Genomic DNA, 57,400 nt, shown 5'->3' with positions numbered 1-57,400 from the left:
GTCACTACAAACCGGACGACCTCTCGGCCGAGGCGCACGGCTTCGTCGAGAACTCCTACACGGCCGGACTCACGCCGCGGGAGTTCTTCTTCCACGCGATGGGTGGCCGCGAGGGCCTGGTCGACACGGCAGTCCGGACCTCCAAGTCCGGCTACCTCCAGCGTCGCCTCATCAACGCTCTCTCGGAACTCGAAGCGCAGTACGACGGCACGGTCCGGGACACTTCGGACACGATCGTCCAGTTCGAGTTCGGCGAGGACGGCACCTCGCCGGTGCAGGTCTCCTACGACGAGGACTTCGACATCGACGTCGAGGGAATTGCCGATCGCGTCATCGACTCGGAGTTCGAAGACGAGCGCGAACGCGCACAGTTCCTCGGCGACCGGGCCCGTCCGACCAACCTCTCCGAGCACGCGGACGATCGCCTCGGCGACGAGACGGGGGTGACCTCCGATGACTAATCCGAGCGCCCTCGGTCTCGACGCTGACGTCGAAGCCGTCGTCGAGGATACGGACCTTCCTCCGCGACTCAAAGACCGGGTCTACGAGACGCTCGCCGAGCGCGACGAGCTGACCATCGAGCAGGCCGATGACGTCGCGCAAGCGGTCGAGAGTCAGTACCGCGATACTCGCGTCGACCCGCTCGATCCGGTTGGGACGGTCTCGGCACAGTCGATCGGTGAGCCGGGGACCCAGCTGACGATGAACACGTTCCACTACGCCGGCGTCGCGGAGATCGACGTCACACAGGGGCTGCCACGGCTCATCGAGCTGGTCGACGCCCGGAAGACGCCCGACACGCCGACGATGACGGTCCACTTAGAAGAGGAGTACGCGACCGAGCGCGAGAAAGCCCACGAGGTCGTCTGGAAGATCGAGGCGACGAAGATTCTCGCGCTGGGGGACGTCTCGACGAACGTCGCCGACATGCGCGTCGTCATCTCGCTCAATGAAGACACGCTGGACGAACGGATGATCACGGCCGAGGAGGTCGCCGAGATCATCGAAGATCAACTCGGCGTGACAACCGTCCAGAACGGAACTACCGTCGAGTTCGGCCCGGAGGAACCGTCCTACCGTGATCTCCTCCAGCTCGTCGAGGAGTTGCGCGAGATCACGTTCAAGGGTATCGAGGACATCTCCCGGGTCGTCATCCGTCGCGAAGAGATGGATGATTCGCCGTTCGACGCCGACGAGGAGTTCGTCCTCTACACGGAAGGCTCGGCCTTCGGCGATGCACTCGCCATCGAGGGCGTCGACGCGTCGCGGACGACCTGTAACAACATCCACGAGATCTACCGCAACCTCGGCGTCGAGGCCGCCCGCGAGATCATCATCGAGGAGACGAAGAACACACTGGTCGAACAGGGCCTCGACAACATCAACGTCCGCCACCTGATGCTGGTCGCGGACATCATGACCAACGAGGGGACGATCGAGTCGATCGGTCGCCACGGTATCGCCGGCAACAAAGAGAGCGTGCTCGCTCGGGCGGCCTACGAGGTGACGGTCAATCACCTGCTGAACGCCTCGATCCACGGTGAGATCGACTCGATCGACGGCGTAATCGAGAACGTCATCGTCGGTCGGCCGGTGAAACTCGGCACCGGTGACGTCGACCTGCGGATGGGTTCGACGAGCGGCGACACCACGGCCGACTGATGGACCTCACCCTCGACGACGACGCACGCCGCTTTCTCGCCCTCTTCGAGGACGTCACTGGCGTGCCCGGCCGTGACTGTCTCCAGCTCGACGATCGGCTGGTGATCGTCGTCGCACGCGGTCACATCGCCGAGGCGATCGGCCGCGGCGGCGAGACGGTCGATCGGTTCGAAGACCGGGTCGATATGCCGGTCCGGCTCGTCGAGTACGCGGACGAGCCGGCCGACTTCGTGGCGAACGCGCTCGCGCCGGCGGCCGTGTACAACGTCACGATGAGCGAAAACGACGATACCGTAGCCTACGTCGAGGTCGCCGAGGAAGACCGCGGCGTCGCGATCGGCCGGGACGGGCGGACGATCGATGCCGCTCGCCGACTCGCGGCGCGCCACTTCGACGTGGACGACGTTCAACTGACCTGAGTGCGGTTTTTGGCCGTTCCTTCGGTCTTTTCGCCTGCCCGAGGGCCGTGACGGCTGTCGGTTTCGATCTCTCCGTGACCGCGATAGATGAGAATGCTTATGCCGTGAACACACCATTCGTATGATAGAAACGCGCCGGCGTCCGTGCGGGGCGCCCGCGCCACGCGAGGAATCTCAGAATCATGGCACTCAGCTCGATGCTCGTCGTCACCGTCATCGCGGTCGCGGTCGGATTCGTCGGCACCTGTACGCTGTGTCTGGATCGTAGGCGTGTCCGCCACACCGTGGCAGCTCGGCGTGAGCGGGTCCGCGAACTGGCTCCCTACGTCGGTGCCGCCGGCTTCTTCCTCCTGGCGAAGTTCCTCACGTCCGAGTACAGCGTCCGGCTCTCCCAACGGATCGGCTGGAACATCACTGACGAGATCTACGCCGTCGAGGGGGAGTTCGTCGCCGTTCTCCAGCGTGTCGTGCCGGACGTGACGGTCGAAGTCTTCTCGGCGCTCTACATGTTCGGCTTCCCGTACCTGCTGGCGACGGCACCGATCCTGTACGTCACGATGTCGTCGCTCCGCCGGTTCAAGGAGCTGCTGGTCGCGTACCTCCTCAACTACGTCGTCGGCGGCGTCGCTCTCTACACGCTCTTTATCGCGTACGGACCGCGGAACCACCTGGATTCGGTCGAGGGGTTGATGTACGACTTCTATCCGCAGACGCAGGACCTGACTGCAGCGATCGCGGACAACACGAACGTCTTCCCCTCGCTTCATACGTCCCTGTCGGTCGTGGTCTTGCTGTTCGCCTGGCGAACCCGCCGGGAGTTCCCGAAGTGGTTCGTCCTCGCCGCGATCGTGGCGTCCGGTGTCGTCTTCTCGACGATGTACCTGGGCATTCACTGGGCGATCGACGTCGGCGCTGGAATCGTCTTGGCGCTCTGGAGCGTCGCCGCGGCGGAGTACATCGTCGGTTCTATCGAAGGAGAGCGTGACCGTCGGTCCGTCGAGCGCGACGGTGAGCTCGCGACCGATCCGGAGACCGGTGATTGACCGACGCGTCCCGGCCGGTCCTCGTGGCCGACCGACCACGCATCGAGCAGACAGTATCGTCTCCGAAACGCCACGAGATCGCTTCATCGACCCCCGTCGACCGCTCTCGTCGCTTCGTTTCCGATCCAAAAGGGGATGCTTAAGTGTGTTCGTCGGATACCGACGGGTACTATGGCAAACGGCAAATACGCCGCGCGGAAGCTGAAGAAGGACCGCCAGTCACAGCGGTGGTCCGACTCGGACTACGCGCGACGCGCTCGTGGCCTTCGCGAGAAGTCGGACCCGCTCGAGGGTGCCCCGCAGGCCCGTGGCATTGTCCTGGAGAAGATCGGCATCGAGGCAAAGCAGCCCAACTCGGCTATCCGAAAGTGTGTCCGAGTCCAGCTCATCAAGAACGGGAAACAGGTCTCGGCGTTCTGTCCCGGCGACGGCGCGATCAGCTTTATCGACGAGCACGACGAGGTCACCATCGCCGGCATCGGTGGGGCGAAGGGTCGTGCGATGGGTGACATCTCCGGTGTCAACTACAAGGTCGAGAAGGTAAACGGTGTCTCGCTCATCGAACTGGTTCGCGGTAACGCAGAGAAACCGGTGCGATAACATGAGCGCAGAAGAGCAAACCGACGCAGACGCCGATACAGAGGCCGACGACTCCGTCGCGGCGAAGCTATTCGGCCGCTGGGAGATCTCCGGCATCGAGTACAACGACCCCTCGACCAAGCGCTACATCACAGTCACGCCCGTCGCGCACACCGCGGGTCGTCACGCCTCGAAGCAGTTCCAGAAGTCCGAAATCTCGATCGTCGAGCGGTTCATCAACCGCTTGATGCAGACCGAAGAGAACACGGGCAAGAAACAGCAGACCCTCTCGCTCGTCCGCGACGCCTTCGAACTCGTTCACGAGCGCACTGACGAGAACCCGATCCAGATCCTCGTCACTGCCGTCGAGAACGCTGCCCCGCGCGAGGAGACCGTCCGCCTGAAGTACGGCGGGATTTCGGTGCCGAAAGCCGTCGACGTCGCGCCACAGCGCCGTGTCGACCAGGCACTGAAGTTCCTCGCCGACGGTGCCCAGAGCGCCTCGTTCAAGTCGCCCACGCCCGCCGAGGAAGCGATTGCAACCCAGCTCGTCGGCGCCGCCGAGGGTGACGTCGGCACCTACGCCGTCGGACAGAAAGAAGAGAAAGAGCGCGTCGCCGCTGCCGCGAGATAATCGGTTCGCGTTTCGGTTTGCGTTTCTCCCGATGTAATCGGTCGCCGAGAGGCGTCTTCGTGAGGCGGCACCGTTCGTGCGTCGAGCGGTCTGCAATGGCGAATTCTGTCACGCAGCGTACGCAATACGCCCTCTCGAAGCCGCTGGTCACGCAGTACGTCAACGATCACGCGGAGACGGCCACCCGGGCGACGGTCCTGAGCGCGACGTCGATGGCGTTCGCAGTCGTCCGGGCGCCGCTGAAGCCGGTCGCAGGGATAGTCGCCGACGTGACGTCGCCGATAGCGACCGTGGCACTGCTCGGGGTCGGGTTGCTCGGTGCGGTCGGCGTGGTCGCCGTTCGAAGCGACTGGTTGCGCTCGTAGTGTTGCCAGCCTTGTGGCGGTTCTGAAGGGGGTTCGCCGCGTGTCGGTCCCCCAATTTATAGGTCGGACTCAGCTGAATGTGGTGCCATGCCCGACGATGGTCCGTCCTACGGCCGCGAGCGATTGATCGAAGTGTACACGCAGGGGATGCTGGCCGACGAACGGCCATCGGTCCCGCCGCGGTTCGAGGCCCTCGAGGCGGCCGCTCGCGAGGCGCTCGATGCGGAGGCGTACGCCTACGTCGCCGGGAGTGCGGGCGGAGAGCGGACCGCGGCCGAGAACCGGTCGGCCTTTTCGCAGTGGCGGCTCGTCCCTCGAATGCTCCGTGATGTGGCCGACCGAGACCTCTCCACGACGTTGTTCGGAACCGAGTATCCGGCGCCGGTCGGCCTTGCCCCCATCGGCGTCCAGTCCATTCTCCACGACGAGGGCGAACTCGCGTCGGCTAGGGCGGCTGCCGACCTCGGGCTCCCGTTCGTCTCGAGCTCGGCGGCATCGGAACCGATGGAGGATGTCGCCGACGCCGCTGGGGATGGGCCAACCTGGTTTCAGCTCTACTGGAGTTCGAATCGCGAGCTGACGGCGAGTTTCGTCGACCGCGCCGAGGCCGCAGGCTACGATGCGCTCGTCGTCACCGTCGACACGCCGGTCATCAGCTGGCGAGAGCGAGACGTCGAGCGCGGGTATCTTCCCTTCCTCGACGGCGAGGGGGTGGGAAACTACGTCTCCGATCCGGTGTTTCGCGACCTGCTGGGTCAAGACCCCGCGGAGAACGAGGGCGCGGCCGTGATGCAGTTCGTCGACGTCTTCGGTGACGCCTCGCTCACCTGGACGGATCTCGAGTGGCTCCGTGATCGAACCGAGCTTCCGATTATCGTGAAGGGGATCGTCCATCCCGAGGACGCCGAGCTGGCGCTCGAATCGGGCGCCGATAGCATCGTCGTCTCGAACCACGGCGGCCGACAGGTCGACACCGCGCTCCCGGCGATCGAGGCACTGCCCGCCGTGATCGATCACCTCGACGAAGCCGGGTACGACGAACCCGTCCTCTTCGACAGCGGCATCAGGCGCGGCGCCGACGCCGTGACTGCGCTGGCACTCGGCGCCGAGATGGTGTTCCTGGGCCGTCCGTACGTCTACGGGCTCGCGATCGACGGCGAGGACGGTGTTCGCCAGGTGTGCCGGAATTTTCTGGCGGATCTCGATCTGACGATGGGGCTTTCGGGGTGCTCGCGTGTCTCGGACCTCGACCGGTCGATGCTGGTCCGAGCGCACGAGTCGCCGTTTCGTGCACGTGAGTAGCCCTGATCGATCGGACGAAAGTCGCTTGGATGCCGGTGCAGGCAAGATCTCTGGTTTCTGCTATTGTTCGCTCGCGTTTGCCGAACCGGTGGTCGCTATTCACCGGCCTTCGAGAACGTCCGAGTGAGTCGCATTCGCCCATCCCTTTCGTCCAGCACGTGGCTCGGGGACGCCGCGCCCGGTTCGAATCGGTTGACCGACTGTCCCGACGGCAAGCATTCCGGAGTTCACCAGGAATCATCCCATGCTACTTTACCTATCTATATGGTTATTTTTTTAACCACGAAGTCTGCTATTGACGGCTCTCTGGGACCTCGACTGCCACCGTCGATAGCTCCGATGTGAGAATGTCAAACCCGAACGAATAAACGGACCCCATCGAAAGCAGTTTTCGTATGACGGCTCCGAGCACGGAAGCTTCCGACGGGATCGACGTAGACGGACTCGACATCGCACCGGAACACGGGTGGAACGGCCTGTACCTCGACGGCGAGTGGGTCGCCGCCGGCGACCGGGATCTGATCGACGTCGAAAACCCGGCGACGGGGGAGACACTGACGTCGGTCCCGTCGGGGACGGTGAGCGATGTCGACGAGGCGTACGCGAGCGCGGAGCGAGCGCAGACCGAGTGGGCAAGTCGACCGCCCCAGGAGCGCGCCGCGATCGTCTCCGAGGCCTGCGATCGACTTGGCGACTATGCCGACGATCTGGCGACGCTGTTCGCCGTCGAGTGCGGTGGCGTCCGGTTGAAAGCCGATTTCGAGACACAACTCGCGCAAGGGACGATGACCGTCGGGGCTGGGCTAGCGATGCGCGACGGTGGCCGCCGCAAGGATTCGGTCACGCCCGGCAAGGAGAATTTACTCGTTCGCGAACCGGCCGGCGTCGTCGGCGTCATCACGCCGTGGAACTTCCCGCTGTACCTCTCCAGCCGGGTCGTCGCACCCGCCATCGCGCTCGGCAACAGCGTCGTGCTGAAACCCGACGAGCATACCCCGCTGACTGGCGGACTCGTGCTCGCGAAAGTCTTCGAGGAGGCGGGGCTTCCTGACGGCGTCTTGAACGTCGTCCCCGGGTACGGCCACGAGATCGGCGACCACTTCTCGGGCCATTCGGTTCCATCGGTAATGTCGTTTACCGGCTCTTCGGAAGTCGGCCGCGGTGTCGGTCAGCGGGCCGTCGGCTCGTATACGGAGCCCGCACTCGAGCTCGGTGGGAACAACGCTCACATCGTGCTGCCCGACGCCGACCTCGAGCGAGCGGTCGACGCCGGCGCGTTCGGCTCGTTCACCCACCAGGGACAGGAGTGCATCTCGATCAACCGTCACCTCGTTCACGAATCACTGTACGACGACTACGTGGCGGGCCTCGCGGACCGCGCAGCGCAACTTCCTATCGGCGATCCGCTGGAGCCGGACGCGCTCGTCGGGCCGGTTATCAACGAAAGTCAGCGTGACAAGATCGTCGAATTCATCGAGGAGTCCGTAGCGCGGGGAGCGACCGTCGAAGCTGGCGGTAGCCACGATGCGCTGTTCGTCGAGCCGACGGTGCTTTCGGACGTTACCAACGACATGCCCCTGGCTTGCAACGAGCATTTCGGGCCGGTTGCCCCGGTTATCCCCTTCGACACGGACGAGGAGGCGATTCGAATCGCTAACGATACCGAGTACGGCCTCTCGGGGTCGGTTCACTCGACGGACGTTGCTAGAGCCCGGGACGTGGCCGACAAGATGGAGACCGGCATGGTCCATATCAACGATCAGCCGTTGAACGACGAGCCACACGTCGCATTCGGCGGCGTCGGTGCGTCCGGTATGGGTCGCTATAACGACGAGTGGATACTGGAAACCTTGACGACGGTGAAGTGGATCTCGATCCAGCGCGAACCCCGGGAGTACCCGTACTAATTCGGTCGCGCCCCCGCTTTGAGTTGTGGTCGCCTGTGTCGACGGGGATGGAAAATTTGGGTGCTGATCCGGTCAGATCCACTTAACGCGATACTCACAGCGAGCGTCGCCGTCCGCCCGACACTGGTCGCCGACCTCTTCGATCTTGACCGGGTTGCTGGCGAACTTTTTCGCGACGCCTTTGATGAGGCCCTTGTCGAACTCGCACGGATAGGGGTTCTCACAGACGATAGTCCCCTCGTTTTCCCCGTCTTCGTGGAACTCGTAGTAGCCGATTTCGCTGCCGCGGTGGCTCTGCTGATACGCCGTGTCGATCGACCGCAACGCCGTGTCTACCGCGGAAATGTCCGGCGGAAACTCGACGTGCTCCGGGACGTTTTGCCCCATATTTCGCATTCGAGTGTCGCCGTACTCGTCGCGCATATCGTACAGCATTGCGAGCGGAATTTTGAGCGAGTACCATCCGTCGGGATCGATGTCCTGGAGTCCGTGCTCGGAGAGTTTGTGCGTAACCTGTTTACCTACGAACGACGAGACCGATTCGCCCGCTTCGATGTACGACTGTGGACTCCGACCGACCACTTCCGCATCTTCGAGCGACCCGTCGAACCCGGTCCGGTCGGTCACCGTCGGCAATTCGGAACTGGACTCGGGCTCTTCATCTCCTCGGCCAATAACCTTTTTAATCCAAGAAAATGTGCTGAATACTGTATTAATTGGCGTCATACCAGATACGGATTGCGCCCCATCTAACTAATAAATACCAGTTCGACGACGAGAGTGGTATCGGGACGGGCCATCGTTCCTGGATGCCGTTCGATGGGCGACTGAGACCGTAAGACGCTCAGTCCGTGACGAACGTTCCCGCGTCCGTCGGTGTGGGCGCCCATGCCGAGACGACCGGCCTCGGACGACGGTCACGACCCGTTTCGTCTCCGATTTCTCGCCGAGAATTGCCCGTTTCACCTCGGCGTGGAACCGACCCCGTCGCGTTTGCGGGCGAACGTTCGTTGGATCAGTCTGCCGCCGGCCCGTCCCCGTCGACGTACGAGCGAGTCGCCTGCACGAGGTGACGGCGGTAGCCGCTCGGGTCCGGATCGTGCCCGAGTTCGCGAAATCGCGTCCGGAACTCGTCGGCGTCGACGGAGGGGGCGTCCACCGCGGCTGCGTCGGCCAGATCGTACAGCCGGTGGTCCTCGTCGATGATGTCGTTTCGTTCGGCCAGTGCGAGGGCGAACGCGGCGTTGACGGCCGTGATATCCGGATCAGCACCAGTCGTGACGCGCTCGAAGTCGTCCCGTGGCGTGGCCCGTGCTCGATCGGCGATGGCTGCGGCCAGGCTCGATTCCAGATATGAGAGCAGTTTCTCGCCGGGACCCACCGAGAGCGTGATGTCGTCCGCGTAGATGTCCTTCATGTGGTTGGCGATCTGGAAACAGTGAGCCAGTTTGCGTCGCTCCACGTCGCGGCCCGCGAGGGCGAGGTAGAGGGCCTCTTCGATGGACTGAACGTGTGATGGGTGGTCCTCCTCGTACCGGGCCATGTGGGCGAACTCGTGGAGGGCGAGTTCGCGAGCCATCGCGGAGGACGCTGCCCGTCGTGAGATGTTGAGCACATGTCGATCGTCGTAGTGGCCTGCCCACGTTCGCTCGTCCGGATCGTCTCGAAGCCGGACCCGAACGGGCAACGAGAGATCGTGCTCGGTTTCGAATAGATCGCGGGCGCTGAGAAAGGGAGCGGCTGGCCCAGTTCCCTGCACGTGCAACTCCATGAGTGTAGGTAACAGGGGAGTGGCGGACATGAGGGTTGCGCCGTGTCTCAGGACAGCCCGGTTGCGGAGCGTGCGATCACCTGTTCAGTGCGTGTCACCCACTCACGCAAACTGGACGTTCGGGGCGCAGCACCTGAATTCGCCCGGCGCAGTTCGCGACGACGAAACAGCACCCTTTTGACCCCGCTACCGGTACGAGGGTGTATATGGGCCGACGCAAGAAGATCGTACAGGAGTGTGAACGGCTGATGGACGAACCGGAGAACATCCGGAACATCGCCATCGCCGCTCACGTCGACCACGGCAAGACCACACTTTCGGACAATCTCCTCGCGGGGGCCGGCATGATCTCGGACGAGACCGCCGGCGAACAGCTCGCGATGGACACCGAAGAGGACGAACAGGAACGCGGCATCACCATCGACGCGGCGAACGTCTCGATGACCCACGAGTACGAGGACACCAACCACCTCATCAACCTCATCGACACGCCGGGCCACGTCGACTTCGGTGGCGACGTCACCCGTGCGATGCGCGCCGTCGACGGTGCGCTCGTCGTCGTCGACGCCGTCGAGGGCGCGATGCCCCAGACCGAGACCGTTCTCCGCCAGGCGCTGCGCGAAGGCGTCAAGCCGACCCTGTTCATCAACAAGGTCGACCGCCTCATCTCGGAGCTCCAGGAGGGTCCCGAGGAGATGCAGGAACGGCTCCTCTCCGTCATCCGCGACGTCAACGACCTCATTCGCGGCATGACCGAGGAGATGGACGACATCGAGGACTGGACCGTCTCCGTCGAGGACGGCACCGTCGGCTTCGGTTCCGCCCTCTACAAGTGGGGCGTCTCGATGCCCTCGATGCAGCGCACGGGCATGGACTTCGGCGAAATCATGGAACTCGAGCGCGCAGACAAGCGCCAGGAACTCCACGAGCGCACGCCGCTGTCGGACGTCGTCCTGGACATGGTCTGTGAGCACTTCCCGAACCCGGTCGACGCCCAGCCCATGCGTATCCCGCGCATCTGGCGCGGTGACGCCGAGTCCGAACTCGCCGAGACGATGCGACTCGTCGACGAGAGCGGCGAGGTCGTCCTGATGGTCACCGACATCGCGATGGACCCACACGCCGGCGAAGTGGCGTCCGGCCGTGTCTTCTCTGGCACGCTGGAGAAGGGCCAGGAGCTGTACGTTTCGGGGACCGCTGGCAAGAATCGCGTCCAGAGCGTCGGCATCTACATGGGTGGCGAGCGCGAGGAGGTCGACCAGGTTCCGGCCGGCAACATCGCCGCCGTCACCGGCCTCCGCGACGCCATCGCTGGCTCGACGGTTTCGTCCACCGAGATGACGCCGTTCGAGTCCATCGAACACATCTCCGAGCCGGTCATCACGAAGTCCGTCGAGGCCCAGACGATGGACGACCTGCCGAAGCTCATCGAGACGCTCCGACAGGTCTCCAAGGAAGACCCCACCATTCAGATCGAGATCAACGAGGACACCGGCGAGCACCTCATCTCCGGGCAGGGTGAACTCCACCTCGAGGTTCAGACCCAGCGTATCGAGAAGAACCAGGGCATCCCGGTCAACACCGGCGAACCGATCGTCGTCTACCGCGAGGCTATCCAGCGCGACTCCGACACGGTCGAGGGTATCTCGCCGAACCGCCACAACCGCTTCTACATCTCCGTCGAGCCGCTCTCGGACGACCTCGTCGACACCCTCCGGATGGGCGAGGCCTCGATGGACATGCCGGAACTCGAACGCCGCGAGGCGCTGCAGGAAGCCGGCATGGACAAGGACGACTCGCAGGTCGTCGAGCACATTCACGGGACCAACATCCTGCTCGACGAGACGAAGGGGATTCAGCACTTGAACGAGACGATGGAGCTGTTCATCGAGGGGCTCGAAGAAGCCCTCGACAACGGCCCACTGGCCAACGAGCCCGTTCAGGGTACCCTCATCCGGCTGCACGACGCCAAGCTCCACGAGGACACCATCCACCGCGGTCCGGCACAGGTCATCCCCGCGACCCGCGAAGCCGTCCACAAGTCGCTGATCGACGGCCACATCGCCATGAAAGAACCCATGCAGGACGTCCGCATCGACGTCCCCAACGACCACATGGGCGCCGCCTCCGGCGAGATCCAGGGCCGCCGTGGCCGCGTCGACGACATGTACCAGGAAGGCGACCTCATGGTCGTCGAGGGCATCGCCCCCGTCGACGAGATGATCGGCTTCGCCAGCGACATTCGCTCCGCCACCGAAGGCCGCGCCTCCTGGAACACGGAGAACGCCGGCTTCGAGTTCATGGCCGACTCGCTCCAGCGCGACAAGACCATGGAGATCCGCGAGCGCAAGGGCATGAAGCTCGAACTGCCCCCGAGCGTCGATTACTTCTAACGAACTTTTTGTGCGGCGGGTTCGCGCAGAGCGCGAACCGCTTGCACAAAAACTTCGATGAAAAAGGGCCGCGAGCGCGTCCGCGCTCGCGGTGAAACGGCGCGCCTTGCGCGCCGTATGCAAACCGCATTATCCCCGATATTAACGCGACTTCTGGGTTAGTCTCCTCCTTCGGTTCCGTCCCCGGACTGGTTACTCGTCGAGTGCATCTTCGAGAATCGATTCGACGAACGCGCTCTTTTCGGGGGTGTAGCTCGCCCGGTCGTTTAGATACGTTGCGGCGAGATCGCGTTTCAACTCGGCGTACTCGCTCGCCACAGCCGGGTTTGCTCGCAGCTGGTCCCTGAACGCGAGCGGTTCGTTGCAGGTCGGGCTTCCTGGTTTGGTCAACGAGAGGTAGTGCGTTTGCTCGGTTTTCGGCCCCTTCGCGAGAAAGGCCCGACCTCGACGTCGGTCAGTTCGCTCGAGGTCTCACTGTGACGCCGTTCGTCCTGGATTTGGTTAGCGTTTATCTACTTCGAATAACTATGGGCTCCTTTCTGGGAACGCTGGTAACCCCTTCTCGGTCGGAGGGAGTCGGTCACCGCTGGGCTGTGGGCCCGATCCGACCGACGGTCACTGCCCATGCCGTCGACGAATCGGCTTCCCGCCGGTATAAACGACTGTTCTACCCCGGACGCACGCCTATGTGGGTCCACAGCAACGTGCGATCATGTCCTCGACGTACGACGCCTACCGCTCGGCGCTCTCGGAGGAGTCGTATCCACTGGCGTACCTCGATCGATCGGCGCTCGAGGCGAACATCCGGACGACCCGCCGACGAGCGAGCGGCCGGCCGGTCCGCGTCGCTTCGAAGTCGATCCGGTGTCGGGCCGTCCTCAGGGAGGTGCTCGATCGAGACGGATTCCGCGGCGTCATGTGCTACACCGGTCACGAGGCCGCTCACCTCGCCGCCGATGGGTTCGACGACCTGCTGGTCGCGTACCCGGTTGTCGACGCCGACGAGCTCGCGGCGGTCTGTTCTGCGATCGAAGCCGGCACCCGGATCGTCCTGCTGGTCGACAGCGACGCCCACGTCGAACGGATTAGCGAGGTTGCGGCCGAGCGCGGCGTCTCGGTTCCGATCTGTCTCGATCTCGACGTCTCCACCGACCATCTCGGGGTCTACTTCGGTGTCAGGCGGTCGGGAATCCGGTCGGCGAGCGCGGCACTCGAACTTGCACGAACGATCGCCGATGCGCCAGCCGTGACGCTCTCGGGACTGATGGGCTACGAGGGGCAACTCGCGGGCCTTCCCGACGACGACCCGTCGAATTCGTTCGTGACAAACGCGGTCGTGCGACGCCTCAAACGCCGGTCGGAACCGATCGTCCACGAGCGCCGTCAGGAGACGGTCGCGGCGCTCGAACGGGAGGGATTCGCCCTCGACTTCGTCAACGGTGGCGGCACCGGCTGCCTCGAATCGACGCGTCGGGATACGTCGGTGACGGAACTCACCGCAGGCTCGGCCTTCTTCGCCCCAGGTCTGTTCGACCACTATCGGGGGTTTACGATAGCGCCGGCCGCCGGCTACGCCATCGAGGTCGTCCGCCGTCCCGAACCCGGCGTGTACACCTGTCGGGGTGGCGGGTACGTGGCGAGCGGCCCGCCGGGCGTCGACAAGATACCCACGCCCCATCTGCCCCGCGGTGTCTCGTTGTTCGACGCCGAGGGCGCGGGCGAAGTCCAGACGCCGGTTAGCTACGATGGCCCACATCGGCTGGAACTGGGTGACCCCGTCTTCTGTCGACATGCCAAGGCCGGCGAGCTCTGTACCCACTTCGAACACCTGCACGTGATCGACGATGGTGAACTCGTCGACCGACACCCGACCTATCGCGGCGACGGGGCGTGGTTCCTGTGACGGAGCGTAGCCGTGACGCGAACGGCGACCGGGTAACTGACGGTGCAGGGATCGGTCACCGGAGTGGCCCTCGTGAGTGCAGTGAGGCGAACCGCTGGCGAAACTGGGCCGGCACTCGGTCCTGTCGACCCCGCCATTTCTATCGTCCGACGACGACGGACGAGATCCGACACCTGGTCGATCGATACGCCGGTGAGCGAACGATCCGGGTCGCCGGCTCCGGGCACTCGTTCTCGGCGCTCGTCCCGACCGACGACGTCCTCGTCTCGCTCGACCGGTTCACCGGCGTTACGGCGGTCGATTACGAGCGCCGTCGAGCGACCGTCCGGGCCGGAACCACACTGGGCGAACTGGCGGCGACGCTCGACGTCCACGGACTGGCCATGACGAACCTCGGCGACGTCGATCGCCAGACCGTCGCCGGCGCGCTCGCGACCGGCACCCACGGTACCGGCATCGATCTCGGCATCCTCTCGACACAGATCGTCGCGCTCGAACTCGTCACCGCAGACGGCGAGCGTCGGACGCTGGCGGTCGAAGACGGCGACCCGTTCCGGGCGGCTCAGGTCTCGTTGGGGGCCCTCGGTATCATCACCGCGGTCACCCTCGACCTCGACCCTGCCTACCGGCTGTGCGAGCGAACCTGGACGGCGCCACTGGAGTCGGTCCTCGACGAACTCGAGAGCCTTCGCGAGGCACACCGCCACCTCGAATTCTTCTGGTTTCCCCACACGGGCCGGGTGCTGGTCAAGACCCTCGACAAGACGGACGAACCGCTGACCAACCCGTTGGTTCCGACGGCGTTCGGTGAGCGCGCCGAAAACGTCGTCTGGGAGGCCGTCTGTCGACTCTCGTCCCGGTTCCCACGGTCGTCACCCGGACTCGCCCGGTTCACCGCCACGACGTTCTCGGAGAGTGAGACCGTCGGTCAGAGCCACGAGGTGTTCACCACGCGGCGGGACGTCAGGTTCGACGAGAGTGAGTACGCCGTTCCCGCTCGAGACGGGCCCGCAGTCGTCCGCGCACTCCGGGATCAGGTCCTCGCGTCCCACCCGTCGATCGTCTTCCCCATCGAGTTCCGCTACGTCGCCGGCGACGAGATTCCCCTCTCTCCCGCGTACGGCCGGGAGACCGCGTTCGTCGCCGTCCACGCCTACCACCGGAAACCCGCCCGTGCGTACTTCGAGGCCTGCGAGTCCGTCTTCGACGCGTACGACGGCCGGCCCCACTGGGGAAAGCGGCACTCGATCGCTCCGGATCGGCTCCGCGCCCGGTACCCCGAGTGGGACACCTTCGAGGCGATCCGCCGGCGATTCGATCCCGACGGGATCTTTCTGAACGCGTCTCTCCGCGACCTGTTCGAGCCGACGTGACTGTTCAACTGGTGGGGCTGATCACGTGGCGCGACTGCTCGCTCGGCGTGGTCGGTCGCCCGATGCGGCCGAATTCGGGAGCGCCGACCCGGGCCGGTCACGGAACGATCGCTTCGACGAGTTTCGACTCGATCCGTCGAATGTGCTCGCCGACGTTCGCCTCCGAGCAGCCGACGACCGCAGCGATCTCGCTGTAGGAGGTCTCACGGGGCCGTCGGTAGTAGCCCAGGTCGACCGCCGTCCGGAGTATCTCCCGCTGGCGGTCGGTGAGCGAGGCGTAGATTCGGTTGGGACGGGGCTCGTAGTCGCCCGTCCGCTCGATCTCCAGCGAGACCGACTCGGGAATCCCGTCGAAGAGGCCTTTGACGCCTCGTTCGTCGCCGACGAGGGTGACCCGGAGTGAGCCGTCCGGCCGGAACTCGATCGGTCGATCGATCACGAGGCGCAACGCCTGGATGCGTTCTAGCAGTGCCGCGACCGTTTCGTGGGCCTCGCCGTGGGCGTAAACGAGCAGTCCCGACCCATCGTGGGTGGGTGCGGACGCGACGTCGCGATCCTCGTGGGTTCGAAGGAGCGATTCCAGCTGGTCGGGGTCGCCTCTGAGTTCGTACAGGGTGATGACGGTCCCGTCGGGCAGCAGTCTCGCGTCGTAGACCGGCCCGTGGTCGAGCTCGGGATCGTCGAAGACGTGCTGGTCGGGTTCGCCCAGCCACTCTTCGGCGGTGAGCGTGAGCGTGACGAATCGGAGTGGATCGGCGACCATGGTGTGGGTTTGCGGTTATTCAGCGGTATTCGACGATCCGTCGGTTCGAGACGAACTGATATAAACTCATCAATATTTGTGTGTGTGAGCGGCCGATCGATGGTGCGGTAGAGACCGACCTGGCTATACCGTTCCTTGTTACCACAACACATAAAAATGGGTGGTGTACACAAGAACCGAACATTTCCTCGGTGGCGTTGAGCCGCGGGTATGGTTCGGGGACAACCCAACTCGGATCGAACCGCGGGGGATCGTAGATGAGTGATCGACGGATGGACCGGCGCCGATTCGTCGCGGGTTCGGCGACGTTGACGGGTCTCGCTGCGGGCGTTTCGCTCGGCGCGGCGAGCGACCCAGCGGGCGATTCGGGCGCCAATGCAACCGGGGCCGTCGGGGGAAACGGCTCGGCCGGGACCGACGAAAATCGTGGCCAAACCGGTCACGAGGGCGCGGGCGAGGGAACGCTCACCGCCGGCGTGGCAATTCGTGACGTCACGCCCGCGAACGGCCAGCCGTTCTTCGGCTACGCTCGACCGGACATCTTCGCGGACGGTGTCTCGATTCGGTTGTTCGTCCAGGCGCTCGTCCTGTCCGACGGGGAGCGGAAGGTCGCCCTCGTCGGCGGCGACCTCGGGCGACCAGTCGCGCGCGAGACGGTACTCGAACACGCCCGCCCGCTCGGGTTCGATCGCGATACGGTCCTCTACGCGACGACCCACACGCACGCGGGCCCCGATGGGTTCGACGACTGGATCGCCGGACAGATCGGCGACGCCATCGCGGCGGCGGACGCGGACCGGCGGCCGGCTCGCGCGGCGTGGGCCGAAGCCGACGTGCCCGACAACAGCGTCAATCGCTCGATCGAGGCCCACCTCGCGAACTACGGGCTGGACATTCCCCCAGGCGAGGGATCGCCTGACGACCACCCGGTCGATCCGGCACTCGCACGCGATCCGACGCTCCGACTGCTGCGCGTCGAGTCGCTCGACGGGATGCCGATAGCCGCCTGGACGTGTTACGCCAATCATCCGACGACGTTCCCCCCGGCCAACACCACGTACTCGGCTGACTTTCCGGGCGTGGCGTCGCGGTGGTTCGTGCATCGATTCGACGACGAGTCCCCGGTCGTCCTGCACGCGGCGGGGAAACTGGGAGACGTGATGACTCACTACGACGACTACGGAATGTACGCGCTGGCCGAGCGGACCGCCGTCCGCGTGGAGTCGGCGATGTGGGCCGCCTGGCAGGCAGCCGAGGCCGATCTCTCCCGGACCTATCCGGTGGGCGGTCGCGCCAGGGTGATCGAGTTCGACGGCCAGCACGTCGATAGCGGTGAACGCGTCGCAAGCACCGGTCTCGTCGGGAAACCCATCCTGAACGGCGGCGAGAACGGGCCGACGCCATTTTCGGGGCTCGAACTGGAGGGTGAGCGTCGCCCCGAGTGGCTCGCCGATCCGGTTCACGGCCGCAAGCTCATCCTCGCGCCCGCACCGTGGTCCACCGAGGTCGAGATCCAGGCCCTGCGGCTCGGCGACCGACTCCTCGTGACCGTCCCCGGCGAACCGACCACCGAGATGGGTCGTCGAATGGCCGAGGCCGCTGCCGAGGCGGCGCCGGACGACGTGACCGACGTCACGGTCGTCGGCATCGCGAACGGCTACAACGGCTACTTCACGACACCGGAAGAGTACGACCAGCAACACTACGAGGGCGGCCACACCGTCTTCGGCAAGTACGCGTCGGTGCTGATCGGCGAGCACCAGCGTGACCTCGCCGCTGCGTTCGACGACGGACTCGGCAGCTCGCCCGACCCATCCGGTTCTCGACCGTCGGTGCCGTCAGCGCCCGTTGGCGACGGCGCCGCCGAGGGTTCGCTCGTCGCCCAACCCTCGGCTACCGTCGAACGGATGGAAACCGTCGGTCTCGAGTGGGTCGGCGGGACGGCGGGCAGGGATCGGCCGGTCGACGACCCGTTCGTGCTCCTGGAACGGGCGACTGCCGGTGGCGACGGGGAGTGGCACCCCGTCACCGACGACCGCGGGCTCGGGTTCGTCTGGAGCGAGTGGCTCGGCCACTACACGGCGCGATTCGACGTCACCCCGGACTTGCCGACGGGAACCTACCGCTTCCGGGTGAACGCTGCGCGGTACGAACTCACGACACGATCGTTCGACGTCGTGCCCGCCACCGGACTCGTGGTTCGCGGGGTTCGCGCGGGCGAGCCCGGATCGGACGACTCGGTCGCCCTCACTGTCCTCGCACAGAACCCGCCGCCGGATCCGGACGACAGTCTCCGAACGCGTGCGCGCTCGCCTCACGGTGGGACGGCGACCATCGAGGTGGATGGGGAGACGGTCGTGGCCACGTGGGACGGGGCTGCTGGCGGCTGGGTTGGGACCGCGCAGGGCGTCACGGAAGGCGACGTCGTCACGGTCCCCGACGCCGGACTCGAAGACGCCTTCGGCAACCGATCCGGCGATGCGGTCCAGCTGACCGTCGGCGAGGTAGCCGACGGAGAGTGGCCCCAAAATATGACGACCGGTGGCGGCGATCCGCCCGGGCTGTTCGGCATCGGGACGATTCCGATCTGAGCGCGGCGGTCTGCGAGCGATCGAAATCGCGGCGGTCAGCGGACGATCGTGACCGCGTCGGTGCCCGACAGGCCGTGTTCCCCCGACTCGTCTCGTTCCCACTCGATTCGGCCCTCGGTCTCGTCGCCGTCGAACCCGGTTCCGTCCATTGGGAACACCAGGAGGAGGTCGTCGTTTCCGTCGTCGTCGACATCCGTCACGAAGCCGTCGAAGATGGGCCGTGCACCCTCGCGATCGGTGACGACGTCCGGCGCGCCGAATCGGTATCTGACGTCCTCGCTCGTTGGGTCGAACTCGTCGTTCTGCAAGATTGCAACGGGGACCATCCCGAATCGGTTGGGAATGACCGGGTTCGCCTCGCTACCGGGAACGATGTCGATATCGAGCTTAGGTGGGAAGTGTGCGGCGACCTGGCCGGTGAGCGTCGCGAGGCCGAGACCGCTCGCTGTGATGGCGGCGCCCGTTCGAAGCACGGTGCGGCGGGTCGACGAAGCGTTCTTCGCCGGTGTCGCGTCGTGGTCTGGCGATGGAGTCATACGGCAGTTGTATTTGAACACCGACGGATATATTATTATTCACTAGTGCTTGAATGGTATGATGTCGGGGATGAAGGTACCTCTCTCGGACTTCGGTCCGCTCTCGAAAACTCGTTTTCGTCCCGAAGGGGCCTATTCCAGCGTACCGGCCGTCCTGTTCGTCCGTCGGTCGGCCGCGTTCGGTTAGCCGGAATCCAGCACGGATAGCACTTCGGGCGCCTCGTAGACCTTGTTGCGCTCCTGGCCGGTCGTTTCGACGACGATGCCCGCCGCTTCGAGCGCTTCGATGGCGTCGTAGACGGACGGTTTCGAGCGCCCGGTCGCCTCGACGGCGCGCGGCCCCGTCAGGTACGGCTGTTCGAAGACGTAGTCGACGAGTTCGCGCGCGGTGGGGAAACTTGGGAATTTCGCGCGGTAGTCCTCGCGGAGGTCGGTCAGGGCGACCCCGCAGTCGTAGGCGTCGATGGCCTGTTCGGCGATGGCGTCCAAGACGAAGACGACCCACTCCTCGTAGGCGCCGTCCGTACTGACTTCTAGCAACTTCTCGCGGTAGGCGATCCCGTGGCGCTTGAAGTAGGCGCTGAGATAGAGGTACGGCCCGGGAAGGAGGCCGGCCTGGTAGAGCTGGAGCATGATGAGCAGGCGGCCGAGGCGGCCGTTGCCGTCGCGGAAGGGGTGGATGGCCTCGAACTGATAGTGAACGAGCGCGGTGTCGACCAGTGGTGGGTACTCCCCGCGGCGCAGGTACGAGAGACACTGCTCTAAGAGGAGGTCGACGTAGTCCGGACTCGCCGGGACGAACGACGCGCCGTCGGGGCCGTCGTCCGGCGACCCGATGTAGACGGGAATGTCGCGAAGTTCCCCGGGCCGATCCTCCTCGCCGCGGACGCCGCCCAGGAGTTTCTCGTGTAAGGTCCGCACGAGGTCGAGATCGATCGTTCCACCGGCGTCGATCCGTTCGAACCCGTGGGTGACGGCGTCGACGTAGTTGTACGCTTCGCGAACGTCCGCGAGCTCAGCGGCGGCGCGCTTCGGCGACGCGCCGACCTCGTGGGCGTAGATGTCTGAAATCGTGACGTTCGTCCCCTCGACTTGCGAACTCATCGCGGCCTCACGGTGGACGAACGGCGCGATGAGGAGGGTCGGATTCTCGAGGTGTCGTTCGAGCGTCGCCAACCGACCCAGGGCGTACTGGGCGTCGCCGTAGACCGCGAGTAGATCTTCGGTGAGCGTGAGATCGGGCGGCAAACTCGCGGGCCGGTGGCACGGCAGGCCGTCGTCCTCGTCGATTCGGCCGGGCCCGTCCGCGAAGTCGGCTGGATCCATCTTACTACCGATCGGTGTGGACCCGTCTTAAGTTATTCGACACCCCGAATCGCTAACTGTGGGGGCGGGTGAGTGACTGGTAGTTCGAGTGGGCCGTCCGTTCCGGTCGTGTGCCCGACGATGGGTCTCACTGTTTCGATGGGCTAGCCGCAGCTTTTCGCTCGCGATACCACGACCGTTTACGTCGCCTCGATACCACGCACAACACATGAGTGATCTCACCGATCTCGGTCTCTCGAGTTACGAGGACCGGGCCTATCGGGCGTTGCTGGCACTCGGTAGCGCCGCCGCGAGCGAGGTAGCGTCGCGCGCCGACGTGCCGACCGGCCGGATCTACGACGTGGTCAACGGGCTCGCGGCACGGAACATCGTCGAGACGCGGCCCGGGACCGATCCGACCGTGTACGTGCCGGTCGACCCGGACGAGGCCGTCGACCGTCTCCTCGACGAACGCCGGCGGGAACTCGAACGTCGTGAGACGGCGTACCGAGAGGTCGCGGACCGTGTTCGATCCGAACTGGCGCCCGGCCCCCCGGTCGACGCCCGATTCTGGCCGACGACGCTGGGTGGCGAAGATGCCGTCGCGCTCTGGCGAGAGCAGGCGCAGACGGCGACCGAGCGCGTGCGTCTCGTGGTGGGTCCGCCGTACGACGCGGCCGACTGGGAGACCTACGCGTCGGAGGTCGCCCCGGTCGACCGAATCGACGGCGCGGTGGACGTCCAGGTGCTACTCGCCGAGACAGTGCTGTCGAGCGTCCCGTCCGACGAACTGGCCACCATCCGCGACGTGGCGTCGGACGTCTCCGTCCGGGTCGCCAGTGGACTTCGACTGACGTTCGACGTCGTCGACGACGTCGAAGCGAGCATCGACGTGGCGAATCCCTTCGAGCCGGCGGATCGTCTCGGTGTCGTCGTCTCGCGTGACGAGTCGCTCGTGTCGACGCTGGCGACGGCGTTCGATCGCTGCTGGGGCCGTGCGGAACCCGTCTGAGTTGGTGGAGGGCGGTCTCCAATCTAGAAACTAACAACAAAGAGGGCCGCGTTCGAGCACGCCTATGCCGACGCGTTGGAAAGACTCGCTCGATGACGGGAACGTACCTTTCGCTCGGGATCGCGATCGCGATGGAAGTGATCGGTACCTCGGCGCTCAAGCTATCGGACGGGTTCGAGAACGTTCTCCCAGGACTCGTGACGCTCGTCGCGTACCTCGGGTCGTTTTACTTCCTGAGTCTGGCGCTGCGCGATCTGCCGATCGGGGCCGTCTACGCGACCTGGTCGGCGTTCGGCATCGTCGGCGCGGCGACGGTCGGACTCGTCTTCTTCGACGAATCGATCGATCTAGCGGGGATTGTCGGCATGGGACTCGTAATCGCCGGCGTCGCGACGCTGAATCTTCTGTCGACGGCATACAGTCCCGCGTAGCTGGTCGGTGGTCACGTTCCTCGCTGATGGCACAGGTGGTGTGATTGGGTGTCGATCCGTGTAACGGACCGAACCCGGCGACTGCGTCGACATGACAGGCGCCACCGAACGTGTCGGTCCTCTTCTATAATTAAATAATAACTAGTGGAGATGGCTGTTTATTACGGCCTGTAGAAACTCAAAAGGTCTTTCCCTCTATCGAAAACTATCCGTTCGTTTCTGCCCATCTCGTCCCACGAAATTCACGAATGCCTACCAGATCAGGTAATAGTTGAAGAGTGAAAAAATATTAAAATACGAGGGTATGGTGCTGAGTGACAGGCGCATGCTGTGTTCGGACGTACCACGCGGCCGGGACGTCGGACGACCGACACCGGGAGGGCGGCGGACGTGACGACCTGGCTGGGTCGAGGCGGGCGACGGGCCGAACCCGACAGTCGGTACGAGCCGGTGGGCGAGCGCGGGTCTTGCGGCCTGCGCGAGGTATCGCGGGCGGACGTGTCGGACGAACGGGCGCCGTGCGCCGGGAGCAACTCATGCCATCAGAATCACCAACACGACGAACGGTACTCAGAACCGCCGCGGCCGGCGCGGCTGCAACGGGATTCGCTGGAACAGCACTTGCCGAACCGACCGGACGCACGCTCGTCGGGCTCCAGCCCGGCAGCGACGCCTCGGTCGCGACCACCCAGGCCGAGTCGGTCCACCGGGAACTCGACTTCGGCGACATCGGCAGGGTCGTCGCCGGGACCTTCTCGGACAACGCCATCTCGGCGCTGCAGAACAATCCGAACGTCAGATACGTCGAGAAGGAGGGCCGCATGCACGCGCTGGCCCAGGACGTGCCCTACGGCATCGACATCGTCGAGGCCGACGTCGCCCACGACAACGGCGAGACGGGCGCCGGGGCGGACATCGCCATCGTCGATACTGGTATCGATCAGGACCACCCGGATCTGCAGGCGAACCTCGGGAACGGTGCTGACTTCACTGGGACCGGTTCGTGGGACGACGACAACGGACACGGTACTCACTGCGCTGGCATTGCCAACGCGGACGACAACACCGAGGGCGTCGTCGGTGTCTCGACCGAGGCGACGCTCCACGGGGTCAAGGTCCTCGGGAGCGGTGGGGGCGGCAACTTCTCCGACATCGCGGCCGGCGTCGAGTGGGTCGCCAATCAGGGCTACGACGTCGCCTCGCTCTCCCTCGGCGGGTCGACGGGCAGCTCTGCGCTCCAGGACGCCTGCCAGTACGCGACCAACAACGGCGTGCTGGTCGTCGCCGCGGCCGGGAACGACGGCGAGTGCTCGAACTGCGTGAGCTACCCGGCGGCTTACGACACGGTGATGGCGGTCAGCGCCACCGACGAGAACGACGAGATCGCGTCGTTCTCCTCGACCGGTCCGGAGATCGATATCGCCGCACCGGGCGCGGGTGTTTACTCGACGTACAACAACGGGGGCTACACAAGCCTCGACGGGACGTCGATGGCGTGTCCGCACGTCGCCGGCGCCGCTGGCCAGCTGATGGCCAACGGCCACTCGAACGCCGACGCGCGCCAGCAGTTGCAAAACACTGCCGACGACATCTGCCGGTGTCCGGAAGACATGGGTGCGGGCCGCCTCAACGTCGCCGCGGCGCTGGGGCTTCAGTCGCCCTCGAACTGCAACGGCACGGTCAACTGTCAGAACGACGGTGGCGGCGGTGGCGGCTGTTTCATCACGACCGCCACCGCCGGCGAGGGCCCGACGCTCGACTCGCTCCGCCGGTTCCGCGACGAGTCGATGGCGGCAACGCCGGTCGGTCGCGGCATGGTCGGGCTCTACTACCGGATCAGCCCGCCCATCGCCGACACGCTCGAACGCCACCCTGAGAGCCTGACGACGCGGGCGACCCGGAAGATCGTCGACGTGTGCGCGTCGCTCTCGGATCGGCAGGACGAGACCGACTCGGCCGTCGAGAGCGCGTCGCTCGGGGTCTCGCTCACGGCGCTGTACATGGTCGGGATCACGGTCGGTGCCGGCGGGCACCTCGGTATCCGGACGCGAGAACTGCTGGATCGGACGGCGTAATCGGCCACTACTGGCCGAGCTTTTCGCGAGAGATCGAGACGCCGGTCGGGGTGACGATGATCTGATCGTCGCCCTTCTGGACGATGTCGCCGCCGACCTCCTGGACGACCTGCCGAAGCTCGTCTAAGACGTGTTCGACGGTTTTGTCCTGCGTTCGCAGCCTGGTGATGTCTGCGACGACGAGATCACCGTCGTAGACGGCGTCTTTGATGTCGATCGTCGCCGACTGGCCGTCGATCTCGGCGAATCGAACGGACATCGTCGCCTCGCCGGGGTCGGCCGCGACGTCGTCGATATTGAGTTCCACGTAGTCCTCGGTCGTTCGTCCGCCGCCGCCACCGAGGATTTTGCTCATGAGGCCCATGGAACACACGTCCGCCGCCGCGAGTATAATACTTACGTCAGACGTACTTTCACCCGTCCACGGCGACGAGCTGGCCGCTGACGCTGACGGTGTGTTCCAGCGAACTGGCCCAGCTCACCATCGATCGCTCGTCGCGCCGGTGTCTGCATCGAGGCGTGGGCTGTAGTCAGGTGGAGTCGACCGCTGGATAGCCACTACGTACGGGTACGGCGTGTTGTTCACCAGGCGGATTCTGTTCGAAGGTAGTAGTCCTATTCCACTTTCGATTCAAAACCGATCCGGGAGATATACTTGTCTCGGCTACCTAGGGGCCCCATGCACACGCTGGACGAGACCGATCTCGATATCCTTCGGATGCTTGGTGAAGACGCGCGCCGCCCCTTCAGCGAGATCGCCGCCGAAGTCGACCTCTCGGGGCCGGCCGTCTCCGACCGGGTGAGCCGACTCGAGGAGACGGGCGTCATCAACGGGTTCACCGTCGACGTCGATCGGTCGCAGTTACAGGCTGGCGTCCCGGTGTTCGTCCAGCTCACGACGGAGTCGCCCAAACTCACGACGATACGAGAGCGTGTCGAGTCGGACGAGGCGGTCGAGCACGTGTTCGTGACGGCCGACGGCGAACTCTGGTTCTACGCCCGCGCGCAGGTGCAAAACGTCCGCCAGTGGCTCGACGAGCTGGTCGGTGACGCCGCGTCAGTCGAGTACGCGGTCACGTTGATCGACGACGTCGCCTGGCAGCCGTCGCTCGGCGGCACCGCCTTCGCGCTCACGTGCGCGGAGTGTGGAAACACGGTCGACAGCGAGGGCGAGTCCGAACGGATCGACGACCAGGTCTATCATTTCTGCTGTCCCTCGTGTCAGAGCCGGTTCGTCGAGCGCTACGACCGATTCGAAGCCGGCGCGTGAGGCTTTGTATTCGAAAGACTAGCCCACACCAACCTTTGCCTTCTAATCGGAAAACGGGGTAAGTGAGTGGCGCGTAGGATAGGCCAATGAGTACCCGAACTGCACGGCTCGAGATCCAGGGGATGAGCTGTGCCAACTGCTCGCAGTCGGTCACCGACGCGGTGGAAGCGCTGGACGGCGTCACGGGGCCAACGTGAACTTCGCGACGGACGAGGGATCCGTCACGTACGACCCCGCGAAGACCTCGTTGACCGAGATCTACGACGCGATCGACGGGGCCGGCTACCACGCTCGTCGCGAGACGGTTTCGATCGGCATCTCCGACATGACGTGTGCGAACTGTGCCTCGACCAACGAAGAAGCGCTCGAACTGGTCCCGGGTGTCGTCGAGGCGACTGCGAACTACGCGACGGACGAAGCGCAGGTCGCGTACAACCCGGCCGAGGTCGACCGCGCAACCCTGTACGACACCGTCGAGGAGGCCGGGTACACGCCGATCCGCGACGACGGAGACGACGAGACCGACCAGGATCGGCGTGACGCCGCACGCAACGAGGAGATCCGGAAACACCTTCGACTGACGCTGTTCGGGGCCGTCCTCTCCCTCCCGATGTTGCTCTTCATGGCCGACATGATCTTGCTCGGGGGGACGATATTCCCCCACTCGATATTTGGCGTCGAACTCAGCTGGGTCGAGTTCCTCCTCGCGACGCCGGTTCAGGCGGCACTCGGCTGGCCGTTCTACAAGAATTCCTACAAGGCCATCGTGACGAATGGCCGGGCGAACATGGACGTCCTGATCGCGCTCGGCTCGTCGACGGCCTACCTCTACAGCATCGCAGTCTTGCTGGGACTGGTCGCCGGCGAGACGTACTTCGACACGGCGGCGCTGATTCTCGTGTTCATCACGCTGGGGAACTACCTCGAAGCCCGCTCGAAGGGACAGGCGGGCGATGCGCTTCGAAAGCTCCTCGAGATGGAGGCCGAGACGGCCACGGTCGTCCGTGACGACGGCACCGAGGAGGAAATTCCGCTGGAGGACGTGACCGAAGGCGACCGGATGAAGGTTCGCCCCGGTGAGAAAATTCCGACCGACGGTGTCGTCGTCGACGGCCAGTCCGCTGTCGACGAATCGATGGTCACCGGCGAGTCGGTCCCCGTCGAGAAACGCGAGGGCGACGACGTCGTCGGCTCGACGATCAACGAGAACGGCGTGCTGACCGTCGAGGCGACGAAGGTCGGCGAGGACACCGCCCTCCAGCAGATCGTCCGCACGGTGAAGGACGCCCAGTCACGTCAGCCGGAGATCCAGAACCTCGCCGATCGCATCTCGGCGTACTTCGTTCCGGCCGTGATCGTGAACGCCCTCTTCTGGGGGGCCGTCTGGTTCCTCTTCCCGGGGGCGCTGGCCGGATTCGTCGACTGGCTCCCGCTGTGGGAGCAGGTTGCCGGCGGCCCCTCCGCAGCTGGCGGCACCATCTCGGTCTTCGAGTTCGCCATCGTCGTCTTCGCCTCCTCGGTGCTCATCGCCTGTCCCTGTGCGCTCGGATTGGCGACGCCTGCCGCGACGATGGTCGGGACCACGATCGGCGCCCAGAACGGCGTCCTGTTCAAAGGCGGTGACGTCTTAGAACGCGCGAAGGACGTCGACACCGTCGTCTTCGACAAGACGGGAACCCTCACCGAAGGCGAGATGGAGCTAACCGACGTCGTCGTATTCGACGGGGACGGTGCGCCCGCGGCTGACGGGGGCGAGCCGGCGACCGACGGCGGACAGGTCGAAGGCCGTAAGCGCCTCGACGAGGACCGCGTGCTCGAACTCGCCGCGACGGCTGAGCACGGCTCGGAACACCCGCTCGCGCAAGCGATCGTCGAGGGCGCCAAAGCGCGCGGCCTCGAGGTGTCGGACCCGACCGCGTTCGAGAACGTTCCGGGTCACGGCATCCGCGCGACGGTAGAGGGCTGGGAGCCGCGTAGCGGCTCCGGCAGGGCGAGCGGAGAGCGGAGCGAACCGAGAGCGACCGAAGTCCTCGTCGGCAACCGAAAGCTCCTCCGCGACGCGGGAGTCGATCCCGAACCCGCCGCGGAGACGATGGAGCGACTGGAGAACGAGGGCAAGACGGCGATGCTGGTCGCGGCCGACGACCGGCTCGTCGGCGTCGTCGCCGACGCCGACACGGTCAAGGAGCGCGCGAAAGCCGCCGTCGCCGACCTCCACGATCGCGGCGTCGACGTCATGATGCTCACCGGCGACAACGAGCGGACGGCTCGCGCGGTCGCCGAACAGGTCGGGATCGAGCCCGACAACGTCCGCGCAGAGGTCCTGCCCGAGGACAAATCCGACGCGGTCGAGGCGATTCAAGCGGAGGGTCGCAAGGCGATGATGGTCGGTGACGGCGTCAACGACGCGCCCGCGCTGGCGGTCGCCCACGTCGGGACGGCGATCGGTAGCGGCACCGACGTCGCCATCGAGGCCGCGGACGTCACGCTGATGCGCGACGACCCGGTCGACGTCGTGAAGGCGATCCGCATCTCCGACGCGACGCTCCAGAAGATCAAGCAAAACCTCGTCTGGGCGCTCGGCTACAACACGACGCTCATCCCGCTGGCCTCGCTGGGCCTGCTCCAGCCCGTGCTGGCCGCGGCCGCGATGGCGTTCTCGAGCGTGTCGGTGCTGTCGAACAGCCTGTTGTTCCGCCGGTACACGCCGGACGAGGACTATCGCCTCCTCGGGTGGTTCCGCTGACGGGGCGAACACCGTCCGGAACCGATTCTCACCGCGGACCTGCCGGTTCTGGATCCTAGCCTCGTCGATCGGTGACGACGCCGTCCGAAGTCCGTCTCTCTCTCTTTTAACTCACTCCCGTCACGACGCTCGGTCGGTTCCAGCACCTCGACCGGCACGCCCACTCCACACATGCAAGGCACACCGCACAGAAAATTTGGGAGGGCGGATTTTGCTGGTACTATTGCTTTGCATTCGAAACAGCAAGTGGGAAAGTCGTCCATCCCCTACTATCGAACGACCGATATGCCAGAAACGATCACTGTCGAAGGAATGACGTGCGGACACTGTGAACAGACGGTCGAATCGGCGCTCGAAGACGTCGACGGCGTCACGACGGCGACCGCGGACCGTGAGGCGGAGTCGGCCACCGTCGAGGGAGATGTCGACCCGACCGCACTCGTCACTGCAGTCGACGACGCGGGCTACGACGCGTCCGAGTAGGGCCGTTCACTACCCCACGCTTTGTCTACCGACGGGTGACGGGACTTGTCCGGGTCCGCTACCGGGCGACAGTCGACCCGCTTGGCTGTGTCGATGGGACTCAGGCGTCCGCGTCACCGACCGAATCGTCGATCGTCTCGACGACGCGCTCGTATCGCTCGTGTACCTCCTCTCCGATCACGTCCAGCTCGGACGACTCGGCCAGGTCGAGGAGTTCCATCGCGTCGACCGCGTTCACCGAGATCGCTCCCTCGTCGGTCTCGTAGACAACGACGTTACACGGCAACAGTGCGCCGAGTTCGATCTCCTCGCCGAGTGCTTCGTGTGCGAGTCCGGGGTTGCAGGCGCCGAGAATGCGGTACTGTCGGAACTCCTCGTCGAGTTTTGCCGCAAACGTCGCCTGGACGTCGACGTCGGTGAGGACGCCGAACCCCTCGTCTTCGAGCGCGTCGATCGTCTCGTCGACGACCTCGTCGAACGATCCTCGCACAGTCGTCTGTATTGTGTATCCCATACAAGATAGTGCGTGCGGACGGCCTTAACGATGTGTGGTCCGGACTGCCTGCCGAGCCACCCGATAGCAGACAGGCCTGGGCGATTTGCCGGGAAGTAGACACGGTTGGTCCGTCGGGCGGGACGGCTGAGACGCCGAGAGGGAGGGACAGCTGAGGCGCCGAGAAGTGGACAGGCTCGATTCGGCGAGAGCGGCGAATCGGTTCCGACTCGTGTTCGTGTTTCATGCACGATTCTCCTCGAAACCCGTATTTATCCCATCCTGGTCAGTGTACTCGTTCATGACGTTCAGCATCTGCGTTGGCGAGCACTACGAGGACGACGAGGGAAACGAGCAGCACCGCTTCGGCGTGGCGGTGACGACGCGGCTTCCCGCAGTGGGTCAACTGTGCCCGTTCGTGAGCGAGCACGGCGCTATCGCCACCCAGAGTCTGGTGAACGTCGACCTCGGGCGGGACGGAATCGCCTACGTCGACGACGGACTGGCCGTCGACGACGCGCTTCCGGCGTTGCTCGCCGCGGACGACAGTGCCCCTCAGCGTCAACTCCACGGTGTGGACGCCGATTCGACGTTCGTTTTCTCCGGCGACGAGTGCAAACCCTGGTACGGCCACCGCGAAGGCGACCGCTACACCGTCGCCGGCAACCTCCTCACGGGCGCGTCGGTGATCGAGTCGGTCGCCGAGACGTACGAGGCCCAGCGCGACGAGGACCGTCCGCTCGCCGAACGCCTGATCGACGCCCTCGAAGCCGGGCAGGCCGAGGGTGGCGACAAGCGGACGGATCTCGAGGTGCAAAGCGCGGCCCTGCTCGTCGCGGATACCCAGGAGTACGCGTTCGAACCCTCGTACAACGACCTCCGGGAGGACGCCTCGCGCGAACCGATCGCGGATCTGCGAGAAACGTACGAACTCGCCGTCGAGGGCCACGAAACGCTGCTGGAACGCTACGAGGACGCCTCCGAAGAGGACTCGATGGACGACGTTTCGTCGACGGAGTAAGCGCCTGCTTTAGCGAAGCGACTGATCGATACCCACCCTGACCGCTCACCCGCTGAACGTGTACAGGTCGTCGCCGACGAAGTGAAGCGAGTCGATTACCTTGCCGGAGTCGCCGAGCAGATCGTCACTATCGACGCGCGAGCGACCGACGGCAAGCACCTTCTCGTGGGACTCCTCGGCGATCAGGACGAGATCTCCCTCGGCGACGTCGCCGCGGACGTCGGCGATACCGGGCCGCATCACGTCGGCGCCGTCGCTGACGAACGAGACGGCCCCGGCGTCGACGATCACGAGCCGATCGGACGGCTCGGTGGCGTTGGCCCCGCGGACGGTCAGGAACGGTTCCTCGTCGAAGTATGCGACCAGCGGTTCGCCGTCGACGAGGACGACCTCCCAGTCTGAATCTTCGAACTCGACCAGTTCGTAGGCGTCCCCGTCCAGATCGACGCCGAGGCGGTCACCGACGGCCGTCTCGACCGCCGAGACGTCGTCGCTTCGGAGGTGGTGGCGCGATTTCACCTGCATACTCGCCCCTTCCGTGCGCGCCCATTTAACGGGTGAGGTTCGCCCCGAACCGGGCGGTCTCGCCGAGCGGGTCCCCGGACGAGCTTTTCGTCGCTCGGGGTCGAGAGAGGCGTATGGTCGCTCTCCTCGGTGGCGACGGCACCGACCGCATCGAGGCGCTGACCGACGGGGTACTCGCTATCGTGCTCACGCTGCTCGTCTTGCAGTTCGAGGTCCCGGACGTGGCTCCCTCGGCGCTGCCCGCAGCGCTGGCCGACCAGGAGACGCTGGCCGTCAGTTACGTACTGAGCTTCGCCATCGTCGGCCTTTACTGGACGATCCACCACAATCTCTTTCGCGATATCGTCGAGCACGATCGCCTCCTGCTGTGGCTCAACCTCTGCTTCTTGTGCTCGATCTCGTTTCTCCCGTACCCGACGGAGGTACTGGGCACGTACGGGACGACGTTCGCCTGGATCTTGTACGCCGTGACCCTCTCGCTGGTCGGCAGCACGCTGACCGCCGTCTGGGCGTACGCCGCCCACGCCGGGTTCACGTCCGACCGGATTGACGCCCGTCTCGCCCGCCTGATCACGATTCGCGGGCTCATCTCGCCGGCGACGTTCGCGCTCTCGATCGCCGTCGCAACCGTGAACCTCTCGATCGCGTACGTCGTTCCTCTCCTCATCGCGCCGCTTCAACTGCTCTGGGTCCGGTACTACGGGCGCGCTACCGGGAACTGAAGCGGTGAGGACCGAGCCGCCACTGTCTCCGGCTGGTCAGTCCCGAATCACCGCGGAGAGGGAGTTGGTGGGTCGGCCGCGTCGGGCAAACCACTATTCCGGTAGCCGTGGTAGACCGGCCCCCGACACCCGAATGGCCACCGAGTACGTCTTTATCAGCGATCTTCACATGGGCGGCGAGGAGCAACTCACTACGCTCGACTGCGAGGCGGAACTCGTCTCGTTTCTCGCCGACCTCGAAGGACGCGGTGGCGACGTCGAACTGATCATCAACGGCGACGCGTTCGGGCTCTGGGAGTACGACGACGTGTCTGACCGGCCCGATACCGCGTCGGGTCCCACGAAACTCGATCGAGTGATCGAGGACCACCCGCGCGTCTTCGAGCAGTTTCGCGCGACCGGCGAGGCGATCGATATCACGCTCATTCCGGGCAACCATGATTACGATCTCGCGTGCTCCCAGTCCCACGTCGATCGACTCGCGACGTACAACATCTCGCTGGAGCCGGCGATCGCCATCACCCGGGAGGTGGGTGACGCCCGAATCTGGATCGAACACGGCCAACAACACGACTCGAACAACCGAATGCCGGACTGGGGCAATCCGGACGCGCTGCCGGTTGGGTACTTCGTCGTCCAGCGGATCGTCGACGCCGCGGGCCGCTACTCGGATCGTGCCAGGGGCAACTGGCTCAGAGACATCCAGTCGGTCACCCCGATGGAGGAGATCCCGCGCTGGCTTTTCTCGAACTACTTCTACCGGGAGATGAGCCCGGTCCTGCGGGCGATCGTCGTCCCGCTATTGCTGTTTTTCAACATCACGCTGGTGTACCTGTTCGGGACCGTCTTAGAGAGCGTCGGTCTGGTCCCGCGGTGGCTGTTCACCGACAACCCCGTCGTTCACGCCCTCGGCGTCGCCGACATCGTCCTCGAACTCATCATCGCCATCAACGTCGTGGTCGTCGCGATCTTGCTGTTGCTCGCGGTTCCGTTGTGGTTTTTCAGACGCGATCTCAAACACACGCTTGGCCGATTCGGCGTCATGCTGTCCGGCGTTCGCGTCGGCCAGGGGGACGAACCGTTCCTGAACGCCGCGCGAGACGTCTTCGAATCTCACCCGGACGTTGCCGTTTTCGTCTACGGGCACACCCACCGCGCGTCGCTCACCCGGTGGGGTGATCGCCTCGTCGTCAACACCGGCACCTGGCTGAAGAACCTCCAGCATGTGGAGACGTGGTTTTCTCGTCTTCCCGGTATCTACTACCCGACGCTTCGACTAACCGCGGTTCGCATCTTCGCCGAGGGCGACCGGATCGTCGTCGAGTTCGACGAGATCGAGCGGGACGACTCGGCGGACCTCACGCGATTTCAGCGACTCGTCGCCCGCCACCCACCGGCGCCGAATCCGATCCCCGACCGAACGGTGATCGATCCCGACGGTACCCTCGACCTGCCGGTGGACGAGGACGACTGAGCGCGATCTCGACGCGACGCACTGGGCGGCTCGCCGATGGAACTGGGACGGCAAGGCGTTCCAACCGTGCATGGGTGGTGCTCACACGACGGTACCGGTCAGGTGGGCTACGACGTGCAATCGCTGGCCCGTTCGAACGAGCCTAGAGGTCGGTTCGGTCGAACCGCAGGTAGCCGGCGAGGGGAAGCAGGACGATCCAGGCCAGTAGGACGATCACGGCGAATTCGACGCCGGAACCACTCCCAGCTAGCGCGATCGACTCGGCGGTCGATTCGGGAAGCGTCCGCACGAAAATCTCTTCGACGGCCAGGTTCGGCGACAGCGTCATGACGTACTCCGTCCACCACGGCGAGGTGGCTGGCCGCTCGAACCCGTTTAGCAGATACGCGAGACCCGAGGGAACGATTCGCCAGGCGAGGACGAACATGAGGTACACGCTGAACGTGGTGACCGACGCCCACGATGGCGAGCGAACGCTCGCCGAGATGGCGATCCCGGCGGCCGTGTAGGCCAGCGCGAGCACGAGCGAGACGAACAGGAACGTCATGTAGGCCGCACCGGGGACCGCCGCCCCCATGAGGACGACGACCATCCCGCAGACCCAGAGCCCGCCGACGATCACTGCCGCGACGACCAGAAACCGGCCGACGTACCCGCCGAGGACGACGTCACGACGGTGGTGGGGGAATCCGAGCAGGAGTTCCAACTGGCCGTTGTGCCGGCGCTTGACGATACTCTCGTACGAAAGCATGAGCGCGACGGCCGGAACGATGTACATGCCGAGCATTCCGATCAGCATGATCAACTCGTTCGGTGAGCCGAATCCATCGTTCACCGAGTTCGCGTGGACGTAGCCGAGCAGGCCGAACATCGCGGCGAACAGCACGCCCATCCCGTAGAGCTGGCGATTCCGCCGAAGGTCGCCGATCTCCTTCTGAGCGATACGCGTCCAGCTCATCGCTCGCCCTCCGTGTAGGAGACGAAGAGATCCTCGAGCGACGTCTCCTCGGTGGTGAAGTCGTGGATCGCCAGGCCCGCGTCACGCAGTTCGTCGAGGACGCCCAGCTTCGCCTCGCGGCGGCAGGTGACGATCAGTTCGTCGCCGTGCCGGCGGACGGCCTCGACTCCATCGATCGCCTCGACGACGGCGACAGGATCGGCGACGGATCGCTGGCTCGGATTCGCTGGGGCCCGTTGGTCCGATCCTCTGGTCGACGACCCGGCAGCCTCACTGCGGCTCCCGGGTGCCGTTGCGGTCGCGGTCCCACCGGGGCTCCCGGTTGACTCGGTCGGACCGGCCGCATCGGGTTCGAGCGTCACGGTCAGTTCGCCGGTCGCACCGACGCCGTCGCGGAGGCCGTCGATCGTGTCGACGGTGAGAAGTTGGCCGTCGCTCAGGATACCCACGCGGTCGGCGACCGCCTCGACCTGTTCTAAAATGTGACTCGAGAAGAACACCGTCGCGCCCCGGTCGCACTCCTCGCGCACGATCTCGCGCATCGTCCGGACGCCGTGCGGGTCGAGTCCCGTCGACGGTTCGTCGAGGATGAGCAGGTCCGGTTCGCCGACGAGTGCCGTCGCGAGGGTGAGGCGCTGGGCCATCCCCTTCGAGTAGCCGGTCGCAAGACGATCGGCGGCGTGGGCCACGTCGACGCGTTCGAGCAATTCGTCGGGATCGTCGTCGGCCGCGTTCGCCTCGATGGCGTACTCGACGTGCTGGCGCCCGGTCATCGTCTCGAAGGGGGCGAAGCCCTCGGGGAGGACGCCGGTCTCGCGCCGGACGGCGACGGGATCGGTCGCCACGTCGTGGCCGAGGACCTCGACGCGACCGTCGGTCGGGTGCGTATAGCGAAGGAGGATATCGATCGTCGTCGACTTGCCGGCCCCGTTGGGACCAAGGAAGCCGAAGACCTCGCCGCGCTCGACGGTGAGGTCGATGCCGCGGAGGGCGGCGACGTCACCGTAGGTCTTCGTGACGCCGCTGAGTTGGATGGCGGCCATGACCGGCGGTTTCCGGCCCCAACGTGTAAGCGTTTTCATCAGTCCCTGTCGCCATCGTCAGTCGGCGAGGGTCCGGGTCCCGACACGACTTTCACCCGGTCGCTCCAAGGAGGGGCTATGAGCGATGACGCACCGGTCGGCGAGGAGACGCCGGCCGCAGACGACGCCGAGGAAGCAGCCGCCGACGCCGATCAGGCGGCGGACGATGCCCAGGCCGAAGCCGGCACGGCCGAGGGGCAGGGTCCCGTCCTGATCGACGAGGAGTTGGCGCGCCACCTGGCAAACAAGCGCGACGACCTCTTCGAGAAGTTCGAGATCCGCGACGAGTTCCCCGAGGCGGTCCAACAGGAGGCCGAAGCGCTGACGGGCGACGTCCAGGACGACATCGACGAGGCGATCGACGACCGTCGGGACTTACGCGACCTGACGACGTGGACGACGGATCCGATCGACGCCCAGGACTTCGACGACGCCATCTCCGTCGAGGAGCGCGAGGACGAGTACGTCCTCTGGGTGCACATCGCTGACGTCACCCACTACGTCCACCCCGAGTCGGCGATGTGGGCCGAGGCCGTCGAGCGCGGGAACACGGTCTACCTGCCGGGGTACACCATCCACATGCTGCCGCCGATCCTTGCGGAGTCGGTCTGCTCGCTCGTTCCCAACGAGGAGCGCTTCGCCCACACGGTCGAGATGCACTTGGACAAAGAGCACCTCGGCTACGAGTCGATCGACATCTACAAGTCCGTCATCGAGTCCGACGAGCGCCTCACCTACAGTCAGGCCGAGAACCGACTCGACGACCCGGACGCTCCGCTGCACGAGGAGAACGCGCTCGTCTACGAACTTGCCGACCAGATGCACGAACAGCGCAAGGAGGACGGCTCACTCGTCCTCAACCCCTCTCGCGATCGCGCCCACACCATCATCGAGGAGTGCATGCTGAAGGCCAACAAGGCCGTCACGCACACGCTCATGTGGGACCGCGGGGTGGAAGCGATGTACCGCGTCCACCCACAGCCCAGCCCCGACGAGTGGTCCAAGGCGCTCCAGGAGATTCAGGAACTCGACGGCGTCTCGATCCCCGGCGACAAGTGGGACGACCCGCGAAAAGCCGTCAACGCCACCTTAGAGGAGGCGCCCGGCCGCCAGCTCGACAAGATCCAGTGGGCCGTGATGAAGGTGATGCCCCGCGCGAAGTACATGAACGATCCCTTCGGCGGTCACCACGCGCTCAACTTCGAGATCTACGGCCACTTCACCAGTCCCATCCGCCGACTCTCGGACCTGATCAACCACTGGATCGTCTACCAGAACGACGTCCCGGAGAACCTGGTCGCGCTCTGTGACCGCGCCAGCGACAAGCAAAAGGACGCCGAACAGTGCGAGCGCGAGTACAAACAGTTCCTCCAGGAGGTCGGTCTCGATCCGATGGCGGTCAACAACCGGGGAGTCGAGGTCGTCGATACCGAGGAAGCGGAGACGACGATCTAATCGCCGTTCAGCTGGTCGGAACGATAGCAGCAGGCGTTACTGTCTCCATTCGCGAGCTTCTCCACCCAGCGTCAAATCTCGATACGGACGGATCCTGCCGATTATGCCCCTTCGATCGGGTTCGCCTCGATGACGTCTTCGCTCGTGACCGTGATGGTAAACCCTTCATATTCGAACGAAATGTTGTCGCAGGTTCCGAAACCGGGGGCCGACTCGGTCGCCAGTTTATCGAGTGCGTCCGTCTCGATGACGGATTGGAGCGGTGTCAGGCTTCGCGGCGCTCTGTCGAGTGCGGTCGCAACAACCGAGACGATCGCCAAACTCGTCGAGTCACGGGTGTTGTCGTACGTCGCCTGGAACGAGTCAGTTTCTCCATCGAATTCGATCGGGCTCAGCGACTCGGTGATCTCCGGATTCGCAGGTATCGAGCAAAATTGGTCCATCAATAACTAGAGTCGGTCGACGGGGGAGAGGGTGTCTTTTGCTCGTGCAATACGTCTTTATGCGGGGTGGCGATAGCTACTCGTCGGGAGTGATGAGGCTGCTCGCGACGAGGCGTCGCATGCCGCGTTGCAACCGTGATGAAACCGCCTGGCGGGTGATGCCGAGTTCTGCTGCGAGATCGGCCTGCGTTGCGTCTCGTGGCGAGTCGAAGTAGCCGCTCGAATACGCCAGTTCTAGCGCGTTTCGTTGCCCGTCGGTCAGATCGTACTCTCGGTCAGACCTGAGCGATGAAATTGCGTGGAGTTCGGTCAGCTCGATCGGGATATCGTGGTCCTGGCAGTACGTCTGAAAAGCGGAGAGATCCTGTTGTTCGCTCGCACGGAGTTCGAAGGTCCAGCGCTCTTCAGTGCCGATGCCGGAAAGGAGCGTAATATCGGTGTTGACAATCGCCGTGAGAATACTCTCGTGGGCGAGGTTCCAGTCGATACGGACGAACATCTGTTTCTCCACTTTGTCGATCACTTTGATCTGATCGATCCCGATATCTTCGCTCAAATCGGTCGTGAGCTTGTCGGTGTCGTCTGCGGAGATCCAGAAGTACGGGATGACAGCCTCACCCGTCGGTACTACACGATCTAGCTCGACCGTGACGTCCGTCAACTGCTCGAAGACTGCATTCAACGGAAAGTCCGCTCGCTGGAGGGTGAATGCGGCTTCAATAGCCATACTAGCTGACTAGCGCGTCTCCCTTTTGGGTTAGTCGCTCCGCTTCACTTCCGGACCGTTCCAACAGCCGGTCGGTCTGTTTTCTGTACGACCGACGGAACGGGAGTGGGGACGTGTCGATTTGCCCCGTGCGGAGACGGAGGCGACGCCACTATTCTGCCAGTCCGCTGTCGTCTTCGTCCCTTCGAAGCGAGTCTCGTGTGTCGCGGGCTTCGGAACTGTCCGACTGCTCCCGTGTCCGTGTCGGAGAGACTTTTGAACAGCGACCCCTGGTGAGCGGTATCGATGTATCTGGTCACGTTCCGTCTCGACCCCGGTGACTACGACGCGCAGTTCCACGAGTTAAACGACGCGATACAGGTTGTGGCGGAAACGACGGACGGCTATCGCGGCAAACGCACGTGGAACGACCCGGAGAGTGACGAGGTGTTGGTCGTCTACTACTGGGAGTCTCTGGACGCGCTCGAGGAGTTCGGAGCGGATGACACCCACGAACGAGCCAAGCAGCGCTGGACCGAGTGGTACGACGCCTACGAGGTCACCATCACGGAAGTCGTCGAAACGTACGGAAGCGGCTTCGGTGAGTCGGCAGATCCACCTGTATAGGACACCGAACTGTTGTGCTGCGCCCCGGATAGTCATCCTCGGTTGTCGACATCCCCGTCGATCGGTGACCGTCGTCGATTTTCCTCATGGACGTATCGGCGGACGGTTCCAGTCCTCACCGAAAGCGACTCGACAGTGATGTGACGCCTGTCGCCTCCGCAGCGATGACGACTCCGACCATACTCACGCAACTTCCCCAGACGATACTTCCTGTCCCCGAGTTAGAAAGGGCGAGGTCCACACCACCGAAGACGAAGAACGCGGCAAGTACCAGGTACACAATTGTTGCAACCGTCGCGAGCATCGCCTCTCTCGTTGCGGCATAGACGGTGGCGTAGAGTGCTTCCTGGTCGATACCAGGAGCCGCACCACCATCGGTGGCTGTTTCCTCGGACGTGTCCATAGCCGTGTCTTTCCTGACTATGAGTATATACTTTTGGCGCCGAAAACGATCGGCAACTATTTGTATTGATTCCCACCCCTCACTCGTCCAAACCGGTACCGCTCCGCTCTATTCCGAGCGACGACGGACCAAGGTGACGACTCCTGGGGTAATATCCCATCCGCCGCCTGTCCTCATTCCCACCGGACGGTGGCGTGGTCGGCGATGACCGAGTCACTCGAAAGAATTGCGTCCGTGTCGAGTCGGTCGTGGCTGGCGACGATCATTGCGTCGTGGATAGACAGGTGTGGAACGTGCGGAGCCAGTACTGAGAGCTCGTCACTATCGTGATCGACGACGGTGAGTGGGAGATCGGTTTCGAGTCGATCGACGATTGCCGTCGCATCGGCTTCGACAGGAACACCTGCAATTTCCTCGCGCTTTTGAATTCGGTACACAGACTCGATCGCAGCGATCGTCGGCAGGTAGAGCGTTGCGTCACCGGACTCCGCTTGGCGGAATATCTCGTCAACGGTCGGCGGAAGACTGTCGACGAGGTAGCGGATGAACGCGACGGCGTCGACGGTGTACCGACTCATTCCGTCCACTCGCTATCGCGTCGGTCTCGTATTTCCTCGGCCAGGGTCGCGGCGACGGCTTCGCGTTCCTCCTCGGTCGTGTCGTCCGGAACGAGCATGCCGCGACCGCTCGACGGTTCTCGTTTTTTCAGGACGATCCCGTCGTCAGATTCCCACCAGACGACCTGATCACCCGGCTCGATATCGAACTTCTCGCGGAGCGACTGCGGGATCGTTGCCTGTCCCTTCTGACTGACGCGAGTCGTTTCGGGCATGCGTAGTATTACCGGCTGTAAAACTTAACGCTTACTCCGTTACACGGCGATGGGATGCTACGACAACTCTTTCTCGTAGATGTACTCACGAACCTCGCCGTCGCCGAGGACGCTCTCCTGTTCATCAACCCGCACGAATCCGGTAGCCTCGTAGAAGGAGACGCCGACGTCGTTGTCGGCGAGCACTTCGAGCCACAACGTCTCGAAGTGCGGACCGAGTTCGCGTTCAACTTGCTCCAGAAGCCGGCTCCCGACGCCGTCGCCCCAGACGGCCGGGCGGACGTAGATCCGCGAGAGCTTCGCCGTGCCTGTGCGGTCCGGGTGCGGCCCGGCGTGGGCGAAGCCGACGATTTTCGACGCCGCTTTCATCGGCTCGACGCCGTCTGTACCGGACCGAGCGCTGTCGGCGTGGGTGTCGTCGTCGCCGTCGGATGAATCCACTCGCTCGTAGACGAGGAACGTCGCGTCGTCCCGGCCGGCGGCGTCCGTAATCTGGTCGGCGAGCGAATCGAGTGCGTACCACCGGTCGATCGTCCGGTCGACCGTCTCGGCCCCGATGACGTCGTCGTAGGCGGCGTGCCAGCTCTCGCGGGCGACGGCCTGCACGACCGCCCCGTCGTCCGGGCGGGCCGCACGGACAGGTTCAGTCACACACTGCGATCCGCACGGCGGGGGAAAAAGCGTTCGCTCGACCGTAGTGGGGTGTCGTCTCGTCTGTACGGAGGGCTGTTCGAGTTGCGATCGACCGGATCGATTCCAATCGCGACGATCGATTCGCGACTGGCCGTTGGGATCAGTCCACGCGAAATCGTGTTATCGGAGCCGTGCGCCGACGGCGGTGAGCAGGCCGAACAGCGCGGCGATCGGTCCGAAGCCGGGCAGCGAGTCGGCGCCGGGGATCGAACTGTCGCCCTCGGAGTCGTCTGCGTCCTCACCGGACATGGTCATCGTCCGCTCGGAGAAGTGGTCGATCGCGACGGCGACCGTCGCTTCCCCCTGGGCCTCGTTCGTCGAGGTGACCATGTAGCGCGGTTCTTCGCCGGCCGCACCGGCTTCGAGCTCGGACATCGTACTGGCCTCGGCGGCCGCCTCGCCGTCGACGGCGACGGAGAGGTTCTCGACGGAGCCGACGGCTTCCTCGGAGACGGTCGTCAGGACGACCGTTCCTTCGCTAACCGAGCGGTCGATCGTGACCTCGACCTGGTTTTTCGTCTCGGTGCTGACTTCTGTCGTCGTTTCCTCGCTGTACGTGACCGTCTCGCTCACGATCTCGCCATCTCGCTGCTCGACGGCGAGTTCGGCCGCGGCCGAACCGTTCGCGATGAGGGCCTCTTCGGCTTTCGCCTGTTCGTCTCGTTCGCCCTCCGCGTACGAGCGGAAGACGAGTTTCGCGTCGCTCGAGAGGTCGGCGGCGACATTGCCGTCTTCGTTGACGGCGACCTCACCGTCACCGACGACGATGAACGCGCCCTCGCGCTCGCCTGAATCGACGACGACGGTGTCGCCCTCGACCGACGCTGACGCGTCGCTAGCGAGGTCGGCCTCGACGATCTGCGAACTGCCACCGGCAGAGACGACGAGGTGGCCCTGTTGCGTGTCGTGCGCGGACACCTCGGCGCCGCTCTGGGTGCTGATCGTCGCACTGGTCTGGGTCTGGGCGGCTAGCGAGAGGCCAGCCCCATCGATACCCATCATCGTACGGAGATCGATGTCTCCACCGAAACCGGCGTCGGACTGGGACTGGACGCGGACGTCGCTGAACGTCTGTTCACCGGCGACGCTGAAGTCGGTGATCGCGTTTCCGTCGACGGCGAAGTCGACGTGCGCGCCCGCGAAGCTCTCGTTGCTCGATTCTTGTGCTGTGGCGGTCCCCGGGACGGCCATCACGAGGAGGCTCGTCATCAGGAGGAGACTCATCACGGCGGCGCGTTTTCGAGTCATTGCACTCGCCACTGCACACGTAACGGAAAAACCCCTTCTGGCAAACCCGTCCAAACGTCACGAATCGAGACGGCACCCGGCAGGTGAAATGATCGGATCGGTGCCGTCGTACGTCACCGCGAAACGGCCGAGGCTCCGTCGGAAACGACGGATTCGACCTCCGAGAGCGAGAGTCGAGCGACGTCACCCGGGATTGTCCGCTTGATCGCGGCGGTCGCGGCGGCGTACTCGAGCGAGCGCTGCACGTCGTTGCCGGCGAGCCGGCGGGCGAGGAAGGCGCCGGTGAACGCGTCGCCTGCGCCGATCGGCTCGATCGTATCGGTCTCGAACGCGTCCTGGTCGTGGACGACGCTGTCGTGCCAGGCGAGCGCGCCCTGGCTCCCGCGCGTCACGACGACCGTCGTGAAGTCGAACTGCGAGGCGAGCTTGTGGGCGAGCTGGCGATGGTCGCCCTCGAACCCCAGGACGGTCTTGGCGTCGCGTGCGGCGATGATCAGCACGTCGATGCCCGGGAACAGCGCGGTCAACGCCTCCTGTGCCTGTTGTGGAGTCCAGAGTTTCCGCCGGTAGTTGACGTCGAGGGCGGTCGTCGTCCCGGCCTTCCGGGCCGTCTGCAGGAGGTGTTTCGTCGTTTCTCGAAGCTCCGGCGAGAGCGCCGGCGTGATACCCGACGTGAAGAAGACGCGGGCGTCGCGGATCCGGTCGAGATTGAGTTCGTCGGGCGTCGCGGTGGTGACCGCGCTCCCTTCGCGGTCGTAGACGACGTTCGAGCCGCGGGGGTCGCCGCCCGTCTCGAGGTAGTAGGTGCCGACCCGGCCAGACCGACTCCAGGCGACGTCGGTCCGGATGCCGTACTGGCGTAGTTCACCGACGACGCGCTTGCCAAGCGGCGTCTCCGGGAGTTTCGACAACCAGGTCGAGACGGCGCCGAGGCGCTCAGCCGCGACGGCGACGTTGCTCTCGGAGCCCGCCGCCTGCACCTCGAAGGAGGTCGCCGCTTCGAGCCGGTTGTCCCCCGGCGGCGAAAGTCGGAGTAACGACTCGCCGAAGGTGACGAGATCGCTCATCGCGCCCTCCGTGCCCGCCGGCGGGGCACCGTCGTCCGCGTGTGGTGGTCGCTCATAGGCGGTGACACGAGAGGACGTGTCATAAGTGGTGGCCTTCCTGTACTGTCGACAAGGTCGGATAGCCGCCCTTGTGCCGGTTCAACGACCCCTATCTCGCGGTGACTGTCTGATGGTAGCACGCGTCTACTCCGCCCTGGCGGTCGATGTGGCACGCCGGCTGCCGATTCGCGTCTCACGTCGCAGTTACGAGGTGGTCAGTGCTGTCGGAGTCGTCGGGTTCGGAGCTGTCGTCGGTTGCCGGAGCCGGCTCGCACGCCATCTCGTACCCGAACGTGTCGAGTAGCGACAGGCTCGCCTCGACGTGGTCGGTGACGGCCGGGATCCGAACGCGTCCGCCGGCGAGTGCGAGCGGGACGAGCAACTGGTCGGCGAGGTGTCGATCCACTGGAGCCGCTCCCTCCACGAGACGAATCGCGGCGTTTGCCGCCTCTTCGCCGACGCGCTCCGCCGGCTTCCCCCGCTCGCCGAGGGCGTCGGTTCCCGCGATCCCGGTCTCGAAATCGAGTCGACAGCCGATGACCGACCCGGGCGAGTCGCTCCGGGCGGTCGTCACCACGCGCTCGGTGACGAGACCGCCGTCTCGCTCAGTCTCGACCGCTCCCTCCAGCCGCTCCATCGCCGCCCGCAACTGGCGCTCGGCAACGTTCTGGTCAGCGAGCGAGGCAGATTCGGTCGAGTAGACCCGAACCCCGCGGAGTGTTCCGCGTTCGTCGAGTCGGATCGGATCCAGACGCGAGGGCGCGAGGTGCAGGGTCACGTCCCCGCCGCCCGCGGGATAGAAGCCGCGCCGGTCGACCGACAAAGCGGCTTGCAACCCGAATCGCCGCAAGAGTGGCAGTTTGACGCGGCGGTAGTAGTCGAGTGTCGGCGACCATTTCACGTCCGTCCCGCCGGTGGCAGTGAGGGTGAGCGGGGCCGAGAGCCGTGTCGCGAGCGGGAGGACGGCGTCGAACAGCAGTGTGAGACTCCCTGCGGTCCCCAGGTCGATGTCGTATGCGCCGCTGGGAATGGCTGCCTCGGTGGTCGTACTGGCCGCTCTTCCGGTGCTATCGTCGGAGGAGCGAGTACGGCCCGAACGCTCGACGCCGCCGAATCCGGGTTCGAACGTTACCGTCTCGCTCCCGACGTCGGGGCTCGAACCGTCCGCTCCGGCGATGTCCGCGTCACAGATATCAGCCAGCGTCTCGACGACGGCGAGGTGTTGTGGGCGCAGTCCGGGCGTCGATCGGTCGCCGCGGACGTTCTCGATCCGGACGGGACGGCCCTGGATCGTGGCGAGTGCCAGGGCCGATCGCAGGAACTGCCCGCCGGCGTTGGAGCCGTCGAGTTCGCGCATGGCCGATCGTTTGGGGGCGGGCGGCTTCGGTGTGTGGGTTCGTTCGGGCCGGCCGATGTCGGGCGTTCTACCCGCCGTGGCCCGGATAATCCCGCTCGAACCGGTCCTCGATCTCCGTCTCGTCGATATGGACGATCACGGGCCGACCGTGCGGGCAAGCGTAGGGATTCCGACAGTCGTCGAGGGCGTCGAGCAGGTCACGGACCGATCCCTCGTGCAGCGACGTGTTGCCGGTGATCGAGGGATAGCAGGCGAGGTCGCCGAGGAACTCGTCGGCCATCGCGTCGACCGTTTCGGCGCCGCTTGCGCCGTCGCCGGTCACGATCGCGGCGAGGACATCCCGGAGCTGGGCGGGGTCGAGCGTCTCGTCGAAGACGGCCGGAACCGCCGTCACGGCGATCGTGCGTTCCTCGACGCGGTCGGCCCGGAAGCCGAGTTGGGAGAGGGCGTCGGCCACGTCGGCGAACGCGGCCGATTCGGCCGCCGTCAACTCGAGTTCGACGGGGTCGGCGAGCGCCTGTGCGGCCGGGTTCTCGGCGACGGCCCGTTGCAATCGCTCGTAGTTCACCCGCTCGTCGGCCGCGTGCTGGTCGATCAGCGCGAGGCCGTCGGGCGTCTCGCAGACGAAGTAGGTGTCGTGGAGCTGCCCGAGGACGCGCAGCCGCGGGAGCGTCTCGTACTCGCCCTCGATCTCGGCGACGTCGCCGGTGAGTGTCCGCTGGTCGGTCGCGACGTCGAACTTGCGGGACTGATCGGCGAGCGACCGTGCGCCGCCCCCGTTGGTGCCTGTCGGCGGCGTCGGACCGGCGTCGATCGCCGACACGTCCGCCGATTCGTCGCTCGACCCGGCCCGCTCAGGGTCGACCGGTGCGGCGCTCTCGGTCGATGCGGCACTGTCGGGTGATTCTGTGTCGTCGGTCGCTGTCGCGCTGTCGGCCGATTCCCCGGCGTCCACTGCGCCATCGTCAGTTGTGGGTTCGACCCGCCCGCCTGTCGCCCCGTTCGTCGATTTCGACTGTCGGCCGTCAGCCGCCGGATCCTGGCTCGCCTCGTCACGTTCGTCGCCGCGGCCTCCCGCTGCAGTGACCGAACCGGGCGGGGACGCGGGGTCTTCGTGCCCTGTGGCCCGATCCCCGCGACCGGTCACCCCATCGTCCCGTTCGCTCGCTTCCGCGGCGGGGGCTCCCCGCTCGTCCGCCCGACGGCCGGGTGACTCGGGTTCCACCTGCGTCTCGTCCGGCTTCGACCGGCCGCGTGGTGCGCCCGATCGGAGGAGGCCGTGTTCGAGCAGCGCGGATTCGACGGCCGAATCGACCTGTCGGCGGACGGCGTCGGCGTCGTCGAAGCGGACTTCGCGCTTGCGCGGGTGGACGTTGACGTCGACGGCCTCGCCCGGGACGGAGAGGAAGCAGACGACGAAGGGGTAGCGGTCGGTGCCCAGTTGCGTGCCGTAGGCGCCCACGATCCCCTCGCGGATGGCGTCGGCGGTGATCGCGCGGCCGTTGACGTACGTGGCGAGGTACTCTCGCGTCGAGCGATTGGTCTCGGGGTGGGAGACCAGGCCCGAGACAGACTCGACGGGCCCCGGTGGGAGGTCGTCGCCGCTCGCCTCGACGGCTATCATCGAGGCGGCGACCTCGCGACCGTAGACCGAAAGCACCGCGGCCTGGAGGTCGTCCTGCCCGGTCGTCGCGAACACCTCGCGGCCGTCGTGGGTCAGCGAAATCGCGACATCCGGATTCGCGAGGGCGTAGCGCGTCACCACGCGGTTGACGTGGGCGAACTCCGTCGCCGTCGTCTTGAGGAACTTCCGACGGGCGGGCGTGTTGTAGAAGAGGTCGGTCACCTCGACCGTGGTCCCCTCGGGACAGCCGGCGGGCTCGACGTTCGTCACGGTACCGCCCTCGTAGACGAGTTCGGTGCCGACAGCACCGGCCCCACCGCCTGCGGTTGCGGTCCGTCCACCCGCGCTCTCGCCGTCGGACCCGCTCGCTCGCGGCCGACTCCGGATCCGGAGTCGCGAGACCGACCCGATGGTGTGCAGCGCCTCGCCCCGGAAGCCGAGAGTGGTGACGCCGCCCTCAAGATCGTCCAGATCGGCGATCTTGCTCGTCGTGTGCTGACGGACCGCGGCCCGGAGGTCGGCCTCGCTCATCCCCTGCCCGTCGTCGGCGACGCGGATCAGCTCCGTCCCGCCCGACTCGACGGTGACGTCGATTCGCGTTGCGTCGGCGTCGAGACTGTTCTCGACGAGTTCCTTCACCGCGCTCGCGGGCCGCTCGACGACCTCGCCGGCGGCGATCCTGGCGACCGTGTCCTCGTCGAGCTGGTGGATGTCGGTGTCGCCGGCGTCGCTCACACCGACACCTCCGCCCCCGCGTCCTTCGGCGCGCGTGCGTCGTCCATGTCGCCCGTCACTGGGTGCCCCGGCGGCAAAACACCTGCGGGCCAGCGACCGAACAGCCGGATTCCACGACTGTCATGGGAGCCGGTCCCGTGCCTCTTTAGCCGTTGTCGTGGGAGAGTGGCCCGACCTATGGGTGACATCGACGTCGCGATCGGAGTCGACGCGGACTGCGTCGCCGGCTGGCTCGGGTCCTACGGCGGCGCGGACTCGCCCGCCGACCTTTCGCGTGGCCTGGCAGCCGGAAACGAGGGCATCCCGCGGATGCGGACGCTCTTTGCCGAGGAAGGAATCGACACGTCGTGGTACGTCCCCGGGCACACGCTGGAGACGTTTCGCGACGAGATCGAGGCGGTCGCCGCGGACGGCCACGAACTCGGGGTGCACGGCTACTCCCACGAGAACCCCACCGACCTTTCGCGCGAACAGGAAGACGAGATCCTCGAGGTTTCGATCGAGCTGATCGAGGAGGTCACCGGGGACGCCCCTGCCGGCCACCGGGCGTCGTGGTGGGAGTTCAGCGAGAACACGCCCGAACTCGTCCAGAAGCACGGATTCGACTACGACAGCAGCCTGATGGAGCGGATGTTCGAGCCGGACTGGATGCGCGAGGGAGACAGCTGGGAGAAAATCCGCTACGAAGAAGCGCCCGAGACCTGGATGACGCCCTACGAGTACGGCGAGGAGACCGACGTCGTCGAGATCCCGATCAGCTGGTACCGCGACGACATCCCGCCGATGCTGTTCATCAAGCAGCCGATCTACCACGCCGGCTACAAGGACCCCGAGATGATGTACGAACAGTACTACAAACGCCAGTTCGACTTCCTCGCCGACCGCCGCGGCGCCGGCGTCTACACCTTCACCATCCACCCCGACATCCACGGACTCCCGCACATGATCCCGCTGCTCCAGGACTTCATCCGGTACGTGAAGGGCCACGACGACGCCTCGTTCGTCACGCTGGAGACGATTTCCGAGAAGTTCCGCGACGACCCGGCGGTCTACGAGAGCGAGACCGACTACGTCTGAGGCGGTCGTTCGACTACGTTTCTCCCGTTTCTGCTGAAAGGCTGGTGGCGTCCGGAGACGGCTCTTCACGAGGACCGACGAACGCCTCGCGGAGCCATTCGCCGGTGGCCGTCGGCTCGTCGATTCCACGGTCGGCCGCCGCGGCGATCGCCAGCGAGAGTCTGAGTCTGGCCTTCCCCGGCGACAGGTCGCCGGCGAAGATCGCCCCGTGATCGCGGAGGGTCTGCCCACCGCCGTCACCGCCGTAGACGGGCGACGTTCGCCCGGCGAGACAGCGGGACGTGACGACGACAGGAATCCCAGCTTCGATCGCCGTCGCGACCGCGTTGCCGATCGGGGCGGTCACGTTACCGAGGCCCGTCCCCTCCACGACGATCCCGTCGACGCCGCGGTCGATCGCGGCCCGGAGGAGCGTGTCGTCCGCACAACTGGTGCTCGTGACCGTGACGACCGTAGCCGAGAGCGAGGTCGCGGAAATCGGGTGCGTCTCGCGCTGGGGCTGTCGGCGGATCGCGACTCCATTCCGGTCGACGACGGCGACCGGCCCGTGACCCGGGGAGCGAAATGCGGGGAGTCGCGAGGTGTGGACCTTCCGAACCGCACGCGCCGAGTGAACGGTTTCGTCGAACGCGACGAAGGTACCGCCGTCTGCGCCCTCGTACTCCTCGCGCTCGCGGAACGCCCGTGCAGTCTGGACCGCCGTCAGGAGGTTCGACGGGCCGTCCGCGCTCACCTCGTCCGGCCGCCGCTGGGCGCCCGTGAACAGGACCGGCGTCTCGGGCTGGACGGTGACGTCAACGTAGTAGGCACTTTCCGCCATCGTGTCGGTCCCGTGGGTGACGACGACCGCGTCGACCGACGGGTCCGCATCCATCTCGCACACGCGCTCACCGATCGCTTCGAGCGATTCGGCGTCCAGCTCGTAACTCGGGACCTGGACGACGTCCTCGACGGTGAGGTCGGCCAGGCCCGAAAGCGGCGGGACGGCGTCGACTAACTCCCGGCCGCGTTTCGTCGGGTTCGCCCCTGTCTCACCCTCGTCGGCGGTACTCGCGATCGTGCCACCCGTCGCGAGAACGGTCACGTTCATGGGGTCAGTTGGACGACGAGCGGGGAAAAGGTGGTGCGGTGGTCTGTGTGGAGTGGTGGTCCACCTGCGGAAATTCCTGGCTCGACGCGCTCAGCTGTCGAGGCCCAACTCGTCGGGCGAGAAGGTGTTGCCGACCGGGGGAACGCCCTTCGCCGTGATCGTCTCACCGTTGACGAACGAGGCGGCGGGACTGACGAGGAACTGGACGAGGTCGGCGATCTCCTCGGCGTGGCCGATGCGTCGGTCCGTCTCCTCGCGCGGAGGCATGTCCTCGCTCTGGACGCCGAGGGTCTCGGCGACGCCGGGCGTCTGGACCAGTCCTGGCGCGACGCAGTTGACCCGGACCCCGTCGCCGGCCCACTCCGCGGCGAGCGTCTCCGTCAGGCGGATGATCGCCGCTTTCGCCGCGCCGTAGTGACTCTCGCCGGGCGCGGCGTGCTGGCCGTTCACGCTCGAGAGGGTGACGATCACGCCGCCGTCACCCTCGCGCATGACCTCGCCGGCGAGTTGCGAGCAGTGGACGACGCTCGTCAGGTTGAGGTCCATGATCGTCTCCCAGCCGTTCTGTGAGATGTCCTCGAACGGGGCGACGAACTCCCCGCCGGCGTTGTTCACGAGGATGTCGATGCCGCCGAAGGCGTCGACGGTCTCGTCGACGAAGGTCTCGACCGACTCGCGATCGCGGACGTCGCACTCGATGGCGAGTGCCTCGCCCGGCACGTCGTTCTCCTCGATCGCGTCGGCGACCGGCCCGATTCGATCCATCGATCGCGAGCAGATCGCGACGTTCGCGCCGCCGGCCGCGAGCGTCTCCGCGATCGACCGCCCGATTCCCCGACTCGCACCGGTGACGATGGCGGTCTTGCCCGCCACGCCGAAGTCAGGTTCGTGCATCGTCGGGACGTCGACGGCCCGGACGAAAGGTGTGGCGCTTCCGGCGGGCCTGGCTGGCTCATACGGTTCGGCGAGACGTCTCACGAGGTCGTTTCCGTCTGGGGAGACTACAGCGAGAAATCGTCGACGTCGCCGGTCACTGCTCCGCGCCGTCGAGCCGGTCCTGTAGCTCCTGAATCCGCGAGGCCAGTTCGATCGGCGCCGTCCCGTTCACGTCGAGCGATGCGAGTTCGTCGAGGACGGCCTCGGTGTCGGGATCCAGCGCGGGCGGGTCCGCCGGCTGCGCGTCGGCCTGCTCGGCGCTCGCCGCCCCGCCGTCGGTGGTCGCCGCGTCGCGATTGCCGCCCTCAGCTCCCGGCCCGCCGGACGGTGGCGCACCCGACGCCGACGCAGTCTGCATGGTCCCACTCTCCAGGTCGAAGACGGCCTGGACGGGTTCCGCGGAACCGCCGCCGCGGGCCTCGATGGCTTTCTCCTCTCGCAGACGGTCGAGGACGTCGCGGGCGCGGTCGACGACGGGGTCGGGCACGCCCGCGAGGTCGGCGACGTGGATGCCGTAGGAGCGGTCGGTCGGCCCCTCGCGGATGGTGCGCAGGAAGGTGACGTCACCGTCGCGTTCGTCGGCCGCCACGTGAACGTTCGCCACGCGCGGGAGGTGCTCGCCCAGACTCGTCAGCTCGTGGTAGTGGGTCGCAAAGAGCGTCTTCGCGCCGACCTCGTTGTGGAGGTACTCCGTGGCCGCCCAGGCGATGGAGATCCCGTCGTACGTCGCCGTTCCCCGACCCACTTCGTCCAGGATGACCAGTGAATCCTCGGTCGCGGCGTGGAGGATGTTCGAGAGCTCGTTCATCTCGACCATAAACGTCGAGCGCCCCTGTGCGAGTTCGTCGAGCGCGCCGACGCGGGTGAAGATGCCGTCGACGAGGCCGATCTCGGCCTCGCGGGCGGGGACGAAGCTGCCGACCTGCGCGAGCAGGACGATACAGGCCACCTGGCGCATGTAGGTGGATTTCCCGGACATGTTGGGGCCCGTCACCACGACGAAGCGGGGTTCGTCGCCGGACCCGGCTCCCGACGAGTTCGCGTCCGCTCGCAATTCCGCCGCTCGGTCCGCCCACGACTCCGCCGCTCCGTCCGTCACCGATCCGACCCGTCCCAGCCTGGCGTCGTTCGGCACGAACTCGGTGGTCTGCTCGACGACGGGGTGACGGCCCGCCTCGATATTGATCCCGTCGCCGTCGTGGAGGTCGGGACGGATCCAGCCGTTCGCGGCGGCGTGGCTCGCCAGGCTGGCGAGCGCGTCGACGGTCGCCAGCGTCCGGCCGACGTCCTGGAGGAGTTCGGCGCAGTCGGCCACCCGCTCGCGCAACTCGCAGAACAGGTCGTACTCCAGGTCGTGGCGCCGTTCCTCGAGTCGGAGGATCTCGCGTTCCTTCTCGTCGAGTTCCGGCGTCGTAAATCGCTTCGAGTTCTTCAGCTGCTTGATCTCCTCGTAGTGATCTGGGACGCCGTCGGCGGCCGAGCGCCCGACCTGGATGTAGTAACCGTCGGTCTTGTTCCGCCCGACGCTAACGTGTGAGAGGCCGTGCTGGTTCGACTCGCGGTCGGCGAGCGAATCGAGCCACGCCCGCAACTCTTCGTGGCGTTCGATCAGTTCGTCGAGTTCGTCGTCGTAGCCGTGCTGAATCACCCCGCCCTGGGTGATGGTCGAGGGCGGTTCCGCGGCGAGGGCGGCGGCGAGCGATTCACGCAGGGTGGCCGCCGCCTCGCGGTCGGGTTCGTCGACGATCTCGGAGAGCGGCGAATCTGCGAGTTCGGGCGCCGACTCGATCGCCTCGGCGAGCCGGGGCAACACGGCGAGGGTGTCGCGCACCGAACACAGCGCGCGGGCGTCGGCGCTGCCGTGGGTGGCGCGGCTGGCCAGGCGCTCCAGGTCAGCCGTCTCGCCGAGCGCCTCGCGGATCTCGTCTCTGGCCAGCGCCGCCGAGGCGAGGGCGGCAACGCTCTTCTGGCGGCGTTCGAGCGTGTCGAGCGAGCGACTGGGGCGTTTGAGCCACTCGGCGAGCAGCCGGGCGCCGGCACTCGAGTCGGTGTGATCGATGGTGTCGAACAGCGACCCGTCGCGCTCGCCCTGCATCGTCTCGGTGAGTTCGAGATTGCGCTGGGTCGTCGCGTCCAGCGTCACGTGGTCGTCGCCGTGGTGGGTCCGCAGGCGCGTCATCGAGGCGAGCACGCCCGCGGCCGTCTCCGCGACGTACGAGAGGACGGCGCCGGCCGCCGCCACCGTCGGCTCCGGCAGCGCGAGCCGATCGACGGGTTCCGCGCCGAACTGCTCGCGCACGGTGTGTGCGGCTCGTTTGGGCGCGAAAGCCTCCGCGTCGTGGAGGCTCAGGGCCGCGTCGGTGCGTTCGCGTAACGCGCCCAGGAGCTCGTCGTCGTTTCGCACCGCCGGGCCCGGCAGCACCTCGACGGGCCCGAAGCGGTAACACTCGGTCAGCACCTCGTCGACGTCCGCAGCGCTCGCGACGAGGAACTGGCCGGTCGTCACGTCCGCGAACGCGAGGCCGTAGGCGACGTCCGCGTCGTCGGTCGCCGAGCGACTACTCGTGTCACCACTCGACCACTCGGCGTGGGCGCCGCTCGCGCTCGAATCCAGATCGACGCTCCGGTCGGCCGCGACGATGGCGGCGAGGTACTGCGCGTCGGCGTCGCGCGTCTCGAGCAGGGTCCCTGGCGTCACCACGCGTTCGATCTCGCGGGCGTGGCCGCCCTCGGTCTCGTACTGCTCGGCGACCGCGACGCGATAGCCCCGCTCGACCAGTCCGGTGAGGTACGGCGTCAGGTCGTCGTACGGCACGCCAGCCATCGGGTAGGACTGGCCCTGCGAGGACTTCGAGGTGACTTTGAGATCGAGCTCCTCGCCGACGACCTCGGCGTCGTCGCCGAAGAACTCGTAGAAGTCGCCACACTGCATCGCGAGTAGCTCCGCGTCGGTCTCGTCTTTCAGCGAGAGAAATTCCCCGACGATCCCCGTCGCCTCGGTCATACCCGGTGGGTGGGTGTCGACCGGGAAAACGCTGCGGGTTCGACCCGCCTGCGACTCACTGCCGCCTCCAAATACCGCCGCGGTCTAGCCGATTACGACGGCGACGGGTCGCACGTGGCGTCGGTCGTCGCCCCACTTGCATCGTCGGCGTCGTCCGTCCCCGAGCGGTCGTGTCCGTCGGCGGGTTCACCGTGTTCGGTGTCGCCGTGGTCGGCGGCTGGGCTGTCTTCGAGTCCGTCGTAGTAGATGTCGAACCTGGCCCCGCCGTCGGCCGACTCGGTGACGGCGAGCGACCAGCCGTGGGCCTCGACGATCTGTCGGACGATATCGAGGCCGAGGCCCGTGCCGTCCTGGTTCGTTGTGTAGCCCGATTCCAGAACCGCGTCCCGGTCGTCTTCGGGGATTCCGACGCCGTCGTCGGCGACGTAAAACCCGTCGGTTTTCGTGGGTGCTGACTCGGTCGACTCGCCACCCGCACTCGATCCCGCGTTGTCGACCGTCTTCCCACCGATCGTTCCGACGGTGACGGTGATGTCCTGACCACCGTGTTCGACGGCGTCCTGCCGAGTGGACGAGGCAGGGCTCGTCGAGCCGTGCTCGACGGCGTTGCGAAAGAGGTTCTCGAAGGCTTGGCTCAGCCGCGACACGTCGGCAGCGACCCGGTGGTCGCCGGTCTCGACTGCGAGCGTGGCGTCGGCGGTGTCGACGCCGTTCCAGGCCCTGTTCGCGAGCACGGAGAGGTCGACGAGGCTCCGGTCAGAGACGATATCACCGTGTCTGGCGAGGGTGAGGACGTCCTCGATGATGTCCTCCATGCGGTCGAGCGACGTCTCGATCTCGTCGAGCTCTGGATCGTCGTAGCGTTCGGCGAGGATGGAGAGATAGCCGTCGGCGACGTTGAGCGGATTCCGGAGGTCGTGACTGACGACGCTGGCGAAGCGGTCGAGGCGCTCGTTCTGGCGTTCGAGTTCGCGCTCGTAGCGCTGGCGATCGGTCACGTCGCGGATGATGAGAAACTGGCCGATTCGAGTGTCGCCGTCCAGTAACGCAGTCGTCTCGACGGCGAGGTACGTCGGGGTGCCATCGGCCGTGAGACGGACCGCGGTCGATGCGCTCCGGCTCCCGATATCGTCCGCGCTCGCGTCGGGTGACGGCTCCACGGGCACCGCCCCGGCGTCGGTCTCGTCGTCCTGACTCGACGGCGTGGCTGTCGATTCGTCGGGCGTCGGCGAGAGCGGATCCGTCGCGAGCCAGTTACCGATCTCCTCGGGTAGCACGGTTGTGACGTCGCTACCGAGCACTGCGGCGACATCTCCCTGTAGATAGGGAGCGGCCTGCGGGTTGGCGTCCACGACGCGCCCTCGTCGATCGAGGACGACGACGCCGTCGGTGATCTGCTCGACGATCGCGTCCCGGGCGATCGGCAGGAGGTCGGTCAGGCGGTACCGGAACACGGCGATGGCGAGCGCGACCGCCGCGACGGTAAATCCTATCGAGGTCGGCTCGAATCGGCTGTCACTGAGGATGTAGACGATGTTGCTCAGCCACGGAGCCAGGGCGGCGATCAGGAGGAGCGTCGACTGGCCACGATAGAGATCGTTCGACTGCAGGATGAACCTGGCGAGGAGGGCAGTTCCGATGGCGAGCAGGCTGTAGGCGTACAGCACGTAGGCGTAAAACCCGCGGCCGTTTTCGAACACGTAGCCGACGGGCGTCGCGTCCGAGGGGACGATCTCCGTCCACAGCAGCGAGTGTGAGGTTCCGGTAAGGGCGAGCAGATACAGGACGGCCGGGACGGCGTAGAGTGCAGCGAGCCGACGGCGCGTCAGTCGGTCGTCGTGGTTGGTGTAGACGAGGATAAAGAGGAAGGTGGTCGTCGGGACGACGGCCACGCCCAGATAGTGAACCGTCTGGGTGACGAGTATCGTCGCCTCGCGGCTCTCGACGAGCATACTCGCGAAATCGCCGCCCGTCCACAGGGCGATTCCGCCGGTGAGTAACGCGAGCGCCTTCGTCTCGGCGTGGTCCGGGTTCCGAAGAGCGAGTACCGTGATGACCACGCTCGTGGCAGCCCCGAGTGCAACGGCCACCATGTACGCGGTGGCGAGAGTTGCCATCATCACGTAATTGGGTTCCGCCGGTATAACGCCAGTGGCCATCGATGATCGCCCGTGTCTCGTCTCTCAGGGCCGTGGGTCCGTCGGAACGCCGCCATCGCTGGATCGATTCGCGGCGGCGTCTCCGGCTGGCAGTCTCCTCGTCTTGCACCACTCCGTCGAGTCGCCCAGCGTGTTAGGTCGTCTGTGAGTGACGTTCGGTCGCTCCCGCCTTGGCAGGGTCGTGATCGAGCTCGTAGTCGATTTCGATGCGTGCGCCGCCGTCGGCGGACTCGGTGACGGCGAGCGACCAGCCGTGGGCCTCGACGATCTGCGTGACGATGTCGAGCCCGAGTCCTGTGCCGTCCGCGTTGGTCGAGTAACCGGACTCGAGGACGTCCTCCCGGGCGTCTTCGGGAATTCCCACACCGTCGTCGGCGACGTAGAAACCGGCCCTCTCACCGGTTTCGGGAGCGACTGCCTGCTCGCTGGCCGAATTCGGGACATCGTCGACGTCGATCGTTCCGACGGTGACGGTGACGTCGGGGCCGCCGTGTTCGACGGCGTCCTGCCGAGTGGACGAGGGAGGGCTCGTCGAGCCGTGCTCGACGGCGTTGCGAAACAGGTTCTCGAGCGCCTGAGTGAGTCTGGAATCGTCGGCGGTGAGGCGATGGTCGCCGGTCTCGATTCGGAGCGTCGCGTCGGCGGTGTCGACGCCGTTCCAGGCCGTGGTGGCCAGCGTCCCCAGATCGACGAGCGTTGGATCGGCGACCACATCGCCGTGTCTGGCGAGGGTGAGGACATCCTCGATGATGTGCTCCATCCGGTCGAGAGCGGTCTGGATTTCGTCGAGTTCGGTGTCGTCGTAGCGCTCGGCGAGGATCGAGCGATAGCCGTCGGCGACGTTGAGTGGATTCCTGAGATCGTGGCTGACGACGCTGGCGAAGCGATCGAGGCGCTCGTTCTGGCGCTCGAGTTCGCGCTCGTAACGTCGTTGTTCGGTGACGTCACGAACGATGAGGAGGCGGCCGATTGGCCGGGCCTGACGGTCCGTTATTTCCGTCTCGTCGATGGCAAGATATCGACTGTGTTCGTCATCACGGATGGTGACCTGGTCGTGACTATCGGATCGATTCCGATTCGTGATCGAGTCGGGCAACTCGTCGCCAGCGTCACGACCGATGATGGAACTGTCGACACCAAGCAGGGCAATGGCCTGTGGATTGGCGTCGACGATTCGGCCCTGGCGGTCGAGGACGAGGACGCCGTCCTCGATGGCGTCGACGATCGTCTCACGAGCGACCGGCATCACGTCCACGAACCGGTAGCGCAGAATCGCGACGGCGAACGCGGCGGCGGTGACGGTAAACGCCAGCGAGCTCGGATCGAACGTCGTCCCGCCGAACACGAACACCGTGCTCGCGATCCACGGGGCGAGGATGCCGACGCCGAGGGCGGCCGCCTGGCCGCGATAAATCGTTTTCGAGCGGTGATAAAAGCGCGCCACGAAAAACGTCGCCGCGGCAGTGAGCGAGTAGGCGTACACCGTATACGCGTAGAACGCCGGCCCGTGGTCGAACGCGATGCCGATCGGCGTTGCTGGGGCCGCGTAGACCTCACGCCAGAGGAGCGTGTGTGAGCCGTGTGTGAACACGACGGCGATCACGAGACCGGTTGCGACAACGAGTCCCGCCCGGACCCAGTCGGTCAGAAACCGCGTTCGGCCGGTGTAGCGAACGACGAAAACGAACATCGCCGTCGGCGTGAGCGCGGCGCCGATCCAGAGGAACTGAACCCAGCGTGTACTCGCCGACACCGTCGTCGCCAGCGTCGCCCCCAGATCGCCGAGCAACCAGATCGTAATCGAGCTCGCAGTAACCGCGAGGGCCGTTGCACCATCGGTCTCTCGATTCCTGAGTGCCAGAATCGCCACCGAGAGCGTGACCACGACGCCGGCCACGAGCAGGACGAACCAGACCCGATGGAACAACGGGGTCATCTGGGATACTTGAGACGCCAGCCGTAAATTGCCACCGGCCGGATCTGCGGAATTCCAGTGCTACCGGGTGCGTACGGCGATACCAACGGTCACGTGCCGTCCTCGTGGCCAGTGGCTACAGGGCGGTTCGGTGCCAGCAGTTGTCTCGGCGCTGGCGCTTGCCGGTTGTTGTCTGCCCGCCGGGATCAGTACAGCGTTGCGCCGAGCGAGACGCCGAACCCGTCGTCCGGACTCACGAGGACGGGATAGCCCTCGTCACTTGGGACGCCGACGGTCAGTGCCTCGGACTCGAACCCGGCGATCCGGACCGAACCCAGGTTCGTCGCACAGAGCACCCGCCGGCCGACGAGTTCGTCAGGGTTGTAGTGATAGTCGAGCTGGGCCGCAGACTGGATCTCTTCGTCGCCGAGGTCGATCCACAGTTTCGTCATCGCGTCCTTGTTCGTCTCGGGGAACGACTCGGCGTCGACGACCTCGCCGACGCGGAACTCGGTGTCGAACGGACTCTCGACCATGCAACTGGATTCGCCGGCAACGACAAAAAGCTCCCGCGCAACCGGGTCTCGTCGGCCGACGTACCGGTTCGAGGTGGCAAATTCGTTCGCGGCCGGTCGAGCAATTCAATCGACGGTTCGCCGGTCTGCCTGCGGGTTGACCGCGCCGGGCCCCGTTCCGACATCGTAGTGGTTCTCGATGGCGCGGGCGACGAAATCTGTAGCGCCGCCGACGGCGTCGACGAGGTCGTCCCCGCGGGCCAGCCGGGCAGCGATCGCGGCCGAGAGGGTGCACCCGGAGCCGTGGGTCGCCTCGGTGTCGACGCGGTCGTGCTCGAACGTGGCGACGAACGCGCCGTCGACGATCTCGCCGGCCTCGTCCCCGTTGCCGACCGTCGCGCCGCGGTCTCCCACCGTGTCCGCCTCGGCAACGAGCACGTCCGTGATCGTCTCGCCCGGGACGTGCCCGCCCTTCACCAGCGCGGCGTCGACTCCCCGCTCTAGCAGTCCCCGGCCCGCCTCCACTGCGCGGTCGACACCGGTAATCTCGATGCCGGTGAGGACTGCCGCCTCGTCCGCGTTCGGCGTGACGACGGTCGCCTCGGCGAGCAGGTCATCGTAGGCCGCCTCCGCGTCG

General features: G+C 65.6%; 51 protein-coding genes and 2 pseudogenes (2 of these 53 cut by a window edge). 25 read left to right on the top strand and 28 right to left on the bottom strand.

Features of this window, described 5'->3' with window-relative positions:
* From C479_RS05630 to C479_RS05590, 9 genes are all read left to right on the top strand, one after another.
* A protein-coding gene (locus tag C479_RS05630) for a DNA-directed RNA polymerase subunit A' (RefSeq protein WP_007699141.1) crosses the window boundary here: on the top strand, positions 1–461 show its 3' end. It extends 2,500 nt beyond the left edge of the window; only the last 461 of its 2,961 coding nucleotides appear in the window; the start codon falls outside the window, past its left edge; it ends in the stop codon at positions 459–461.
* Positions 454–1,662 (top strand): DNA-directed RNA polymerase subunit A'', encoded by a 1,209-nt coding sequence (rpoA2, locus tag C479_RS05625; protein ID WP_007699139.1) that lies wholly within the window; start codon positions 454–456, stop codon positions 1,660–1,662. The genes C479_RS05630 and rpoA2 overlap by 8 nt, the downstream gene beginning before the upstream one ends.
* The gene (locus C479_RS05620) at positions 1,662–2,081 is read left to right on the top strand and encodes a NusA-like transcription termination signal-binding factor (RefSeq protein WP_007699138.1); all 420 of its coding nucleotides are present in this window, start codon (positions 1,662–1,664) and stop codon (positions 2,079–2,081) included. Before rpoA2 ends, C479_RS05620 begins: the two co-directional genes overlap by 1 nt.
* Before the next feature lie 182 nt (positions 2,082–2,263).
* Positions 2,264–3,124 carry a phosphatase PAP2 family protein gene (locus C479_RS05615; RefSeq protein ID WP_007699137.1) on the top strand — a complete coding sequence of 287 codons (861 nt, stop codon included), beginning with the start codon at positions 2,264–2,266 and terminating at the stop codon, positions 3,122–3,124.
* Between the two features lie 171 nt (positions 3,125–3,295).
* The gene (locus tag C479_RS05610) at positions 3,296–3,724 is read left to right on the top strand and encodes a 30S ribosomal protein S12 (protein WP_007699135.1); all 429 of its coding nucleotides are present in this window, start codon (positions 3,296–3,298) and stop codon (positions 3,722–3,724) included.
* 1 nt (position 3,725) lies between these two features.
* On the top strand, positions 3,726–4,337 hold the full coding sequence (locus tag C479_RS05605) for a 30S ribosomal protein S7 (RefSeq protein ID WP_007699133.1): 612 nt from the start codon (positions 3,726–3,728) through the stop codon (positions 4,335–4,337).
* Positions 4,338–4,432: 95 nt separating this feature from the next.
* Positions 4,433–4,702 carry a hypothetical protein gene (locus C479_RS05600; protein ID WP_007699130.1) on the top strand — a complete coding sequence of 90 codons (270 nt, stop codon included), beginning with the start codon at positions 4,433–4,435 and terminating at the stop codon, positions 4,700–4,702.
* Between the two features lie 87 nt (positions 4,703–4,789).
* The gene (locus tag C479_RS05595; protein ID WP_007699127.1) at positions 4,790–6,004 is read left to right on the top strand and encodes an alpha-hydroxy-acid oxidizing protein; all 1,215 of its coding nucleotides are present in this window, start codon (positions 4,790–4,792) and stop codon (positions 6,002–6,004) included.
* Positions 6,005–6,399: 395 nt separating this feature from the next.
* Positions 6,400–7,911, top strand: a complete 1,512-nt coding sequence (locus tag C479_RS05590) for an aldehyde dehydrogenase family protein (protein WP_007699124.1) — start codon at positions 6,400–6,402, stop codon at positions 7,909–7,911.
* Between the two features lie 72 nt (positions 7,912–7,983).
* Here C479_RS05590 and C479_RS05585 read toward each other — a convergent pair whose 3' ends face one another.
* Entirely contained in the window at positions 7,984–8,637 is a 654-nt protein-coding gene (locus C479_RS05585) for a 4-vinyl reductase (RefSeq protein ID WP_049907097.1), read from the bottom strand.
* 289 nt (positions 8,638–8,926) lie between these two features.
* A complete protein-coding gene (locus C479_RS05580; protein WP_007699120.1) occupies positions 8,927–9,682 on the bottom strand; it encodes a DUF5781 family protein in 756 nt (251 codons plus the stop codon).
* 206 nt (positions 9,683–9,888) lie between these two features.
* Here C479_RS05580 and C479_RS05575 point away from each other — a divergent pair, with 206 nt between their 5' ends.
* Positions 9,889–12,075 carry an elongation factor EF-2 gene (locus tag C479_RS05575; protein WP_007699117.1) on the top strand — a complete coding sequence of 729 codons (2,187 nt, stop codon included), beginning with the start codon at positions 9,889–9,891 and terminating at the stop codon, positions 12,073–12,075.
* Positions 12,076–12,267: 192 nt separating this feature from the next.
* Here the strand turns inward: C479_RS05575 and C479_RS05570 are convergent.
* A pseudogene (locus tag C479_RS05570) lies at positions 12,268–12,516 on the bottom strand (GrpB family protein); the annotation flags it as partial.
* A 271-nt stretch (positions 12,517–12,787) separates the two neighbouring features.
* Here C479_RS05570 and C479_RS05565 point away from each other — a divergent pair.
* Both C479_RS05565 and C479_RS05560 read left to right on the top strand, forming a co-directional pair.
* Positions 12,788–13,978, top strand: a complete 1,191-nt coding sequence (locus tag C479_RS05565; RefSeq protein WP_007699112.1) for an alanine racemase — start codon at positions 12,788–12,790, stop codon at positions 13,976–13,978.
* Positions 13,975–15,351 (top strand): D-arabinono-1,4-lactone oxidase, encoded by a 1,377-nt coding sequence (locus C479_RS05560; RefSeq protein ID WP_007699109.1) that lies wholly within the window; start codon positions 13,975–13,977, stop codon positions 15,349–15,351. The genes C479_RS05565 and C479_RS05560 overlap by 4 nt, the downstream gene beginning before the upstream one ends.
* 97 nt (positions 15,352–15,448) lie before the next feature.
* Here C479_RS05560 and C479_RS05555 read toward each other — a convergent pair whose 3' ends face one another.
* A complete protein-coding gene (locus tag C479_RS05555; protein ID WP_007699107.1) occupies positions 15,449–16,114 on the bottom strand; it encodes a helix-turn-helix domain-containing protein in 666 nt (221 codons plus the stop codon).
* Between the two features lie 257 nt (positions 16,115–16,371).
* On the opposite strand from C479_RS05555, the gene C479_RS05550 reads away from it, so the two are divergent.
* The gene (locus tag C479_RS05550; RefSeq protein WP_007699104.1) at positions 16,372–18,705 is read left to right on the top strand and encodes a neutral/alkaline non-lysosomal ceramidase N-terminal domain-containing protein; all 2,334 of its coding nucleotides are present in this window, start codon (positions 16,372–16,374) and stop codon (positions 18,703–18,705) included.
* 35 nt (positions 18,706–18,740) lie between these two features.
* On the opposite strand, the gene C479_RS05545 is transcribed toward C479_RS05550, so the two are convergent.
* Complete coding sequence (locus C479_RS05545) at positions 18,741–19,241, bottom strand: hypothetical protein (RefSeq protein ID WP_007699101.1); 501 nt, start codon at positions 19,239–19,241, stop codon at positions 18,741–18,743.
* Positions 19,242–19,424: 183 nt separating this feature from the next.
* Entirely contained in the window at positions 19,425–20,567 is a 1,143-nt protein-coding gene (locus tag C479_RS05540) for a Fic family protein (protein ID WP_007699098.1), read from the bottom strand.
* A 208-nt stretch (positions 20,568–20,775) separates the two neighbouring features.
* On the opposite strand from C479_RS05540, the gene C479_RS05535 reads away from it, so the two are divergent.
* From C479_RS05535 to C479_RS05525, 3 genes are all read left to right on the top strand, one after another.
* A complete protein-coding gene (locus C479_RS05535) occupies positions 20,776–21,558 on the top strand; it encodes a TrmB family transcriptional regulator (protein WP_007699095.1) in 783 nt (260 codons plus the stop codon).
* 92 nt (positions 21,559–21,650) lie between these two features.
* Positions 21,651–21,989, top strand: coding sequence for a DMT family transporter (locus C479_RS05530; RefSeq protein WP_007699093.1), 339 nt, complete (start codon positions 21,651–21,653; stop codon positions 21,987–21,989).
* 536 nt (positions 21,990–22,525) lie between these two features.
* Positions 22,526–24,064, top strand: coding sequence for a S8 family peptidase (locus C479_RS05525; RefSeq protein WP_049907096.1), 1,539 nt, complete (start codon positions 22,526–22,528; stop codon positions 24,062–24,064).
* Between the two features lie 7 nt (positions 24,065–24,071).
* On the opposite strand, the gene C479_RS05520 is transcribed toward C479_RS05525, so the two are convergent.
* Positions 24,072–24,428, bottom strand: a complete 357-nt coding sequence (locus C479_RS05520) for a cell division protein SepF (RefSeq protein WP_007699084.1) — start codon at positions 24,426–24,428, stop codon at positions 24,072–24,074.
* 315 nt (positions 24,429–24,743) lie between these two features.
* On the opposite strand from C479_RS05520, the gene C479_RS05515 reads away from it, so the two are divergent.
* The 3 genes and pseudogenes from C479_RS05515 (at position 24,744) to C479_RS05505 (ending at position 28,563) form a co-directional block, all read left to right on the top strand.
* A complete protein-coding gene (locus C479_RS05515) occupies positions 24,744–25,334 on the top strand; it encodes an AsnC family transcriptional regulator (protein WP_007699082.1) in 591 nt (196 codons plus the stop codon).
* An 86-nt stretch (positions 25,335–25,420) separates the two neighbouring features.
* Positions 25,421–28,080 (top strand): annotated as a pseudogene (locus C479_RS05510) (heavy metal translocating P-type ATPase).
* Positions 28,081–28,365: 285 nt separating this feature from the next.
* Positions 28,366–28,563 (top strand): heavy-metal-associated domain-containing protein, encoded by a 198-nt coding sequence (locus tag C479_RS05505; protein WP_007699075.1) that lies wholly within the window; start codon positions 28,366–28,368, stop codon positions 28,561–28,563.
* Between the two features lie 100 nt (positions 28,564–28,663).
* Here C479_RS05505 and C479_RS05500 read toward each other — a convergent pair whose 3' ends face one another.
* Complete coding sequence (locus C479_RS05500) at positions 28,664–29,077, bottom strand: DUF302 domain-containing protein (RefSeq protein ID WP_049907095.1); 414 nt, start codon at positions 29,075–29,077, stop codon at positions 28,664–28,666.
* Positions 29,078–29,357: 280 nt separating this feature from the next.
* On the opposite strand from C479_RS05500, the gene C479_RS05495 reads away from it, so the two are divergent.
* On the top strand, positions 29,358–30,077 hold the full coding sequence (locus C479_RS05495; RefSeq protein WP_007699069.1) for a DUF1028 domain-containing protein: 720 nt from the start codon (positions 29,358–29,360) through the stop codon (positions 30,075–30,077).
* Positions 30,078–30,122: 45 nt separating this feature from the next.
* Here C479_RS05495 and C479_RS05490 read toward each other — a convergent pair whose 3' ends face one another.
* Positions 30,123–30,602, bottom strand: a complete 480-nt coding sequence (locus C479_RS05490; RefSeq protein ID WP_007699066.1) for an RNA-binding protein — start codon at positions 30,600–30,602, stop codon at positions 30,123–30,125.
* A gap of 113 nt (positions 30,603–30,715) precedes the next feature.
* Here C479_RS05490 and C479_RS05485 point away from each other — a divergent pair, with 113 nt between their 5' ends.
* The gene (locus tag C479_RS05485; protein WP_007699063.1) at positions 30,716–31,324 is read left to right on the top strand and encodes a TMEM175 family protein; all 609 of its coding nucleotides are present in this window, start codon (positions 30,716–30,718) and stop codon (positions 31,322–31,324) included.
* A gap of 133 nt (positions 31,325–31,457) precedes the next feature.
* Positions 31,458–32,798, top strand: coding sequence for a metallophosphoesterase (locus tag C479_RS05480; protein WP_007699060.1), 1,341 nt, complete (start codon positions 31,458–31,460; stop codon positions 32,796–32,798).
* 142 nt (positions 32,799–32,940) lie between these two features.
* Here C479_RS05480 and C479_RS05475 read toward each other — a convergent pair whose 3' ends face one another.
* Positions 32,941–33,756: an ABC transporter permease gene (locus C479_RS05475; RefSeq protein ID WP_007699057.1), complete on the bottom strand. Its 816-nt coding sequence runs from the start codon at positions 33,754–33,756 to the stop codon at positions 32,941–32,943.
* Positions 33,753–34,799: an ABC transporter ATP-binding protein gene (locus tag C479_RS05470; protein ID WP_007699054.1), complete on the bottom strand. Its 1,047-nt coding sequence runs from the start codon at positions 34,797–34,799 to the stop codon at positions 33,753–33,755. Before C479_RS05470 ends, C479_RS05475 begins: the two co-directional genes overlap by 4 nt.
* A 117-nt stretch (positions 34,800–34,916) precedes the next feature.
* On the opposite strand from C479_RS05470, the gene C479_RS05465 reads away from it, so the two are divergent.
* On the top strand, positions 34,917–36,293 hold the full coding sequence (locus tag C479_RS05465; RefSeq protein ID WP_007699051.1) for an RNB domain-containing ribonuclease: 1,377 nt from the start codon (positions 34,917–34,919) through the stop codon (positions 36,291–36,293).
* A gap of 101 nt (positions 36,294–36,394) precedes the next feature.
* Here C479_RS05465 and C479_RS05460 read toward each other — a convergent pair whose 3' ends face one another.
* Both C479_RS05460 and C479_RS05455 read right to left on the bottom strand, forming a co-directional pair.
* On the bottom strand, positions 36,395–36,736 hold the full coding sequence (locus C479_RS05460; protein ID WP_007699048.1) for a HalOD1 output domain-containing protein: 342 nt from the start codon (positions 36,734–36,736) through the stop codon (positions 36,395–36,397).
* 76 nt (positions 36,737–36,812) lie between these two features.
* A complete protein-coding gene (locus C479_RS05455; protein ID WP_007699045.1) occupies positions 36,813–37,463 on the bottom strand; it encodes a helix-turn-helix domain-containing protein in 651 nt (216 codons plus the stop codon).
* Between the two features lie 285 nt (positions 37,464–37,748).
* On the opposite strand from C479_RS05455, the gene C479_RS05450 reads away from it, so the two are divergent.
* Complete coding sequence (locus C479_RS05450; protein WP_007699041.1) at positions 37,749–38,069, top strand: antibiotic biosynthesis monooxygenase family protein; 321 nt, start codon at positions 37,749–37,751, stop codon at positions 38,067–38,069.
* A 115-nt stretch (positions 38,070–38,184) separates the two neighbouring features.
* Here the strand turns inward: C479_RS05450 and C479_RS05445 are convergent, their stop codons facing one another.
* From C479_RS05445 to mutL, 8 genes are all read right to left on the bottom strand, one after another.
* On the bottom strand, positions 38,185–38,472 hold the full coding sequence (locus C479_RS05445; RefSeq protein WP_007699034.1) for a hypothetical protein: 288 nt from the start codon (positions 38,470–38,472) through the stop codon (positions 38,185–38,187).
* A gap of 173 nt (positions 38,473–38,645) precedes the next feature.
* Positions 38,646–39,050 carry a type II toxin-antitoxin system VapC family toxin gene (locus C479_RS05440; RefSeq protein ID WP_007699032.1) on the bottom strand — a complete coding sequence of 135 codons (405 nt, stop codon included), beginning with the start codon at positions 39,048–39,050 and terminating at the stop codon, positions 38,646–38,648.
* Positions 39,047–39,304: an AbrB/MazE/SpoVT family DNA-binding domain-containing protein gene (locus C479_RS05435; protein WP_007699029.1), complete on the bottom strand. Its 258-nt coding sequence runs from the start codon at positions 39,302–39,304 to the stop codon at positions 39,047–39,049. The genes C479_RS05440 and C479_RS05435 overlap by 4 nt, the downstream gene beginning before the upstream one ends.
* A gap of 57 nt (positions 39,305–39,361) precedes the next feature.
* Complete coding sequence (locus tag C479_RS05430; RefSeq protein WP_083893815.1) at positions 39,362–39,955, bottom strand: GNAT family N-acetyltransferase; 594 nt, start codon at positions 39,953–39,955, stop codon at positions 39,362–39,364.
* Positions 39,956–40,117: 162 nt separating this feature from the next.
* The gene (locus C479_RS05425) at positions 40,118–41,245 is read right to left on the bottom strand and encodes a hypothetical protein (protein ID WP_049907094.1); all 1,128 of its coding nucleotides are present in this window, start codon (positions 41,243–41,245) and stop codon (positions 40,118–40,120) included.
* A gap of 113 nt (positions 41,246–41,358) precedes the next feature.
* Positions 41,359–42,312, bottom strand: a complete 954-nt coding sequence (kdgK1, locus tag C479_RS05420; RefSeq protein ID WP_007699014.1) for a bifunctional 2-dehydro-3-deoxygluconokinase/2-dehydro-3-deoxygalactonokinase — start codon at positions 42,310–42,312, stop codon at positions 41,359–41,361.
* Between the two features lie 232 nt (positions 42,313–42,544).
* Positions 42,545–43,708, bottom strand: coding sequence for an RNA 3'-terminal phosphate cyclase (rtcA, locus tag C479_RS05415; protein ID WP_007699012.1), 1,164 nt, complete (start codon positions 43,706–43,708; stop codon positions 42,545–42,547).
* 67 nt (positions 43,709–43,775) lie between these two features.
* The gene (gene mutL, locus C479_RS05410) at positions 43,776–46,067 is read right to left on the bottom strand and encodes a DNA mismatch repair endonuclease MutL (protein WP_007699009.1); all 2,292 of its coding nucleotides are present in this window, start codon (positions 46,065–46,067) and stop codon (positions 43,776–43,778) included.
* Positions 46,068–46,244: 177 nt separating this feature from the next.
* On the opposite strand from mutL, the gene C479_RS05405 reads away from it, so the two are divergent.
* Positions 46,245–47,144: a polysaccharide deacetylase family protein gene (locus C479_RS05405; RefSeq protein ID WP_007699006.1), complete on the top strand. Its 900-nt coding sequence runs from the start codon at positions 46,245–46,247 to the stop codon at positions 47,142–47,144.
* Between the two features lie 13 nt (positions 47,145–47,157).
* Here the strand turns inward: C479_RS05405 and C479_RS05400 are convergent, their stop codons facing one another.
* The 7 genes from C479_RS05400 to thiD all read right to left on the bottom strand — a co-directional run.
* On the bottom strand, positions 47,158–48,234 hold the full coding sequence (locus tag C479_RS05400; RefSeq protein WP_007699004.1) for an asparaginase: 1,077 nt from the start codon (positions 48,232–48,234) through the stop codon (positions 47,158–47,160).
* A 90-nt stretch (positions 48,235–48,324) separates the two neighbouring features.
* Positions 48,325–49,128, bottom strand: coding sequence for an SDR family NAD(P)-dependent oxidoreductase (locus C479_RS05395; protein ID WP_007699002.1), 804 nt, complete (start codon positions 49,126–49,128; stop codon positions 48,325–48,327).
* 136 nt (positions 49,129–49,264) lie between these two features.
* The gene (gene mutS / locus C479_RS05390) at positions 49,265–52,174 is read right to left on the bottom strand and encodes a DNA mismatch repair protein MutS (RefSeq protein ID WP_007699000.1); all 2,910 of its coding nucleotides are present in this window, start codon (positions 52,172–52,174) and stop codon (positions 49,265–49,267) included.
* Positions 52,175–52,266: 92 nt separating this feature from the next.
* Entirely contained in the window at positions 52,267–54,294 is a 2,028-nt protein-coding gene (locus C479_RS05385; protein ID WP_007698998.1) for a histidine kinase N-terminal 7TM domain-containing protein, read from the bottom strand.
* 172 nt (positions 54,295–54,466) lie between these two features.
* On the bottom strand, positions 54,467–56,269 hold the full coding sequence (locus C479_RS05380) for a histidine kinase N-terminal 7TM domain-containing protein (protein WP_007698996.1): 1,803 nt from the start codon (positions 56,267–56,269) through the stop codon (positions 54,467–54,469).
* Between the two features lie 185 nt (positions 56,270–56,454).
* Positions 56,455–56,784 (bottom strand): tRNA-binding domain-containing protein, encoded by a 330-nt coding sequence (locus C479_RS05375; RefSeq protein WP_007698994.1) that lies wholly within the window; start codon positions 56,782–56,784, stop codon positions 56,455–56,457.
* A 105-nt stretch (positions 56,785–56,889) separates the two neighbouring features.
* A protein-coding gene (thiD, locus tag C479_RS05370) for a bifunctional hydroxymethylpyrimidine kinase/phosphomethylpyrimidine kinase (protein WP_007698992.1) crosses the window boundary here: on the bottom strand, positions 56,890–57,400 show its 3' portion. Its footprint extends 371 nt past the window's final position; only the last 511 of its 882 coding nucleotides appear in the window; its start codon lies beyond the right edge, outside the window; the stop codon is at positions 56,890–56,892.

The organism is Halovivax asiaticus JCM 14624, assembly GCF_000337515.1.
GTDB classification, from domain to species: Archaea; Halobacteriota; Halobacteria; order Halobacteriales; family Natrialbaceae; genus Halovivax; species Halovivax asiaticus.
The sequence above is the reverse complement of the archived record's forward strand: the minus strand, read 5'-3'. Positions and strand labels throughout refer to the sequence as shown.

Coding starts and splice junctions, on each gene's coding strand:
- C479_RS05480 (WP_007699060.1), top strand. CDS start 31,458: ATGGCCACCGAGTACGTCTTTATCAGCGATCTTCACATGGGCGGCGAG.
- C479_RS05470 (WP_007699054.1), bottom strand. CDS start 34,799: ATGGCCGCCATCCAACTCAGCGGCGTCACGAAGACCTACGGTGACGTC.
- C479_RS05605 (WP_007699133.1), top strand. CDS start 3,726: ATGAGCGCAGAAGAGCAAACCGACGCAGACGCCGATACAGAGGCCGAC.
- C479_RS05550 (WP_007699104.1), top strand. CDS start 16,372: ATGAGTGATCGACGGATGGACCGGCGCCGATTCGTCGCGGGTTCGGCG.
- C479_RS05395 (WP_007699002.1), bottom strand. CDS start 49,128: ATGCACGAACCTGACTTCGGCGTGGCGGGCAAGACCGCCATCGTCACC.
- C479_RS05485 (WP_007699063.1), top strand. CDS start 30,716: ATGGTCGCTCTCCTCGGTGGCGACGGCACCGACCGCATCGAGGCGCTG.
- C479_RS05600 (WP_007699130.1), top strand. CDS start 4,433: ATGGCGAATTCTGTCACGCAGCGTACGCAATACGCCCTCTCGAAGCCG.
- C479_RS05620 (WP_007699138.1), top strand. CDS start 1,662: ATGGACCTCACCCTCGACGACGACGCACGCCGCTTTCTCGCCCTCTTC.
- C479_RS05610 (WP_007699135.1), top strand. CDS start 3,296: ATGGCAAACGGCAAATACGCCGCGCGGAAGCTGAAGAAGGACCGCCAG.
- C479_RS05440 (WP_007699032.1), bottom strand. CDS start 39,050: ATGAGTCGGTACACCGTCGACGCCGTCGCGTTCATCCGCTACCTCGTC.
- C479_RS05595 (WP_007699127.1), top strand. CDS start 4,790: ATGCCCGACGATGGTCCGTCCTACGGCCGCGAGCGATTGATCGAAGTG.
- C479_RS05490 (WP_007699066.1), bottom strand. CDS start 30,602: ATGCAGGTGAAATCGCGCCACCACCTCCGAAGCGACGACGTCTCGGCG.
- C479_RS05590 (WP_007699124.1), top strand. CDS start 6,400: ATGACGGCTCCGAGCACGGAAGCTTCCGACGGGATCGACGTAGACGGA.
- C479_RS05565 (WP_007699112.1), top strand. CDS start 12,788: ATGTCCTCGACGTACGACGCCTACCGCTCGGCGCTCTCGGAGGAGTCG.
- C479_RS05530 (WP_007699093.1), top strand. CDS start 21,651: ATGACGGGAACGTACCTTTCGCTCGGGATCGCGATCGCGATGGAAGTG.
- C479_RS05465 (WP_007699051.1), top strand. CDS start 34,917: ATGAGCGATGACGCACCGGTCGGCGAGGAGACGCCGGCCGCAGACGAC.
- C479_RS05585 (WP_049907097.1), bottom strand. CDS start 8,637: ATGACGCCAATTAATACAGTATTCAGCACATTTTCTTGGATTAAAAAG.
- rpoA2 (WP_007699139.1), top strand. CDS start 454: ATGACTAATCCGAGCGCCCTCGGTCTCGACGCTGACGTCGAAGCCGTC.
- C479_RS05400 (WP_007699004.1), bottom strand. CDS start 48,234: ATGAACGTGACCGTTCTCGCGACGGGTGGCACGATCGCGAGTACCGCC.
- C479_RS05520 (WP_007699084.1), bottom strand. CDS start 24,428: ATGGGCCTCATGAGCAAAATCCTCGGTGGCGGCGGCGGACGAACGACC.
- C479_RS05500 (WP_049907095.1), bottom strand. CDS start 29,077: ATGGGATACACAATACAGACGACTGTGCGAGGATCGTTCGACGAGGTC.
- rtcA (WP_007699012.1), bottom strand. CDS start 43,708: ATGCGCGAACTCGACGGCTCCAACGCCGGCGGGCAGTTCCTGCGATCG.
- C479_RS05580 (WP_007699120.1), bottom strand. CDS start 9,682: ATGGAGTTGCACGTGCAGGGAACTGGGCCAGCCGCTCCCTTTCTCAGC.
- C479_RS05535 (WP_007699095.1), top strand. CDS start 20,776: ATGAGTGATCTCACCGATCTCGGTCTCTCGAGTTACGAGGACCGGGCC.
- mutS (WP_007699000.1), bottom strand. CDS start 52,174: ATGACCGAGGCGACGGGGATCGTCGGGGAATTTCTCTCGCTGAAAGAC.
- C479_RS05525 (WP_049907096.1), top strand. CDS start 22,526: ATGCCATCAGAATCACCAACACGACGAACGGTACTCAGAACCGCCGCG.
- C479_RS05455 (WP_007699045.1), bottom strand. CDS start 37,463: ATGGCTATTGAAGCCGCATTCACCCTCCAGCGAGCGGACTTTCCGTTG.
- C479_RS05375 (WP_007698994.1), bottom strand. CDS start 56,784: ATGGTCGAGAGTCCGTTCGACACCGAGTTCCGCGTCGGCGAGGTCGTC.
- C479_RS05445 (WP_007699034.1), bottom strand. CDS start 38,472: ATGGACACGTCCGAGGAAACAGCCACCGATGGTGGTGCGGCTCCTGGT.
- C479_RS05545 (WP_007699101.1), bottom strand. CDS start 19,241: ATGACTCCATCGCCAGACCACGACGCGACACCGGCGAAGAACGCTTCG.
- C479_RS05555 (WP_007699107.1), bottom strand. CDS start 16,114: ATGGTCGCCGATCCACTCCGATTCGTCACGCTCACGCTCACCGCCGAA.
- C479_RS05515 (WP_007699082.1), top strand. CDS start 24,744: ATGCACACGCTGGACGAGACCGATCTCGATATCCTTCGGATGCTTGGT.
- C479_RS05540 (WP_007699098.1), bottom strand. CDS start 20,567: ATGGATCCAGCCGACTTCGCGGACGGGCCCGGCCGAATCGACGAGGAC.
- C479_RS05615 (WP_007699137.1), top strand. CDS start 2,264: ATGGCACTCAGCTCGATGCTCGTCGTCACCGTCATCGCGGTCGCGGTC.
- C479_RS05385 (WP_007698998.1), bottom strand. CDS start 54,294: ATGATGGCAACTCTCGCCACCGCGTACATGGTGGCCGTTGCACTCGGG.
- C479_RS05380 (WP_007698996.1), bottom strand. CDS start 56,269: ATGACCCCGTTGTTCCATCGGGTCTGGTTCGTCCTGCTCGTGGCCGGC.
- C479_RS05460 (WP_007699048.1), bottom strand. CDS start 36,736: ATGGACCAATTTTGCTCGATACCTGCGAATCCGGAGATCACCGAGTCG.
- C479_RS05435 (WP_007699029.1), bottom strand. CDS start 39,304: ATGCCCGAAACGACTCGCGTCAGTCAGAAGGGACAGGCAACGATCCCG.
- C479_RS05575 (WP_007699117.1), top strand. CDS start 9,889: ATGGGCCGACGCAAGAAGATCGTACAGGAGTGTGAACGGCTGATGGAC.
- C479_RS05495 (WP_007699069.1), top strand. CDS start 29,358: ATGACGTTCAGCATCTGCGTTGGCGAGCACTACGAGGACGACGAGGGA.
- C479_RS05405 (WP_007699006.1), top strand. CDS start 46,245: ATGGGTGACATCGACGTCGCGATCGGAGTCGACGCGGACTGCGTCGCC.
- kdgK1 (WP_007699014.1), bottom strand. CDS start 42,312: ATGAGCGATCTCGTCACCTTCGGCGAGTCGTTACTCCGACTTTCGCCG.
- C479_RS05505 (WP_007699075.1), top strand. CDS start 28,366: ATGCCAGAAACGATCACTGTCGAAGGAATGACGTGCGGACACTGTGAA.
- C479_RS05450 (WP_007699041.1), top strand. CDS start 37,749: ATGTATCTGGTCACGTTCCGTCTCGACCCCGGTGACTACGACGCGCAG.
- C479_RS05425 (WP_049907094.1), bottom strand. CDS start 41,245: ATGACTCGAAAACGCGCCGCCGTGATGAGTCTCCTCCTGATGACGAGC.
- C479_RS05475 (WP_007699057.1), bottom strand. CDS start 33,756: ATGAGCTGGACGCGTATCGCTCAGAAGGAGATCGGCGACCTTCGGCGG.